The sequence below is a fragment of the Amycolatopsis japonica genome (genome assembly GCF_000732925.1).
GTDB classification, from domain to species: Bacteria; Actinomycetota; Actinomycetes; order Mycobacteriales; family Pseudonocardiaceae; genus Amycolatopsis; species Amycolatopsis japonica.
In genome coordinates this window covers 1,578,747-1,633,465 of record NZ_CP008953.1, presented here as the reverse complement: position 1 = coordinate 1,633,465, position 54,719 = coordinate 1,578,747, and the positions used below count along the sequence as shown (strand labels likewise).

Here is a 54,719-nt window from a genome sequence, read left to right as displayed (position 1 = left end):
TTCGGAAGCGTTCTCGATCCGTTCCAGTGAACCGAATTCCCGCGCGAGCGCCTGCGCGGCCGTCGGGCCGACGTGCCGGATCGACAGCCCGACGATGACCCTCCACAGTGGACGATCCTTGACGGTTTCCAGGTTGTCCAGCAGTTTGCGCCCGTTGGCCGAGAGCTCCCCCGCCTTGGTGCGGAACAGCTCGACCTGGAGCAGCTTCTCCTCGTCCAGGTCGAAGATGTCGCCCTCGTCGTGCACGACGCCGGCGTCCAGCAGCGCCACCGCGGCCTCGTACCCGACCACCTCGATGTCGAAGACGTTCCGGCTCGCCAGGTGGAACAGCCGCTCCCTCCGCTGCGCCGGGCAGAACTGGGCGTTCGGGCAACGGATGTCGATGTCGCCCTCCTTCTGGTACGCCAGTTCGGTGTCGCAGTTGGGGCAGCGCAACGGCATGACGAACTCGCGCTCTTCACCGGTGCGCGCGTCGGCGACCGGGCCGAGCACCTCGGGGATGACGTCGCCCGCCTTGCGGATGACGACCTTGTCCCCGATCAGCACGCCCTTGCGCTTGACCTCTTCCTGGTTGTGCAGCGTCGCCATCGCGACCGTGGACCCGGCCACCTTCACCGGCTCCATCACCGCGAACGGAGTGACCCGCCCGGTGCGGCCGACGTTGACCTGGATGTCCAGCAGGGTGGTGATCGCCTCTTCCGGCGGGTACTTGTAGGCGATCGCCCAGCGCGGCGCGCGCGACGTCGTGCCGAGACGGCGCTGCAGCGCGACCTCGTCGACCTTGATGACGACGCCGTCGATCTCGTGCTCGGCGTCGTGCCTGTGCTCTCCCCAGTACCGGATGTGCTCCAGCAACTCCTTGCCGGACGTCAGCACCTTGCTGTGCGGCGAGACCGGCAGGCCCCACGCGGCGAGCGCGTCGTACGCCTCGGACTGGCGCTTCGGCTCGAAACCCTCGCGTTTGCCGAGGCCGTGGCAGATCAGCCGCAGGTTGCGCGACTTCGTGATCTTGGGATCCTTCTGCCGCAACGATCCGGCGGCCGTGTTGCGCGGGTTCGCGTACGGATCCTTGCCCGCCTCGACCATTTTCGCGTTCAGCGCCAGGAAATCCTCGACGCGGAAGAAGACCTCGCCGCGGACCTCGACCAGTGCGGGCACCGGGAACCCGTCCGTCGCGGTCAGCCGCTCCGGCACCTGTTCCAGCGTGCGGACGTTGAGCGTGACGTCCTCGCCGGTGCGGCCGTCGCCCCTGGTCAGCGCGCGGGTCAGACGGCCGTTCTCGTACAGCAGGTTGATCGCGAGCCCGTCGATCTTCAGTTCGGCGAGGTACTTCGTCGCGCCGATCTCCTTCTGGACCCGCTCGACCCAGGCCTCGAACTCCTCGGTGTCGAAGACGTTGTCGAGGCTGAGCATGCGCTCGAGGTGGTCGTGCGCGACGAACTCGGTGGAGAACGTGCCGCCGACGTTCTGCGTCGGCGACTCCGGCGTCACCAGCCCCGGATGCTCGTCCTCGATGGCCTGGAGTTCGTTGAGCAGCTCGTCGAACTGGCCGTCGGACACGATCGGTGAATCCAGCACGTAGTACCGGAACTGGTGGCCGCGGATCTCCTCCGCCAGCAGGGCATGCCTTTCACGGACGTCGGCGGGCACGTCCGTGACGTCCTGTGCGGACTCGAGGTTTTCGGGAAGTTCGCTGCTCACGGGGGTAACCCTAGTCGGGGGTACCGACATTTCCGGGCTCCGGTGAACCGAGTCCGCCGACCACTTCGCGTAGTTCGAGCAGGGTCAGCTGTCCGTCCTGGGCCTCGGTCACCAGCTCGACCTTGCCGAGGCGTTCGGCCGCGACACGCTCACCCAGCGTGGCGTCCAGCGGCAGGAAGGTCATGGTCGTCCGGGTCTCCGGCGCCAGCTCTTCGATCAGCGGATGGAACACGGTCACGTCCACCCGTCCGGCTGATTCGTCCACCTTCGCGGTCACCCGGACGTCGGCGAGCGCGATGCGGGTCTCGCCGAGGTTGACGGTGACTTCACTCGGATCGGGGACGGGCGGCACGGAGTCGTGGTACTCCCAGATCGCGTCCTCCGGCGGCGCCGCGGCCTTCCACGCGTCGGTGTACGGGCGCAGTTCCGGATCCTCCTGGCCGGTCAGCACCAGCGAGTAGATCGCCCGGTGCCCACGATCGAGGGAGAAGTGCAGCCGGGGATGCAGCGCCTCGACGATGGTGCAGAGGTCGTGTTCCACCCGATGCGGTTCACGGTCGCCGAGGGCGGCGCTGACCTCCGGCAAGAGCGCGAACCACGCCTCCCAGAACGTCGCCGCCGCGGCGGCCGCGTCCTCGGGGACCGGCTGCTCCGGCCAGGCGGTGCGGGGGTCGGGAACGTCCTCGGTCTTGCGGGAACGGCGGAACAAACGCATGACGGGCACGCTACCGCGCCGCTCACCAGCCTTCAGGCGGTTCGGTGAAAGCCTTGCCGGACTCACGGCTGAGCGTGAGCGCGCGGCGCATCCACTCGGGAGTGGCACCCGCGAGGCCGCACGCCGACGTCGGCACGACCTGCTCCGCCAGGATTTCGCGGCGGAAGCCGAGCCGGTCGACGAGCTTGAGCACGGGCGAGACCACGTCACGCAGTTCCACCGGCACGCCGGGGTCGGCGGTGGGGACGAGGCCGAGCATCAGCGTCGTGCCGGAGTCCAGCGTCTCGCCGATTTCGTCGAGCAGCGCGGGCGAAGCGCCCTTCAACAAGGCGAAGTCGAACGCGATCGCTTTCGCCCCCGCCGCGCGCAGCAACGAGATCGGCGGTTTCTCGGCGCAGCAGTGCACCGCGACCGGCTGGCCGGTGATGCGCTCCGCCCCCGAGATCACCGTCGACAGCAGCTCACGGGCTTCCGGCGCGGGCACGGCGGGAACGGTGCCGTAGCCGGACGCCGTCGGGAGATCACCGGCGAGGACAGCGGGCAGTGACGGCTCGTCGAACTGGATCACGACGGGCGCGCCGATGCGCGATTTCAGTTCCTCGACGTGGCCTGTCAGTCCGTCGAGCAGCGAAGCGGCGAAGTCACGCAGCGCGCCCCTGTCGGTGAGGACCCGGTGCCCGCGCGGGAGTTCGACGTTCGCGGCCAACGTCCACGGCCCGGCGACCTGGATCTTGAAGGCGGGCGGCGCTGCGCCTGCCTTCTCCCTGGCTTCCTGGACGGCGTCGAGGTCCCAGTTCATCAGATCGAGGGCCCGGCGGTGATCGTGCCCGGGACGGGCGGTGACGCGGTAGCCGCTCGGCACCACCTCGACGGCGAGGTCGACCAGCAACCCCGCCGTCCGGCCGATCATGTCGGCGCCGACGCCGCGGGCGGGAAGTTCGGGCATACAGGGGAATTCGGGCAGTTCGCCGAACACGATCGAAGCGGCCTCGACCGGATCGGTACCGGGCAGGGAACCGATCGCGGTGGCCGCGCCAAGGGGCCAAGGTCGTTCGTTCACACCCGGATTCTCCCCTTGGTCCGAGTGTGCGGGGAGGCGGGGCACGGGAGGACACGGACATTCGACGCAATTGCCGTCGACGAGCCCGAGACGGCACCGAGCGCATTACGCTGACCTGCCATGACGAGCTCTCCACAGCCCGCCGGCTGGTATCCCGACCAGCAGAACCCCCGGATGTACCGGTGGTGGGACGGGCAGGCCTGGACCGCGAACACGCGGCCGTCGCACGACGCCGAGATGATCGAGCTGGACATCGAAGGCGCGGCCGACCCGAACAAGATCCGGGCGCAGGCGGCGCGGGGCACCCAAGGCCGGGCCACCGGCGTGGTCGGCGGCGGAACGCTGTTCTCCGAACCCGTGCTGGTGGTCAACCAGCGCGCGAAACTCATCGAGATGTCGAACGAGTTCGGCGTGTTCGACCAGAACGGGAACCGGCTCGGCGGCGTCGTCCAGGTCGGGCAGAGCACGTTGAAGAAGGCCATCCGGCTGCTCACGAACTACGACCAGTTCCTGACCCACCGCTTCGAAATCCGCGACGCGAACCACAGCACCGTGCTGAAGGTGACGCGGCCCGCGAAGGTGTTCAAATCCCGGTTCCTGGTGACGAAGGCCGACGACTCCCCCATCGGGGAGATCGTGCAGGAGAACGTCTTCGGCAAGATCCGGCTGGGTTTCGTGGTGAACGGCCAGAAGGTCGGCGGGATCTTCGCGGAGAACTGGCGGGCGTGGAACTTCGTGATCAAGGACCACGCCGACGTCGAGATCGCGCGGATCACCAAGACCTGGGGCGGTTTCGTGAAGGCCGCGTTCACGACCGCCGACAACTACGTCGTCGAGATCCACCGGCCGCTGCGGGATCCGCTGGCGTCGATGGTGGTCGCTTCGGCGCTGACGATCGACACCGCGCTGAAGCAGGACGATCGCTGAATCGGGAGTGACCGGGGTCTCACCCCGCTCAAGTGGACACTCGGCTTCCGGCGGCACAAAGTGGTGGGACTGGGCGGCACACCGGAGTGCGTCCGGGACGGAGGTCACCATGGAGCCGTTGCCGGAAGACGGCGAACGGGACTGGGCCGAGCCAGGCGTCTACACGGTTTCGCCGGGGGTCCATCGGATCCCGCTGCCCTTGCCGCACGACGCGCTGCGCGCGGTCAACGTCTACGTCGTCACCGACGGCACCCGCCTGGTCCTCGTGGACTCGGGCTGGGCATTGGAGTCGGCACGCGAACGACTTTCGCGCGGACTGAAGGCACTCGGTGCCGGTCTCGGCGACATCGACGAGTTCCTGATCACCCACGTGCATCGCGATCACTACACGCTGGCCGTGGAACTGCGCCGCGAATTCGGCGGCAAACTCGGGCTCGGGAAACGGGAGGAGCCGTCGCTGGTGCGCTCCGGCGATCCGGACCGGTTCCCGATGGAGGCGCAGGTCGGCCTGCTCCAGCGTTGTGGCGCGGATCCCGTCGTCGAGGAACTCGCCAAGGCCTTCGGCGGCGTGCGGCACACCGAGGCGCATCTGTGGGAGCAGCCCGACGAGTGGCTCGTCCCCGGGAAACGCGCGATCGTGCCTGGCCGCGAGTTCGACGTCGTGCACACGCCTGGTCACACGGACGGGCACGTCGTCTTCGTCGACGACGAGGCGGGGCTGGTGTTCTCGGGCGACCACGTGTTGCCGCACATCACGCCGTCCATCGGGTTCCAGCCGGTGCCCACCGAATTGCCGCTGAGCGACTACCTCGATTCCCTGCGTCTGGTGCGTGAGATGCCGGACCGGCGCATGCTCCCGGCGCACGGCCCCGTCACCGACAGCGTCCACGCCCGCGTGGACGAGTTGCTGGAGCACCACCACGACCGGCTCGAAGTCATGGGCGCCGAGATCTCCGCGGACGTCACGACGGCGTACGAGGTCGCCCTGCGGCTGGGCTGGACGCGCAAGCAGCGCAAGCTGCCCGACATGGACCCGTTCAACCAGATGCTCGCCGTCCTCGAGACCGGTTCGCATCTGGATCTGCTGGTGGCCCAAGGGAAACTCACCTCGACCGAAACCGGCGGGGTGCGACACTACGCGTCATGATCATCCGTCAAGCGCGCCAGGAAGACGTCGCGGCGATCGTCGGGATGCTCGCCGACGACCAGATCGGCAGCACCCGTGATTCGGCCGACGACCTCACGCCGTACCTGAAGGCCTTCGAACAGATCGACGCCGATCCGGCGCAACTGCTGATCGTCGCCGACGACGACGGGGAGGCCGTCGGCACGCTCCAGCTGTCGATCATTCCCGGCCTGGCCAGGAAAGGCGCGCTGCGCGGGCAGATCGAGGCGGTCCGGGTGCGGGCGAGCCATCGCGGCTCCGGCCTCGGCGGCGAACTGATGACGTGGGCCATCGACGAATCACGGCGGCGTGGCTGCGCGCTGGTGCAGCTGACGTCGGACGTGAAACGCGAGGACGCGCACCGGTTCTACGAACGCCTCGGTTTCGAGGCGACGCACACCGGCTTCAAGCTGAAGTTCTAGCCCCTGCCCCGCATTTAGTCCTCTGGATGCGGTAGTTGCACGCGCAAGGACCGCATTCAGAGGACGAAATGCGGGAGAGGGTTAGCGAGTCCCGGAGATCTTCGCGCTGCCCAGCACGAGGTCGCCTTCGGCGGCATCGGTGCGGTACAGCACGACGACCTGCCCCGGAGCGACGCCGCGCAGCGGCTCGCGCAGCTGAATGGTGACCGAGTCGCCGGAGGCCTCCGCGACGGCCTCGACGATCCCGCCGTGCGCACGCACCTGGACGACGCATTCCGTGGGCCCGTCCAGCGGCCGCTCGCTCGGCCAGATCGGGCGGTCCGCCTCGATCACGTTCACGCCGAGATCCCGCGCGGAACCGACCTTCACGGTGCCCGAAACCGGCTCCAGCGAGAGCACGTAGCGCGGTCGCCCGTCCGGCGCCGGCGCCTCGATGCCGAGACCCTTGCGCTGGCCGACGGTGAAGCCGTGCACCCCGGTGTGCTCACCGAGCACGGCGCCGGTCTCGGCGTCGACGAGCTGCCCTGGACGCTGCCCGAGCCGCTTCTCCAGGAAGCTCTTCGTGTCGCCGTCCGGGATGAAGCAGATGTCGTGACTGTCCGGCTTCTTCGCCACCGACAGACCACGGCTCGCGGCCTCGGCGCGGACGTCGGTCTTCCACGAATCACCCAGCGGGAACAGCGAATGCCGCAGCTGCTCCGGGGTGAGCGACGCCAGCACGTAGGACTGGTCCTTGCCGGAGTCGACGCTGCGCCGAAGCTCCGGCACACCGTCCACAAGGGACAGACGGGCGTAGTGCCCGGTGGCGACGGCGTCGAAGCCGAGCGCCATCGCCTTGTCCAGCAACGCCTCGAACTTGATCTTCTCGTTGCAGGTGACGCACGGGTTCGGCGTCCGGCCGGCGGCGTACTCACCGACGAAGGTCTCGATGACCTCTTCGGTGAAGCGCTCGGCGAAATCCCAGATGTAGAACGGGATGCCAAGGATGTCGGCGGCTCGCCGAGCGTCCCCGGAGTCCTCGATCGTGCAGCAGCCGCGGGATCCGGTGCGCAGCGTGCCGGGCTTCGCCGACAGCGCCAGATGCACACCGACGACCTCGTGCCCGGCGTCCACGGCGCGCGCGGCGGCCACCGCCGAGTCCACTCCCCCGCTCATCGCGGCCAGTACGCGCATCTTCCTCACACCTCTTGCTTCTGCGTCTGCTTACGCATTCCGGCGAGTCCCGCCTGCCTCGCCCTGTCGACGACGCCCGCGATCTCCCTCGAAACCGCTTCAACGTCTTCCGGTGCCGAGGTATGCCCGAACGAGAACCGCAGCGACCCGCGCGCGGCCGCGGGTTCGGCACCCATGGCCAGCAGCACGTGGCTCGGCTGCGCGACACCCGCCGTGCACGCCGATCCGGTGGAACATTCGATGCCCTTGGCGTCCAAGAGCATCAACAGGCTGTCCCCCGCGCAACCGGGGAAGGTGAAATGGGCGTGCGTGGGCAGGCGCTCGCCCTCGCCACCGTTGAGCACCACGTCCGGCACCTCGCGCCGGACGGCCTCGATCAGGTCGTCGCGCAGCTCGGCGACGCGTTTCGCGTACTCCTCGCGTCCCTCGACCGTGGCCTTGACCGCCGTCGCGAACGCGATCACCGCGGGGACGTCCAGCGTGCCCGAGCGCACGCTGCGCTCCTGGCCGCCACCGTGCAGCACCGGCACGCACGCCGTGTCGCGTCCGAGCAGCAGCGCGCCGACGCCGTACGGGCCGCCGAGCTTGTGCGCGGTAAGGGTCAGCGCTGCGGCGCCGCTCTCCGCGAAATCGACGGGTACCGCGCCGACGGCCTGGACGGCGTCGGTGTGCAAGGGGATCTCGTGCTCGGCGCAGACGGCGGCGAGTTCGGCGATCGGGTTGACCGTGCCGACCTCGTTGTTCGCCCACATCACGGTGACCAGCGCGACCGTCTCGGGGCTGTCACCGATGGCGGCGCGCAGCGACTCCGGGGTGACCCGGCCCGCCGCGTCGACCTCGACCCAGCCGATCTCGGCGCCCGCGTGCTGCTCCAGCCACTCGACGGACTCGAGGACGGCGTGGTGCTCGACGGTGCTGCACAGCACCCGGCGGCGCTGCGCGTCCTCGCCGTTGCGGGCCCAGAAGATGCCCTTGACCGCGAGGTTGTCGCTCTCCGTGCCACCGGCGGTGAAGATCACCTCGGACGGCCGGGCGCCCAGTGCCTCCGCGATCACTTCGCGGGCTTCTTCGACCCGGCGGCGGGCGCGGCGTCCCGAGGAATGCAGCGCGGAGGCGTTGCCCACTGTGGACAGCGCCTCGGACATCGCCGCTACGGCTTCGGGCAACATCGGGGTGGTCGCCGCGTGGTCGAGATAGGTCATCGCATCCTTCAGGGTAGCCCGTTCCGGGGCGTGACCAAGCCCACCCTCATCAGCGGGTGGCGGCGCTCATATCCGACGGCCACCGGCCGGTCACCCGCACCCCGAGCAATGCGATGCCGGTCAGCACGACCGAAAGCACCACGATCGCCACCGAAGGCTCCTTCGCCGACGCCAGCGAAGCGAGCAGAACGCCACCCAAACCGATGGTCAGGGCCGATCCGACCCAGTCGCCGAGCTGCAGCGCCGAGGTGTTGAACCCGCGTTCCGCCTCCGGCGAGTACCGGAGCAGCAGCACCGAGATCGCGGGCATCGCGATGCCCATCCCGGAGCCGCCGACCGCCGACGCCACGAACGCCATCCAGCCGGGGAACGAGGGCAGCGGGACGAAGACGAAGATCGCCAGACCGGCCGCGACCAGCGCGAACCCGGTCCTCAGGGACGCCTCACGCGACCAGTCGAGCATGCGGCCCTGCAGCATCGACCCCGCCGACCAGCCCAGCGCGGTCACCGTCAGCGGCAGCCCGGCCAGCGCGGGGCTGTAGCCGTGGACCTCGGTCATCGTGAGCGGCAGGTACGCCTCCATCCCGGCGTACGCGCCCGCGATCAACGCGCGCGAAGCGATCACTGTGGGCAACCCCGGCCGCGACGACAGCGTCCCGGCGGGCAGGAGTTTGCGAAGCGCGTACGCGAGCGCGATCAGGCCGGCCCCGCCGTAGGCCAGCGCCACGAGGGACGGATGCTGCGCCGCCCAGGTGAGCGCGGCGACGCCGAGGGCGGCGACCACCGCGGGCACGACCCCGGCGCGGCGCGCGGACTCGGCGGGCTCGTGCCGGGGCAGCTTGCGCGTGACGACGATCAGCAGGGCGAGCCCGATCCCGGTCAGCGGGATCAGCCCCAGGAACACCCAGCGCCAGCCGACGCTGACGGTGACCACGCCCGCGACCGACGGGCCGATCACCGCCGGCAGCACCCACGCGGCGGCGTTGGCCGCGTAGATCACCGGACGTTCCCGGTCGGTGAAGGTGAGCGCGATCAGCAGGGACACCGAGACCAGCAGGAGCCCGGAACCGAAACCCTGCAACGCCCTGCCGAGCAGGAGCAACGGCATGTCGTGCGCCAGCCCCGCGACCAGCAGCCCGGCGGCGAACAGCGCGGTACCGGCGAGCAACGCGGGCGCCGGGCCCTTGCGGTCGCCGAGGCGTCCGGAAAGGACGGTCGCGACCACGCTGGCCACCAGGAAGGTGGTGAACGGCCAGGCGTAGAGGGCGAGACCGTCGAGGTCGGCCACCATCGTCGGCATCGCGGTGGCGACGCCCATGCTTTCGAACGCGATGAGCGTGACCATGAGCAGCAGCCCGATGGTGGTCACGCGGTGCTCGGGTGTCCAGAGCACACCCTTCGGTTCGGCCTTGCCCCCAGTGATCGTCATACGACGAGCCTGCAACCTCCAGTTCGGTGGAGGTCAAGCGCCGACGGACTCCAGGCGCAGCTCACGCGCCAGCACGGCGGCCTCACCGCGCGAGCTGACTTCCAGCTTCCCGAGGATCTTCCGCACGTGGAACTTCACCGTGTGCTCGGTCAGCGCCAGCTCGTCGGCGATCTGCCGGTTCCGCTTCCCGCGCGCGATCCCGGCGAGGACTTCGAGTTCACGCGGGTTCAGCCGGTCCAGCGGGCGCAGTTCCGGCGTTTCCTGCACGCCCAGCGGCAGGACGGCGGTGATCGTGGCGCCCCAGTCCGGGACGGCGTCGACCTCCCAGCGGCCGCCGAGCGGCGTGATCCGCTCGGTGAGGCCGGTGGCGGGAACGGCGCGGGCGACCTCCGGGCCGTCGTCCCGCACGGTGACGCGAAGGTCCTGCCCGTCGATCCGCCAGGACGCCCGGACGCGGGTGCTGCCCCGCTCGAGCGCGGCGAGCACCAGACCGCGCGAGACCGTGCGGGCGGTGTGCGCGATGTCCTGCGGGAGCGGCCGCTCGTCGTCCGGCCCGGCGAGGTCGACGGTCACGTCGTTGTGGCGCACCAAGGGATCCAGCTGCGCGACGAGGGTGCCGAACGCCTCCGACGCCGGTTCCGCCGAGAGCTCCTGATCGCGGTCGGCGATCGAGCGCAGTTCGACCAGCGCGGCCGCGGCGAGGTCGGTCGCGGTCTGCCGGGCGGCGGCGTCGCCGAGCCTGCGGGACCGCAGCACCGAAAGCAGCGACGTCAGGGTGGTGGCGTGGGTCTGCCCCAGATCGGTGATCGCCCGCGCCCGCGCGGTCGCCGCCGCGATGTTGCTCTCCAGGACGGCGGGTTCGGGGTCGGTGGCGCGCTGGGCGGCGTTCACGCTGACGATGTCCCACAGCTTGGCGACGATCTCCAGCGCGGCGTCGGCGGGCTCGTCCTCGGTGGGGACGAGCGCGATCATCGCGCCCTTGCCGATCACCGGCGCCGAGGTCAGGACGACGAGTTTCCGGCGCTTCCCGCCGAGCGTCTCTTCGGCCACCACGGCCTGACCCGGAATGCCGAGCGCGGCGAGCCGCCGCAGTTCGGCGCTCGTGACCGCGCCGGTGATCGCCGGGTCGCCGTCGACCTTGATGGGCAGACGCGAGCAGTCGCCGGTCTCCATCGCGGCGGCGCGATGCGGCAGGACGGTCGCGGCCGTCGCGGAGAAACGCGGCAGGAGTTCGGGGCGCGGAGCGGCGAGCATGTACTCGACCTGGCTCAGCACGTGCAGCGGATCCATGGCTCCACAGTAGGCGCGACCCGGCTCGGGGACGCTGCTCTCCCGGCTAGTGAACACTGCTCGTCCGACTGGTTCGGGCGGGGTCCGGGCGCCGGTTGACTGATCGCAGCGAAGAAAATCCGAACAGGAGTGAACATGCGAGCGATCACCATCACCCAGTACGGCGAACCGGACGTCCTGCGGCTCACCGACGCGCCGCTGCCGGAGCCCGGCCCTGGCCAGGTGCGGGTGGCGGTCAAGGCCGCCGGCGTCAACCCGATCGACTGGAAGATCCGGTCCGGCGCGATGGCCGAGGTCCGGCCCGTCGACTTCCCGCACATCCTCGGCCTGGAACTGGCGGGCGTGGTGGACGCGGTGGGCGAAGGCGCCGATTTCGCCGTCGGGGACGAGGTCTTCGGCTGGTCGGAGACCGGCACGTACGCGGAGTACGCGCTGGCGAGCACGGTGATCCGCAAACCGGCCGAGCTTTCGTGGGCCGAAGCAGCCGCGCTGCCCATCGCCGGGGAAACCGCCTTGCGCGTACTGGGCGAACTCGAGGTCAAGCCGGACGAGACCGTGGTGATCCACGGCGCGAGCGGCCAGGTCGGCCGGATCGCGACGCAGGCCGCCGTCGCGCTGGGCGCCACGGTCATCGGGCTCGCCGGGGCCTCGTCGCTGGACGAGGTGAAGGCGCTCGGCGCGGTGCCCGTCCAGTACGGCGACGGCTGGGTCTCGCGGGTCCGCTCGGCCGCGCCGGACGGCGTCGACGCGGTGTTCGACGCCGCCGGTTACGGCGTCCTGGGTGATTCCGTCGAACTGCTCGGCTCACCCGACCGGCTGATCACCATCGCGGACCCGGCGGCTTACGAGCAGGGACTGAAGTTCTCGGCGGGCGGCTCGGAAACCGCCGCGGTGCTGGAGGATCTTGTCACGCGGGGGCTGAAGCTGAAGCTGGGGTCGAGTTACGCGCTCGCCGATGCCGCCTCGGCGCACCGGGAAAGCGCGACCGGGCACGCGGGCGGGAAGATCACGCTGACGCTGGAGTGATGCGGGGCTGTGTCAACCCCGGATGCCAGGAAAGGTCCTTTCCTTGCGAAATTTGCCAGGAAAGGACCTTTCCTAGCGCGCGTGAGGTGCTGAGAGGGACTTTCGCGACCGGGTCGTGAGTGACTGCGCGGCGTGCGTGAAGGCGTGACTCGCGTGATCAGGGACGCGACTCGCGTGCTTGGAAGCCGCACACGCGAGTTCCGCCGCCGAGCACGCGAGTTACGGCTTCGATCACGCGAGTGCGGCCGATCGGTACAGGTGGTCGTGAGTGGCGTTTCGGGTTAGGGCGAAGGGTTCCTTAGGTACCTCCTACCTTGAAGGTAGTGATGGGGGCCTTCACACCCTCTCCAAGTACATGAAGGCCCCCTTCACTGCGTCTAGCGCAAGGAAGGGGCCCTTCATGTACTTCAGGTGCCCGACCCGGTGGTCGTGAGTGGCGTTTCGGGTTAGAACCCGAAACGCCACTCACGACCACCTCGGCCAAAGCCACAGCTGCCACCGCGGTCGCACAACCCGTGGCGGATGTCATGAAAGGGTCGTTCAGGACGGAAAACGTCCTGAACGACCCTTTCATGACACATCCGGGAGTTACTGCGAGACCGCCTCGGGAGCGGAGGGTGCCGAAGGAGCGGGAGCGACGACCGGGCGGCGGCGCCGTTGAGCCGGGATCTGCACCCGGCCGAGAGCCGCCTGCACGGCGGATTCCGCCAGCGCGGCCAGTTCCCGCCGGTCCGAAGCGCGGCCCGGCGCGATCTCCGGGCACACGTGCACCTCCAGCACCAGACCGCGTAGAGCCGCGACCCGCCGCAGTGAAGCGATGAGCGACTCCGGCCCGATGAACGCCGGCTGCGTCGTCTCCCGCCCGTCGGCGAGCCGGAACCGCAACGCGAGCGGCCGCACCGGGACACCGCCGTCGATCGCGGCCTGGAAGGTCGCCGGGCGGAACCGGCCGGAGCCGAGACCGCACCAGGTGGTGCCTTCCGGTGTCACGCTGACGAGTGATCCGCCGCGCAGGGCGCCGGCGAGTTCGTCCATCGTCGCGGGAAGGCTCCGCAGGTTCTCCCGGTCGAGGAAGATGCTGCCGCCGCGGCGCACCAGCAGGCCGAGCACCGGCCAGGCGCCGACCTCCTTCTTCGCGAGCGCCCGCATCGGCTGGACGGCGTTGACCGCGATGATGTCCAGCCACGAGATGTGGTTGTTCACCACGAGCGCGCCACGGCCGGGCACGGCGCGGAACCGCTCGTCGCCGAGCACGCGCAGCTTCACCCCGAACGAGCGAAGGATCCCCGCGAAAAGCAGGCGTACCAACCGTTCCCGGGGCTTGCCGCGCAGCACGAGCACCAGAGGCGCGCTGAGGAAGGCACCGAAGATGACGCCGATCGCCGCGGTGAAGCGCAGGACCCGCCGGCCGAACGCCACCGTCGGCGCCCCTTCGGTCAGGCAGCCGTCGCCGCACGGCGATTTCGGCATCCAGGCGTGACTCATCCCTGCTCTCCCAGGAAGAACTTGAGGTACCGCTCGTCGACGTTGTGCAGATCCAGCAGGACGAAGAAGTCCGCGACACCGAAATCCGCGTCCAGCGCGGGCGGCCCGTAGATCTTCGCCCCGAGGCGGGTGTAGCCCTTGATGAGCGGCGGAAGGATCGCACGCGAGGGCCGCTCGATCGTCTCGTTCGGCCACGGGTTCAGCGGCGTCACCCGAAGGGATTCCTCCGCGTAGTGCTTGGCGCGCAGGACATCCCAGACGCCCGCCGCGTAGATCCCGCCGTCGGTCAGCGGCACGGACGCGCAGCCCGCGAGATACCGGTGCCCGGCCAGCAGCATGTAGCGCCCGATCCCCGCCCACACGAGGCTCACCACGGCGCCGCTGCGGTGGTCGGGGTGCACGCACGAACGGCCCGTCTCGACCAGCGAAGGGCGCAGGGAATCGAGCGCGGTGAGATCGAATTCGCTGTCGGAATACAGCTTTCCCGCCCGCGCGGCCCGATCGGGCGGCAACATCCGGTACGTGCCCACGATCTCGCCGGTGTTGTCGTCGCGCACCACGAGGTGATCGCAGAACTCGTCGAAGTAGTCGACGTCGAGGCCGGGTTCGAGGGAATTGAGCGTCGCTCCCATTTCCTCGGCGAACACCCGATGGCGGAGGCGTTGCGCGGCGACGACTTCTTCGTTTCCGTTCGCCACGAGAAGGGAGTAACGCGGCGCGTCGGCCGGGAGTTCGACACCTGCCTGGTCAGTACTGACGAGGAGCTGTGACGTCGTCATGACCCAGGTCTACCCCTGGAGGGGTACCAACGACAATGCGCCCGATGGCCGATTAGTGCACGTTCCGTTAATTGCGGGTTCTCAGGCTTCTCTCAGGGTGGGAAGTCACTTCCCGGTCACGGAAAAGGGGCCGCCCGGGAAATAAATCCCGGACGGCCCCTCTTCGAACGAAGGACTCAGCCCTTGCGCTTCTGGACCTCTTCGGTCAGCTGCGGCGCGACGTTGAACAGGTCGCCCACCACACCGAAGTCGGCGATCTCGAAGATCGGCGCCTCGGCGTCCTTGTTGACCGCGATGATGGTCTTCGAGGTCTGCATACCGGCGCGGTGCTGGATCGCGCCGGAGATGCCCAGCGCGATGTACAGCTGCGGCGAGACCGTCTTACCGGTCTGGCCGACCTGGAACTGCGCCGGGTAGTAGCCCGAGTCGACGGCGGCGCGGGAAGCGCCGACGGCGGCACCGAGCGAGTCGGCGAGCGCCTCGACGACGTCGAACTTGTCGGCCGAGCCGACACCGCGGCCACCGGAGACGACGACCGAGGCCTCGGTCAGCTCCGGCCGGTCGCCGCCGACGATCGGCTCGACGCCGGTGATCTTGGCGGACTTCGCCGGGTCACCCGCGGGGACCTCGACGGTCTCCTCGGCGGCCGCACCTTCGGCCGGGGCGGCCTCGACCGCGCCCGGGCGGACCGAGATGACCGGGACACCCTTGGTGGACTTGGACTTCACGGAGAACGCGCCACCGAAGATGGACTGGTCGACGCTGCCGTCGCCGTTCACGCCGACGGCGTCGTACAGCAGACCGGAGCCGAGGCGGACCGCGACACGGGCGGACACCTCCTTGCCCTCGGCGCTGGCCGCGACGAGCACGGCGGCCGGGGAGGTCCGCTCCGCGAGCGCGGCGAGGACGTCCACCTTCGGGGTGACCAGGAAGCCGGTGGCGTTGTCGCCCTCGGCGACGTACACCTTGGCGGCGCCGTGCGCGGCGAGGGCTTCCTTCGCCTTGGCGGCGGTGCCGGTCGGGCCGACGACGACCGCGGACGGCTCACCCAGTTCACGAGCGGCGGTCAGCAGCTCGAGCGTGACCTTCTTGACTTCACCGTCGACGTGGTCGACGAGGACGAGTACTTCAGCCATTTCCCTATTCCTCCTCGAAACCTGTCTCAGATGAGCTTCTGCGCGACCAGGTAGGCGGCCACCTTGCTGCCGCCGTCACCCTCGTCCTCGACGCGCTCACCGGCGGTGCGCGGCGGCTTCGGGGAGGCTTCGAGCACGGACGACCACGCGTTGCCGAGGCCGACCTCGGCCGCGTCGACGCCCAGGTCCGCGACGGTCAGCGTCTCGACCGGCTTCTTCTTGGCGGCCATGATGCCCTTGAAGGAGGGGTAGCGCGGCTCGTTGATCTTCTCGCCGACGCTCACCACCGCGGGCAGGTTCGCCTCGAGGTGCGTGACGCCGTCCTCGGTGTAGCGGTCGGCCTTGATCGAGGTGCCATCGACGGTCAGCTCGTTCACGTGGGTCAGCTGCGGCAGGCCGAGCAGCTCGGCGATGATCGCCGGCACGGCGCCACCGCGGCCGTCGGAGGCCTCGTTACCGGTGATGACCAGGTCGAAGCCTTCGACCTTCGAGATCGCGGCGGCCAGCACCTTGGCGGTGGCGATCGCGTCGGAGCCGTGAAGGGCCGCGTCGGAGACGTGGATGGCCTTGTCGGCGCCCATGGACAGCGCCTTGCGGATCGCGTCGGTCGCGCGGTCGGGACCCACCGAGACGACGGTGACCTCGCCCTCGCCGGCTTCCTTGATCTTCAGTGCTTCTTCGACGGCCTTCTCGTTGATCTCGTCGAGCACGGCGTCGGCGGATTCGCGGTCAAGAGTGTTGTCGGCACCGGAGAGCTTCCGCTCCGAGTAGGTGTCCGGTACCTGCTTGACCAGGACAACGATGTTCGTCATGGGTCTACTTCGACCTCCCGTTAGTGGCCGGCGTCGGCCACGGGGCAACAGCTCTACTGGCCGGTAGATTAGGGCCATTTCAGCGCCGCGGCCCGCCGAGGTGACCTCATTCACCTGGATGCACGTTTTAGTGGGACCATCGTCCAGGTAATTCACCCGGAAGTGAGTGTAACCGGCCGACTAACCCGAACGGCCGTATTCCGGGGTACTCCCGGAGATGGTGAAGGGATAACCTGCCCCACCATGCGTTCCATGCCCGGCCCTGTCGCCGTGATCACGGACTCGACCGCCTGCCTTCCCGCCCCGGTCGCCGAACGCTGGGGAATCGGCGTCGTTCAGGTCCAACTGCAGGTCGGAGAGCAGTTCGACGAGGAGAATCGCTACGACCGCGAGGAGATCATCGGCCATCTGCGGGCGGGGACGCCGGTGAAGACGGCGCCGCCCGAGGTCGCCGCGTTCTTCTGGGCGTTCCAGGACGCCGCGAGCAAGGGCGCGTCCGCGATCGTCAGCGTCCACATCTCGGGACGGATGTCGGAGACGGTGAACGCCGCCCGCGAGGCCGCCCAGCAGGTGAACATCCCGGTGCACGTCCTCGACAGCGGGACCACCGGGATGAGCCTCGGTTTCGCGGCGACCTCGGCGGCCAAGGTCGCCGCCGCCGGCGGGCAGGCCACTCGCGTCATCGACGCGGCCGAACGCCGCTTCCGCGGCAGCCGGGAGATCCTCTACGTCGACACGCTGGAGTTCCTGCGCCGCGGTGGCCGGATCGGCGCGGCGCAGGCGTTCCTCGGCTCCGCGTTCTCGATCAAACCCCTGTTGACGCTGAAGAACGGCGAGGTCGCCCCGCTGACCCGGGTGCCGGGCCAGCGGCGGGCGCTCAACAAACTCGTCGACCTCGCGGTGGAATGCGCGGGCGACCGGGACGTCGAGGTCGCCATCACCCGGTTCGGACCGGACGAACGCGACCTCGAGATCGGCGGACGGCTGCGGGCACGGCTGCCGCATATGGTCGACAGCACCCTGGTAGACGCCAGCATGATCCTCGGCGCCCACCTCGGGCCCGGCGCCATCGGCATCACGGTGTCGCCGGTGTAATCCGCTTCGAGGGGATCAGCGCCAGCACCACCGGGAGCACCGCGCCCAGCGCCGTCGTCACGATGATCAGCACCTGGTCCACCGGCTCGAAATGCGAGACGTGACCAAGGTGGTACAGGAAATGCGGCAATCCGAAACAGAAGGTGGCGAGCGCCGCCAACCTGGCCACGGCGGTCGTCCCGATCACGGCGGCGCCGATCAGGATCGCGGAAAGCGCCAGGTTGAGGCCGCCGAAGTCCTGGATCAGGTGTTCGTTGAAGGGGCCGTCCATCGCCACCCAGCCGGTGCGGAACCCCGGGAAGTCCCGGTAGAAGCCCTCCGGGCTGAACAGCGGCCACAGCCCGACGGGCAGTTCGATGAGGCCGAAGACGACGAGCAGTACGCGGGTGAATGTCCGTTGCATACCTCCTGGACTGCGTGGCGCCGCGAAACGTGACACGCGAGCCGAAGTGACCGGCCGGTAGGGTCGCGGCGTGACCACCCCAGCCACCAGGGCCGAAGCGCTGCACCTCACCGGTGAACGCACCGTGCCGGGCATCGCCGAGGAGAATTACTGGTTCCGGCGCCACGAGGCCGCGTATCACAAGCTCCTGCCGCTGTGCGAGGGCAAGACGGTGCTGGAGGCCGGCTGCGGCGAGGGCTACGGCGCCGGGCTGATCGCCACCGTGGCCGAGCGGGTGCTCGCCCTCGACTACGACGTCCCCACCACCGAGCACGTCGCCCGCCGCTACCCCGGCATCGGTGTGGCCAGGGCGAACCTGGTGTTCCTGCCGCTGCGGGACGCCTCGGTCGACGTCGTCGCCAATTTCCAGGTGATCGAGCATCTCTGGGACCAGGGCGCCTTCCTCGCCGAATGCCGCCGCGTGCTCTCCCCCGGCGGACGGCTGATCGTCACCACGCCCAACCGGCTGACCTTCACCCCGGACAGCGACACCCCGCTCAACCCGTTCCACACCAGAGAGCTCGCACCGTCCGAATTGGACGGATTGCTGCGTGACGCCGGTTTCGTGGTCGAGACCCTGCACGGTCTCCACCACGGCGAGGGCGTCGCGAGGCTCGACGCCAAGTACGGCGGTTCGATCATCGACGCCCAGCTCGACGTCGTCATGGGGCAGCTGCCGGGACAGGCGACCTGGCCCGCGGAACTGCTGGCCGACGTCGAAGGCATCCAGGCCGCGGACTTCGCGATCCACGGTGAAGACCTCGACGCCAGCCTCGACCTGGTCGCCGTGGCGGTGCGCCGATGAGCGACTACGAGGGCACGTTCTGCCTCGTCGTGCACAGCCACCTGCCGTGGCTGCCGCATCACGGATCCTGGCCGGTCGGCGAGGAATGGCTCTACCAGGCGTGGGCGCATTCCTACCTGCCGATGGTCGATCTCCTGCGCCGCTTCGCCGACGAGGGCCGCGAAGACGTCCTCACCCTCGGGATGACGCCGATCCTCGCCGCCCAGCTCGACGACCCGTACTGCATCGACGCCTTCCACGACTGGCTCGGCCACTGGCAGCTGCGCTCCTGGCACGCGTCCACGCTGTGGCGCGGTGATCCGCTGCTGCGCGACCTCGCGGCGAGCGAGTACCGGACGGCGCTCAAAGCCTCGGAAGAGCTCGAAACCCGCTGGCGTCACGGCTTCTCCCCGATCCTTCGGTCCTTTGTGGACAACGGGACGATCGAACTGCTCGGCGGGCCGCTGGCGCATCCGTTCCAGCCGCTGCTCGACCCGGCGGTCCGCGACTTCATGCTGCGGGGCGGCCTGGCCGACACCGCGCTGCGGATCGGACGGCGTCCCGAAGGCATTTGGGCGCCCGAATGCGGCTACGCGCCCGGCATGGAGGCCGGATACGCCGCCGCGGGTGTCCAGCGGTTCATGGTCGACGGGCCTTCCCTGCACGGTGACACCTCGGCGGCGCGGACGGTCGGCGATTCCGACGTCGTGTGCTTCGGCCGCGATCTCGAAGTCACGTACCGCGTCTGGTCGCCGAAGGCCGGATATCCCGGCCATGCCGCCTATCGCGATTTCCACACCTGGGCACACGAGGTCGGCCTCAAACCCTCGCGGGTGACCGGCAAGACCGTCGAGCCGCCGGACAAGGCGCCGTACGACCCGGCGATGGCGACGGCCACCCTCGGCGGTCACGTCCAGGACTTCGTCGACACGGTCGTCGCCCGCCTGCGTTCGCTCAAAGCCGAGCACGGCCGCGAGTCGCTCGTCGTCGCCGCGTACGACACGGAACTGTTCGGACACTGGTGGCACGAGGGCCCTGCCTGGCTCGAAGGCGTCCTGCGCGCGCTGCCCGAGGCCGGCGTCCGCGTCACGACGCTCAAGGGCGCGCTCGAAGCCGGTCACCTCGGCGGGAAGGTCGACCTCCCGGCGTCGTCGTGGGGGTCTGGCAAGGACTGGCGGGTCTGGGACGGCGAGCAGGTCGCCGACATGGTGCGGGACAACACCGCGTTGCAGGACCGGATGCTCGACCTCGTCACCGGAATGGACACGACGACACGCGACTCCGTCCGCGATCAGGCCGTCGCCGAAGCGATGCTGGCGCTGTCGAGCGATTGGGCGTTCATGGTCACCAAGGACTCCGCCGCCGATTACGCGCGGCGGCGGGCGAGAGTGCACACGGAACGGTTCGACACGCTCGCCGGGCTGCTCCGGGAAGGAGCACTCGACCGCGCGCGGGAGACCGCGGCCGCGTTCCGGCGCGACGACGGGCCGTTCGGTCACGTCGACGCGCGTGATCTGCTGAGGAAATGACGAAAGGGGCACCATGGGGATCCACGACATCCCGCTGAAGACGCTCGCGGGCGAGGACACGACGCTCGGCGCGCTCGAAGGCAAGACGCTGCTGGTGGTGAACGTGGCGTCGAAATGCGGGCTGACGCCGCAGTACACCGGGCTGGAGAAACTCCAGGAACGCTACGCGGACAAGGGTTTCTCCGTCGTCGGGTTCCCCTGCAACCAGTTCGCGGGCCAGGAGCCGGGCACGGCGGAGGAGATCCAGACCTTCTGCTCGACGACGTACGGCGTTTCGTTCCCGCTGTTCGAAAAGCTGGATGTCAACGGGGAAAGCCGTCACCCGCTCTACGCCGAACTGACCAAGGCGGCCGACGCGGAGGGCGCCGCCGGCGACGTCCAGTGGAACTTCGAGAAGTTCCTCATCGCCCCTTCCGGTGAAGTGGTGGGGCGATTCCGCCCACGCACCGAACCCGAGGACGAGACGATCACCAAGGCGATCGACGCGACGATCGGCTGATTCCCGCCTTTCGCGAACGGGCGGGCTCACCGGAGTGATCCGGCGAGCCCGCCCGTTTCCTTTTCCGGCGGATCGGTGACCAAAGTCCCTCAACGGCGGCGACGCCGGGGCGATGTCCGGTTGAGCGATAACAAACCCTTGCCGCACAAGGGAAATCTTGACGTCTCATAGTGAAGCGCCGTACCCGATTGCACTATGGCGCCACCCGCCGCAGGAGGAGAAGACTCTTTCGTCGGGAGTCCCGCACTTCGTCAACGCCGACAACCAGAAAAGTGTGGCCGACATGATCGAAAACAATATGATCCCGGACGATTTCCTCTCCCTCGCGAGCGTGCAGGCGGCCGAGGAGGAGGCGTTGCTGAACCGGCAGAACGTGGTGGGTGTCGCGCTCGGTACCAAATGGTCCGGGGGCAGGGACACCGGCGAGAAGGCGATCACCGTCCTGGTCGACACGAAGATGCCGCACGAAATGCTGCGTGAAGACGACCTCGTCCCGGCGGCGCTGTCGGGTGTGCCCACCGACGTCCAGGAGGTCGGGGTGCTCCAGGCCGGTCGCAGCGTCGCCGCCCCCAAGGTGAACGGCGCCGCCACGATGGTCGACGAGCCCCAGGCTCCGACACTCGCCCGCCCCGACGAACTCGCCCGTGAGCAGGTCGGTCCGTTCACCCTCGCCAAGCGGTTCCGCCCGGCGTTCGGCGGGCTGAGCGTCGGCCACTTCAAGATCACCGCCGGCACCTACGGCACCGCGGTCTACGACGCGACGGCGCTGCCCGGCAAACCGCCGAGGTACTACATCCTGAGCAACAACCACGTGCTGGCGAACTCCAACGCCGCCGCCATCGGCGACCCGATCCTGCAGCCCGGCCCGTTCGACGGCGGCGTCGTCCCCACCGACGTCATCGCCAGGCTGAGCCGGTTCGTACCGATCAAGTTCATCCAGCCGGGGCAGCCGGTGCCCTTGAACTTCGTCGACGCCGCGATCGCCGAAGGCCAGTTCCACGACCTCGACCGGCGGATCTTCTGGGTCGGCGAGCTCAAGGGCACCAACGTGGCGCCCGCGGTCGGCACGCTCGTGCAGAAGACCGGCCGGACCACGAACTGGACGACCGGGCGGATCACGAACATCAACGCCACCGTCGACGTGAACTACGGCGGAGGCAGGGTGGCCCGGTTCGCGCAGCAACTGCTGACCACCGACATGTCGGCCGGTGGCGACTCGGGCAGTCTCGTGGCGGACCTGAGCGAGAACGCCGTCGGCCTGCTGTTCGCCGGTTCGCCGGTGGTCACGGTGATCAACCGGATCTCGCTGGTCGAAGCGTCGCTTGGGATCAGGGTGCATCCGTAGTGGCCGAAGACGTATCGGATGTCGATGCCGCCCTCGTGACGGCGTCCCGATGGCTCGACGACGTCCCCGGAGTAGTCGGGGTCGGGCAGGGCGAGGCCGAGGGGGCACCCACGATCGACGTGTGGATGACCCCCGGTCACGACTCCGGGCAGCTGCCTTCTCAGCTGCTCGGAGTGCCCGTCCGGGTCCGCGACTCCGGCGGTCCGGTGGAGGCTCAGCCGGACTGACCCGTCTCGATGACCGCCCGATTGCGGGTGGCGACGGACTCCGCGTCCGCCTTCACCACCCGCCGGCCGTAGGTGAGCAGGCCGTTGACCTCGTTCTCGACGTCGGTGGTCTGCGTGTAGATCGCGCCGGAAAGGCCGGTTCCGGCGACGATCCGTTCGAGGTGCTCGCCGACCTCGGCATAGCGCTTGGTCAGCTGTGCCGGGGTCGGCGTCATCTCGTAGGCCTGGGGCTCCCCCGGCCGGCGATGCCCGTCGACGACGAGGCCGAGCCCGCCGTACTCGCCGTCGACGATCACCCTGTGGTCCTTTACCGCGGGGCTCCCCGGCCCGACGTAGGTGGTCGTCGTAGACGTCACCCGCGCCGGTGTCCGGCCGGGAGAAGCAGCAGTTCACCCCGCTGTTCGCGACGACGTCCCTGGTCGGGTCGAGGTCCGGTGAGCGACGGCATGTCCTGCCAGACGAGCAGGCCCAGCCTGTCCGCAACCGCTGCCCTACGGCTCCTTCGACGCGTGTCACCTCCGCGCCGCCGGGTTCGCTGACGATCAGCTCCACCCGGGCGCCGCCTGTGACCTTGGGCACAACCGTCACCCCATCGAGATCGGGGGTCAGCGGCAGATCCCGGATATGCGCGGACGGCACCGGCTCCAGCCAGACGGTCTGCCGGATACCCGACGCGGCGGTGCAGAAGATCCCTTTCGGGTCGTTCCGCTGCTTGCCGACGGGATGCGTCGCGGCGTCGGTCCGATCCGTCACGCGGACGGTGAGTTCCTGCGATCCCGACGGACGCAGGACGTCGGTGATGTCGGCGCTGAAGGCCGTGTACCCGCCTTCGTGGACGGCCACCTCCTGGTTGTTGACCCGCACCGTCGCGGACTGGTCGACGGCGCCGAAGTGGAGCAGCACCCGCTGACCGTCCCAACCGGGCGGAACGTGGAAAACCTTGCGATACCAGAGGGTTTCGTCCCGCCGTCCGATGCCGGAGAGCGCCGATTCCGGCGGGCACGGCACCAGGATCCGCTCGCCGTACCCGTCGCGGCGGGGCGCGCCGCTGCCCGCGTACTCCCAGACGCCGTTGAGGTTCAGCCAGCGTTCGCGGACCAGCCGGGACGCGGGTACTCGGGCAGCGCGTTGCCGGGTCCGACCTGCGCGGACCACGGCGTCGAGAGCACCGGTTCGACGGTCTCGCAGGCCGGTCCGGCCGCGTTCACCGAAGACGTCATCGACCCGATGGTGGCAAAGATCGCCGCCCCCCGTCGCCCTCGATCGGTGTCACCTGTGGGGGTGATCGCCCCGTCCCGGCGCCGACCGACTCACGAGTAACCTCCACCCATGCGCGTGCTGATGTTGTCGTGGGAGTACCCACCCGTGGTCGTCGGCGGACTCGCACGGCACGTCCACGCCCTGGCCCGGCATCTCGCCCGGCAGGGGCACGACGTGGTCGTCCTGTGCCGTCACACGGCGGGCACCGACGCCGAGACCCATCCGAGGACCGATCGCGTGGTCGAGGGCGTCCGGATCATCCGGGTCGCCGAAGACCCGATGCACGTGACCTTCGAACGGGACCTCGTCGCGTGGACGCTGGCCATGGGGCACGCGATGGTCCGCGCCGCCACCGACCTGCTGCGCGGCTGGCAGCCGGACGTCGTGCACGCGCACGACTGGCTGGTCACCCATCCCGCGATCGCGATCGCGGAGGCCGCCAGGGTGCCGCTGGTCGGCACGATCCACGCCACCGAGGCCGGACGGCACTCCGGCTGGCTCTCGCATCCGCTGAACCAGCAGGTGCACTCCGTCGAGTGGTGGCTCGCGAACCGCTCGGACGCGCTGATCACCTGCTCGCAGGCCATGCGCCGCGAAGTGGCGCATCTGTTCGAGGTCGACGGCGACGCGGTCACCGTGATCCACAACGGCATCGAGGAACGCACCTGGCAGGTGCCCGCAGAGGAGGTCGCGCACGCGCGCGAGGTCTACAGCCCCTCCGGCGCGCCGCTGCTGCTCTACTTCGGACGGCTGGAATGGGAGAAGGGCGTACAGGATCTGCTCGCCGCGCTCCCCCGGATCCGCCGCGCCAAACCGGGGACGCGGCTGGTCGTCGCCGGCAAAGGCAGGCATCTGGAGGAACTGGTCGACCAGGCCCGCAAGCTGCGCGTCCGGCGCGCGGTGGACTTCGTCGGGCACCTGTCCGACCGCGAACTGCGCGCCGTGCTGGCCGCGGCCGACGCCGTCGTGCTGCCCAGCCGGTACGAACCGTTCGGGATCGTCGCGCTGGAGGCCGCCGCCGCGAAGGCGCCGCTCGTGGCTTCGACCGCGGGCGGGCTCGGCGAGGTCGTCGTCGACGGCGAGACCGGCCTGGCGTTCAGCCCCGGCGACGTCGACGCCCTCGGGGACGCGGTCGAGGCGGTGCTGGACGACGAGGTCGCCGCCGCCCGGCGGGCGTTGACCGCGCAGTCGCGGCTGGCCGCGGACTTCGACTGGGGCCGGATCGCCGAGGCGACCGTGGCGGTCTACCGGCGGGCTCGCGTCGCCGAGCCGGTGGAACTGGGGCGGCCGAAGATCGCCACCGGCAACGCCTTCGAGCCCTGAGCCCCCGCCGCACTCAAACGCATTCAGAGGACTAAACGCGGCGGGTCGCATTTAGTCCTCTGAATGCGGGGGGGGGCGGAGGGGAATCCGGGACGTCGGGGGACCCGGATCCCCCTCCACGAACGTCGCGGGTCGCGAGGGGCGCGACCCCCGGGGCTGCTCTAGGTGGCGAAGATCAGAAATGGCAGGGCCGGACACAGTCCGGCTGCACCGAGACCCCGGCCGAAGCGGACACCGCCGGGGCGGCGAGAGCGACGGCGAGGACGGCGAAGGTCGCGGCCAAGAGCGTTCTCAACTGCTTCTTCATGGTGGCTCCTCGGGGAAACGGGCGGAACTCCCACCCGGCGCCGAGCATCCGCGCGACCCGCCGCCGAAACAACGGGGGCTTCACTAGGTACCCCTACCTATTCGCGGTCCGTGACCGATTCGTCCGGTCCCGTGAGTGCTCGGAGTCGTATCACGCGTGATTGAAGCCGGAACTCGCGTGATTGAAGCCGAAGAAAGCCGCGGAGACCCCGCCCACTGCGGTGTGGGGGTGAGCGGGGTCCCCGCGGCGAGGCGCACGCCCGACAGCGCTACCGGAAGAGCGCGCGCGTGAAGCGGGTCCGGTGGCGGGGAGCCTCCGCCACCGGACCCGTTGGGCCACACCGTCCCAAACCGGTGTGGAACCCGGCCGCCCCGCGTCAGGTAGGGGCGGCCGGAGCCTCGATCAGTGCGTGGTCAGGTATCGCGCGTACGCACCGGTGGTGAGGAAGCTCGGCAGCTTCTCGCCCAGCGCGGTCTCGGTGAAGATCTCGTAGGCGTCGCCGAGCCGGGTGTCCTCGCCCAGTTCGGCCCGCACCGACGCCAGCTCTTCGTCCAAATAGGACACGGCGAGTTCGCGGGTGAGCGCGGTGCCGTCTTCGAGCTTCGTGCCGTTGCGGATCCACTGCCACACCTGGCAGCGCGCGATCTCGGCGGTGGCGGCGTCCTCCATCAGGTTGTGGATCGCCGCCGCGCCGGTGCCGCGCAGCCAAGCGTCGATGTAGCGCAGCGCGACGTTGATGTTGGCGCGGACACCGGCCTCGGTGACCTCGCCGCCCGCGCTGGCGACGTCGAGCAGATCCTCGGCCGTCACGACGACGTCTTCACGCAGCTTGCCGAGCTGGTTCGGCCAGCCGCCGAGGACGTTGTCGAACACCTCGCGGCAGACCGGGACGAGGCCGGGGTGCGCGACCCACGAGCCGTCGAAACCGTCGTTCGCCTCGCGTTCCTTGTCCTGGCGGACCTTCTCCAGCGCGGTCGCGTTGATCTCCGGGTCCTTGCTCGGGATGAACGCGGCCATGCCGCCGATGGCGTGCGCCCCGCGCTTGTGGCAGGTGCGCACCAGCAGTTCGGTGTAGGCCCGCATGAACGGGACGGTCATCGTCACCTGCGCGCGGTCCGGGAGCACGAAGTCCGCGCCGTGCGAGGAGAAGTTCTTGATGACGCTGAAGATGTAGTCCCAGCGGCCGGCGTTCAGCCCGGCGATGTGCTCGCGCAGTTCGTAGAGGATCTCCTCCATCTCGAACGCGGCGGTGATCGTCTCGATCAGCACGGTGGCCCGGATCGTGCCGCGCGGGATGCCGAGTTCCCGTTGCGCCAGCAGGAAGACGTCGTTCCACAGCCGCGCTTCGAGGTGGTTCTCGAGCTTCGGCAGGTAGAAGTACGGGCCGCTGCCGCGGGCCAGCAGCTGGCGCGCGTTGTGGAAGAAGTAGAGGCCGAAGTCGACCAGGCTCGCCGAAACCGGGCGGCCGTCGATGCGGATGTGCTTCTCCACCAGGTGCCAGCCGCGGGGGCGGGCGACGATCGTCGCGGGGTCGTCGCCGATCGTGTAGCGCTTGCCCGCCTCGGTGGTGAAGTCGATGTTGCGGCGGATCGCGTCGAACAGGTTGAGCTGCCCGTCGATCACGTTGTGCCAGGTCGGCGAGGTCGCGTCCTCGAAGTCGGCGAGCCAGACCTTCGCGCCGGAGTTGAGCGCGTTGACCGTCATCTTGCGGTCGGTCGGGCCGGTGATCTCGACGCGGCGGTCTTCGAGACCGGGCGCGGCCGGGGCGACCGACCAGCTGCTGTCGTCGCGGATCGCGTGCGTCTCGGGCAGGAAGCCCAGCGGCTCCTCACCGGACTGCAGCTTCTCGCGGCGCAGACGGCGCGCGTCGAGCAGTTCGCGGCGGCGGCCGGCGAACGCGTTGTCCAGTTTGGCCACGAAGTCCAGCGCGGCCGGGGTGAGGATCTCGGCGAACCGGTCACCGGCGGGTCCGCAGACGTCGATCCGGTAGTTCAGCTTCTCAACCATGGTGTGCCTCCGCTGGGGCTTCGCGAGAGATAGAAGGGGATGGGAGGTGGCGGTCTCCGCTGGGAGTCCGGAGACCGCCACCTGGCACCTACTTGCGAGGGATCAGAACTGCTCGGCCTCGGTGGAACCGGCGAGCGCGGTGGTCGAGCTCTCCGGGTTCAGCGCGGTCGCGACGTTGTCGAACCAGCCGGTGCCGACCTCGCGCTGGTGCTTCGTGGCGGTGTAACCGCGGTCCTCCGAAGCGAACTCGCGCTCCTGCAGGTCGACGTAGGCGGTCATGCCCTCGCGGGCGTAACCGTGCGCCAGGTCGAACATCGAGTAGTTCAGGGCGTGGAAGCCGGCCAGGGTGATGAACTGGAACTTGTAGCCCATGTGGCCGAGTTCGCGCTGGAACTTCGCGATCGTCGCGTCGTCCAGGTGCTTCTTCCAGTTGAACGACGGCGAGCAGTTGTAGGCCAGCATCTGGTTCGGGTACTTGGCCTTGATCGCCTCGGCGAACTGGCGGGCGACCTCGAGGTCCGGCTTGGAGGTCTCCATCCACAGCAGGTCGGCGTACTCGGCGTAGGCCAGACCGCGGTCGATGCAGGGGTCGATGCCGTTGGTGACGTTGTAGAAGCCCTCGGCGGTGCGCTCGCCGGTGACGTACTTGCGGTCACGCTCGTCGACGTCGCTGGTGATCAGCGTGGCGGCCTGCGCGTCGGTGCGGGCGACGATCAGCGACGGCACGTTCAGCACGTCCGCGGCGAGGCGGGCGGCGTTCAGCGTGCGCTCGTGCTGCTTGGTCGGGATCAGCACCTTGCCGCCGAGGTGACCGCACTTCTTCTCGGAAGCGAGCTGGTCCTCCCAGTGCACACCCGCGGCACCGGCGGCGATCATGCCCTTCATCAGCTCGAAGGCGTTGAGCGGGCCACCGAAGCCGGCCTCGGCGTCGGCGACGATCGGGGCGTACCAGTCGATGTCGGTGTTGCCCTCGGCCCAGTTGATCTGGTCGGCGCGGCCCAGCGCGTTGTTGATGCGGCGGACGACGGCGGGCACCGAGTTGGCCGGGTAGAGGCTCTGGTCCGGGTAGGTCTGGCCGGAGAGGTTGGCGTCGGCGGCGACCTGCCAGCCCGACAGGTAGATGGCCTTGAGGCCGGCGCGCACCTGCTGCACGGCCTGGTTACCGGTCAGGGCGCCCAGCGAGTGGACGTAGTCCTCGTTGTGCAGGAGGTCCCACAGCTTCTCGGCGCCGCGGCGAGCGAGCGTGTGCTCCTCGACCACGCTGCCGCGCAGCTTGACCACGTCAGCCGCGGAGTACGACCGCTTCACGCCCGCCCAGCGGGGGTCGGTCTCCCACTGCTTGGCCAGTTCGGCGGCCGCCTGCTCCAGCTGCTGCGCGTGCTGAGTCATCGGATTCTCCCGGTGTTGCGAAGTTTGCGAGTGATCGCCTTTCCTGATCCGACCCTGACATGACTGGGGAAATCCGATCCAGGCCTCCAATTTGCCAATTTCTGCGAAGCTTCCGTAGCATCTTGCAAAGGTTGCGAATCACAGGTTCGCAAGCGGAGCGAAAATCCACGTGCTTGACCGTTCACTGAATCGTTCAGGCCCGGAAACCTTGCGGACAGAGAGGCCTCAGTGGACAAAACCTTCGCCGGAGCGAAGCTGCGGCATCTGCGCGAAAGCCGGTCGATGAGCCAGGCGGATCTGGCTCGTGTGCTGGAGATCTCACCCAGTTACCTCAACCAGATCGAGCACAACTCGCGACCGCTGACCGTCCCGGTGCTCCTTCGCATCACGCAAGCGTTCGGAGTGGACACCGAGTTCTTCGCGAACAACGACACCGCCCGCCTGGTCGCGGACGTGAAGGAAGCGCTGCTCGACGAGGTCCTCGGCGTGGACGTCACGAACAGCGAGCTCAACGACCTGGCCACGAACCTGCCGACGATCGCCCAGGCACTGGTCAAACTGCACCGCAGCTACCGCAACGCCGTCGAGAACACCGCCGCGCTGACCACCGAAAACGGCCTGGGCCTGCATGGAAGCGCCGCCACCGCCCTGCCGCACGAAGAGGTCCGCGATTTCTTCTACGAGCGGGAGAACTACGTCGCCGAGCTGGACGAACGCGCCGAACGCATGGCGCACGACATCCCGCTGCAGCGTGGCCAGGTGCTCGCGGCGCTGAAGGAAACGCTGATCCAGCGCTACGGCGTCGACGTCACCAGCGAAGGCATCGACGAGGCCAACGGCGAACAGCACCGGTACGAACCCGGGCCGCGGGTGCTGCGGCTGGCGCCGAGCCTGCGCGTCGGGCAGCAGGCGTTCCGGATGGCTTCGCAGATCGCCCTGCTCGAATACGACGACCTGATCACCGAACTCGCCGATTCGTGGGCGTTCTCCGGACCCGCCGCGCGTTCGCTGGCCAGGGTCGGGCTCGCGAACTACTTCGCGGGCGCGCTGATCCTCCCCTATGGACCGTTCCTGTCGACCGCGGAACGCTTCCGCTACGACATCGAGCGGCTGTGCGACCACTTCGGGGTCGGCTTCGAGACGGTCTGCCACCGGCTCTCGACGTTGCAGCGGCCGAAGAACCGCGGCGTGCCGTTCTCGTTCGTGCGCGTCGACCGGGCGGGGAACATGTCGAAACGCCAGTCCGCGGCCGGTTTCCACTTCTCCCGCGTCGGCGGTGCGTGTCCACTGTGGAACATCTACGAGGCGTTCACCCAGCCGGGCAAGATCCTCACCCAGATCGCGACCCTGCCCGACGGCAAGAGCTACTTCTGGGTCGCGCGGACGGTTTCGCGCAACATCGGCGGCTACGGCAGCCCCGGCAAGACGTTCACCGTCGGCCTCGGCTGCGAACTGCGGCACGCGAAACGGCTGATCTACTCGACCGGGCTCGACCTCGACGACCGCGCGGCGGCGACGCCGATCGGCATGGGTTGCAAAGTCTGCGAACGTCCGGCCTGTTCGCAGCGCGCGTTCCCGACGATCGGCAAGCAGCTCACCGTCGACGAGAACACGAGCACCTTCGTCCCGTACCCGGCGGTGCCGAAGGCGCCTTGAGCCGTCCTGATCTCCCTGGCAGGGTTGCCGTCGACGGCCGCCGGTGTGACGGCGGCCACCGCACTGGGGAGAACTGAATGATCTTGGTGACCGGGGCAGGCGGCAACGTCGGCTCGGAACTGACCGGAATCCTGGCGCGCGGCGGGCATCCCGTCCGAGCGCTGGTCCGCACACCGCGGCCGTTGCCGGACGGCATCGAAGCGGTGGTGGGCGATCTCAACGAGGCGACGAGCCTGAAACCCGCGCTGGACGGTGTCCGGGCGGTCTTCCTGCTCGGCGGCTACGAGGACATGCCCGGCGCGCTCGCGGTGATGCGGGACGCGGGTGTCGAGCAGGTGACGCTGCTGTCGTCCCGTTCGGTCGTCGGCGGGCACGCGGACAACGCCGTCGCCGGGATGCACATGGCGGCCGAGGCGGCGGTGCGTGCTTCGAAGCTGGCGTGGACCTTCCTGCGGCCGAGCGGGTTCATGTCGAATTCGCTCCAATGGGTCGCGCAGCTTCGCGCGGGGGACGTCGTGCGCGAGCCGTTCGCGAACGTCCCGGTGGCGACGATCGACCCGTACGACATCGCCGCCGTCGCCGCGGAATCGCTGACCACGCCGGGACACGAAGGCCGGGCGTACGCCATCACCGGCCCGGGTTCGCTCCGGCCCGCCGACCGGCTCCGTGTCCTGAGTGAACTGTTGGGGCGGGAGCTGCGCCTGGATCCGCTTTCGGACGCCGAGGCCCGCGTGACGATGAGCGCGGAGATGCCGGCGAAGTACGTCGACGCCTTCTTCCGCTTCTTCGTCGAGGGCGAGTTCGACGACTCCGCGGTCACGGGTGCGGTCCAGGATCTGACCGGACGGGAGCCACGACCGTTCGCGACCTGGGCCCGGACGCATCTGGCCGCCTTCCGCTAGCCCCGCGTGTGTCATGAAAGGGTCGTTCAGGACGTTTTTCGTCCTGAACGACCCTTTCATGACATCCGGGTCACACCAGGAAGTGGAACAGCGGGCTGCCCGGTTCCACCCGCTCGACCTGCAGCGGGCTGACCTCCAGCCGGTGCAGCAGGCCTTCCAGGTCACCCGGCCGCGCGAGTTCGACACCGATCAGCGCCGGGCCCGTCTCTCGGCTGTTGCGCTTCACGTATTCGAACCGCGTGATGTCGTCGTCCGGCCCGAGGACCTCGTCGAGGAACCGCCGCAGCGCGCCGGGCTCCTGCGGGAATCCCACCAGGAAGTAGTGCTTCAGTCCTTCGTGGATCAACGACCGTTCGAGCACTTCGCCGTAGCGGCTGACGTCGTTGTTGCCGCCGGAGACGACGCACACCACGATCTGCCCGGGGTCGATCTTCACCGTCGTGCCCAGCGCGGCGGTCGCGAGCGCGCCCGCGGGTTCGGCGATCACGCCGTCGGACTGGTACATCGCGAGCATCTCGGTGCAGATCGCGCCCTCGGCGACGTCGGTGAGCTCGACACCGCCGTCGCGGACCAGCGGATACGTCACCGATCCGGCCAGCGCCACCGCCGCACCGTCCACGAAGGTGTCGACGCTCTCGAGCCGCACCGGCTCCCCCGCCGCCAGCGCGGCCGCCATGCAGGTCGCGCCCGCCGGCTCGACCCCGACGATCCGCATCTCCGGCGCGCGTTCCGCGGCCCACGCGGCGATCCCCGCGAGCAGTCCGCCGCCGCCGACCGGCACCACCATGACGTCCGGGACGAATCCCAGCTGCGCGACGACCTCCATCGCGACCGTGCCCTGCCCGGCGACCGTCTCCGGCGCGTCGAACGCGGGGACCAGCGTCGCGCCGGTGCTCTCCGCGTCCTGCTTCGCGGCGCTGAAGGCGTCTTCGTAGGTCTCGCCGACGACGATGACCTCGATATGCGAGCCGCCCAGCGTCGCGATGCGCTCGCGCTTCTGCCGGGGAGTCGTGCCGGGGACGTAGACGCGGCCGTTCGCGCCGAGGCGGCGGCACGCGTACGCGACGCCCTGCGCGTGGTTGCCCGCGCTCGCGCAGACGACGCCGCGCTCCCGGTGCTCCGCGTCGAGCTGGACGATGAAGTTGTAGGCGCCGCGGATCTTGTACGAACGCACGGTCTGCAGGTCTTCGCGTTTGAGCCAGACTCGGGCGTCCACCCGCGCCGAAAGCCGCTCGTTCGGTTCGAGCGGCGTGCGGGTCACCACCCCGGCCAATCGCTTGGCGGCCTCTTCGACCGTTCGGGCGCTCACCGTTTCGATCCCTCGCACGAATGCTGAATGTACTGACCGCCCCCGGCCACGGCGGAGAGTGGTCCAGTGGGTGCTTCACAGGGTTGTCGGTGGCCTGTGGTCCACTGGTCGCCATGGTGAGCAAGGTCGACGGAGTCCGGAGTCTCGATGCGTTGCGCGAGCTGGTCCACAGCGGCGCGGAGCCCGAGTACCAGCTCTTCTACGGCCACACCCCGCTCAAGAGCGGCCGGGTCAACGCGGCCTGCCTGAGCCAGTGGTGGCAGGCGCCGTTCGTCGCGGGCGGCGAGCGGTACCCGACGGCCGAGCACTACATGATGGCGAGCAAGGCGGAATTGTTCGGCGATCACGAGGCCGCGGCGAACATCCGTCAGGCGCCGGATCCCAAGACCGCCAAGATCCTCGGGCGCGAGGTCTCCGGTTTCGACGCCGAGGTGTGGGAGCGGCACCGCTTCGACATCGTCATCGACGGGAACCTCGAGAAGTTCCGTCAGCACGCCGAGGAGCGCGAGTTCCTGCTGGGCACGGGCGACAAGGTGATCGTCGAGGCGTCCAGGATGGACCTGGTCTGGGGCAGCGGCCTCGCCCGCGAGGACAAGAACGCCACCCGCCCCGACTACTGGCGCGGGCAGAACCTCCTGGGCTTCGCGCTCATGGAGGTCCGCGAACAGCTGCGCGGCTAGCTCTCGACGCCCAGGGTCTTCTGCAGCGCCTTGTTCGCCTTGCGCGCCATGTCCGCGACGGCTTCGCGGCGGGCGGCGTCGGCGGCGTAGTCGTCCTGGCGGTTCCGGACGACGCGCGCCGGCGAACCGACGGCGATCGAGTAGTCCGGGATCTCGCCCCGCACCACGGCGTGCGCGCCGAGGACGCAGCCGCGGCCGACCCGGGTGCCCTTGAGCACGGAGACCTTGGTGCCGATCCAGGTGTCCGGGCCGATCCGCACCGGCGACTTCACGATGCCCTGATCCTTGATCGGGACGGTGATGTCGGTGGTGACGTGGTCGAAGTCGCAGATGTACACCCAGTCCGCGACGAGCGTGGCCGCGCCGAGTTCGATGTCGAGGTAGCCGTTGAGCACGTTCTGCCGCCCGAAGACGGCCTTGTCGCCGATGCGCAGCGAGCCCTCGTGGCAGCGGATCGCGTTGCCGTCGCCGATGTGCACCCAGCGGCCGATCTCCAGCCGCCCGTAGCCGGGACGGCAGTGGATCTCGACGTCCTTGCCGAGGAACACCATCCCCCGCAGGATGATGTGCGGGTTCGCGATCCGGAACTTCAGCAGCCGCCAGTAGCGCACGAGGTACCAAGGCGTGTACGCGCGGTTTCGCAGCACCCAGCGCAGCGAGTCCTTGGTCAGGAACTTCGCCTGACGCGGATCACGACGGGCCTGGCCCCAGGCGCGGAGCCGCGACAACGCGGGCGCACCCCACATGGACGTCATACCGGTGACCGTAACCTGTGAACAGGCCGTCGACCGCAAAGGGGAGCACGCGCATGGGCACCAAGCTGATCATCGACACCGACCCGGGGGTCGACGACGCCTTCGCGCTGGCGCTGGCCGCGCAATCCGAGGACGTCGACCTGCTCGGCGTGACCACGGTGTTCGGCAACGTCCCGCTGAGCCACACCACCGCCAACGCCCGCCGCCTGCTCCAGCTCTTCGGCCGCGACGACGTGCCCGTCGCCGCCGGTGCCGCGCGGCCGATGGTCTACGACAACGCCAAGCCCGCCGGGTTCGTCCACGGCGAGGACGGCCTGTCCGGCCACGCCGGGATCCTGCCGGAGGCGAAGCGCCCGCTCGACGAACGCGGCGCCGTCCGCCTGCTGGTGGATCTGCTGGAAGCCGCCGACGAACCGGTGACCATCGCCCCGATCGGCCCGCTGACGAATATCGCGCTGCTGCTGGCGGCGCATCCGGACATCCGCGAGAAGATCGGCCGGATCGTCGTGATGGGCGGCGGGGTGACCAAGGGGAACTCCACCACCGCGGCCGAGTTCAACATCTGGAGCGACCCCGAGGCCGCGCGCCGGGTACTGGTCGACGAGGACATCCCGACGGTGCTGGTCCCGCTGGACATCACGCACCAGTGCTCGGTCGACACCGGCTGGCTCGGCAAACTCGCCGCGTCCGGACCGCTCGGCGCGGCGCTCGAAGCGCTGACGCCCACCTACGTCGAGCACTACACCCCGATCCTCGGCATGCCGGGGATGGTCATGCACGACGCGGTCGCGGTGGCCGAGGCGATCCGGCCGGGCATCCTCGACGTCGAGTCGTACCCCGTGGACGTCGAGTGCGGCTTCGGCCCCGCCCGCGGCGCGACCCTGGTAGACCGGCGAAGGCTGCGAAGCACCGATCCGCAAGCCGTGCCCGGCCGCACCATCGACGTCGCGCTGACCACCGATGTCGACGCCTTCCGCGAGTTCGTCCTCGGCCGGATCACCGGGGGCCGGTGATGGAGCAGGAAACCTCGCGCCGCCGCAGACTCCCGGTGATCATCGCCGCGGTCGTCGTCGCGGGTGCCGCACTGGTCGCCGCCATCACCTTCGCGCCGAAGGAGGAGCCGAAGACGGAGGCCGCCGCCGTCGAGTCCTCGGCCCCGCCCACGCCGCCGCCGTCGTCGTCCGCCCCGGCGGAGATGCCGAAGGAACAGCCGAAGGTCCCGCAGCAGATGGGGCAGGAGTTCGACGCCTGGGTGTCGAAGACCAGCGGCTGGCTCGACATCCCGCTGCGCGCGATGACCGGGTACGCGAAGACGACCGTGGCGCTGAGCAAGGAAACGCCGGGCTGCCGCCTTTCCTGGGTGACGCTGGCCGCGCTCGGGAAGATCGCGTCCGATCACGGCCGCGCCGCCGGTTCGGGGCTGAACGCCGACGGCGTGCTGACCAAGCCGCTCGGCGCGGTCGAGGTCCGCGACTTCTACAACAAGGTCGTCTCGTCCGCGAACGCGAGCGGCCCGCTGCAGCTGACGCCGTCGGTGTGGGACCGGTTCAAGGCTTCGGCGAGCGGCGGGAAACCGGACCCGCAGAACATCGACGACGCCACGCTCACCGCCGGGCGCGCCCTGTGCGCGGGCGGCCGCGACCTCGGCCAGGGCCAGACGTGGTGGAACGCCGTGAGCACGCTGCAACCCGCGCCGCTGCTGATGCACCGCACGCTCGCGACGGTCAACGTCTACGGCACGGTCGGCCAGAACCCGCAGCCGCCGAACGCGGCCGCCTTGAGCGCGGTCAACTTCGCCATCGACAAGATCGGGCTGCCGTACGTCTGGGGCGGCAACGGCACCGGCGGCAGTGACCCCGGTTTCGACTGCTCCGGCCTGACGACGGCCGCGTACGCCAGCGCCGGCGTCAAGCTCATGCGCACCGCCCACACGCAGTACCACAGCGTGAGCAGGGTGACTGATCCCCAGCTGGGCGACCTGATCTTCTACGGCGAACCGAACACGAAGATCCACCACGTCGGACTGTACATCGGGAACCAGCAGATGATCGACGCCCCGCAGACCGGACAGGCGGTGCAGGTGCACACCTATCGGAAACAGGGCGACGACTACGCCGGAGCGGGCCGCCCGACGGCCTAGGACGACGGGCAACCAACCCTCCCTTTGAGGCGTGTACGTCGTGCATGCCACAAGGGAGGGCCAGCATGACCTTACGAAGATCACTGACGTTGCCCGCTGTCGCGCTCGCCGTCGCGCTCACCGTCACCGGTGGCGGGACGGCGGCGGCCACCGATCACCAGCGTTCAGAGGTAACGCTGTCCGCGACGTCCTGGGGTTACGTCGACTCGGCGACACCGGCCACCGCCTACTTCAAGCCGTCCGGCAGCCTGCCGGTCGGTACCTGGGACACCACACCGCACCTTCAACGCTCCTACGTGAACTTCGACCTGGGCTCGTTGCGGGGTGTGCCGTTCACGACGGTGCTGCTGTCGGCGGGCGAGACGCACTACGTCAACTGCGACAGCCGGGCCACCGAGGTGTGGCGGACCTCCGCCTACACCAAGCAGTCGACCTGGCAGAGCCGCCCGGAGGAGCGGACACGGGTCGCGTCCAGGAGTGCCGACAGCACCTGCATCGACAACCACGCCACGTTCGACGTCACCGCCGCGGTGCGGGACGCGATCGCACAGAAGGCCCGTCACCTCACGCTGGGCATCCGCGTCGCCGAAGCCCACGAGGCGGACCCTGCGTTCTATCGGAGGATCGAGTCCCCGGCGACGCTGCGGGTGGTGAACAACGCTCCGCCCGCGACGCCGACCGACCTGCGCACCAACGACGAGACCTGTGCCAAGGACGGCACCGGACCGCTGGTGAATTACCAGGCGAAGCTGAGCGCACGGCTATCCGACCCGAACGGCGACACCACGTTCGGGCAGTTCACTTGGTGGCCGGTGGCGGACCCGTCACAACGGCGTACGGCCACCGCCGCCGAGGCGTACGTGGACGCCTCGGGCCTCGCCGACGGTACCTACGCGTGGGAGGTGTACGCACAGGACAGCTGGGGGGCGAAGTCGTCCACGACCGGCCCGTGCCGGTTCACCGTCGACCGCACGAATCCGAACGCGCCCGCCGTCGCCTCCGCGACGTACCCGGCGGGCACCGAGGGCGGCGGGGTCGGCGTGGCGGGCGACTTCACCTTCTCCCCCAACGGTTCCACCGACGTCGTGCGCTACGACTACGACTTCGGCGGGGACATGCGGGAGATCGCCGCGGGCCCCGACGGCACGGCCACCATCAGCTTCACCCCCACCACCAACGGCTGGGACTCGGTGGTCGTACGGGCGTGGGACCGGGCGGGCAACCTCTCGCTCAGCACCTACCACTCGTTCATCGTCAAGGAGACGCGACCGACGGTCACGTCCGACCGCTACCCGCCGCAGGGCGGCCCGGACGGCGGTATCGGCGTGCCTGGCGTGTTCCGGTTCGCGCCGGCGGCACCGAACGTCGTGGCGTACGACTACCGGCTGAACGACGGCGCGTCCGCCACGGTCACGGCGGGCCAGGACGGCGTCGCCGAGGTGACGATCACGCCGGCCACCGGCGGTGATCACGTGCTGTTCGTGCGCAGCACCGACGCCTCGGGCGTGAAGTCGCCGGAACGGGAGTACCGCTTCCTCGTCGACCCGTCACCTGTGGTGAGCGGGCCCGAAAACGTCGACCTCGGCACCTCGGTCACGTACACGGCGAAACCGAGAATGCCGCACATCGTCGAGTACGACTACTGGTTCGCGAGTGCCGAGAGTACGAAGTGGACGGTCAAGGCGAACGCCGACGGAACCGCCGCGCTGCCGGTCGAAGTCACCTCGACCGAGCAGACCCTGCTGCGGGTCCAGGCCCGCGACGCTTCCGGCGGCCTGTCCCCGGTGACGGAGAAACGGTTGTGGCTCAACACTTGGCGACCCACGGTCGGCTACGTGGGCGACATCGCGACGGAGGGCGCGGCCGTCGCGTTCACGTTCACCACCCCGATGCCGAACGCCGTGGAGTTCGAGTACTGGCTGGCGGCGGACCCGGCGACGAAGTGGACCGCGCCGGTCAGCGGGAACACCGCGACGGTGAACTACACCCTGCCGAGGATCGGCGACTACGAGATGCTGGTGCGCGCGAAGAACGCGGCGGGCGTGTGGTCGTCGACGGGCAACCTCACCTGGACGACGACGAACGACCCGGCGGTGACCTCCAAGGAATTCCAGCTGAACGGGCGGGTGTTCCCCGGCACCTTCACGTTCGACGCCCGCCAGCCGGGCGCGGTGGCGTTCGAGTATTCCTTCGACTGGGGCCCGTTCCAGCGGACGGCCGCCGAGAACGGGCGCGCCGTGCTGGCGTGGACTCCCCCGCTGCCACCGGAAGGCTCGGCCTACCACAACCTGCGGGTGCGTACGGTGACCGCCGACAACGTCTCCTCGCAAGAGAAGACGTATTACTTCAACATTTTGAGCGCACCGTACGTGTCGTCGAAGGAATACCCGGAAAGCGAGTGGTCGGGCGGTGCCGGCGTGCCGGGGACGTTCACCTTCACGCCGGGTATGCCGGGCATGGTCTCGTACACCTACTCCGTCCGGAACGACTGGGGTGCCGTGACGGAGGAGATCACCGTACCGGCGGACGGTTCGGGTACGGGGACGATGACGTGGACCCCACCGGACCGGGGCATCTACTCGGTCCACGTGCGAGGCAACACGGCCGACGGCGGCAAGTCGGGTGGCATCGGCTACTCGGTGTACGTCAGGTGACCGCATGACCGGTGGCCCCGTTCCCCCAGGGATCGGGGCCACCGGTTCAGCCGCGGTAGTAGTCGGCGAGGGCGCTGAACGCGGCCTTGGGTTCCCAAGGCATGCCTGGATAAGTGTCGCCGTCGCGGTCTTCGAAGACTTTGACGATCCCGAGACTGGCCAAGTCCAAGTCACGGCGAGGGTCGCCGGGACGGTGCGGGTAGTTGGAGAGCGCGAAAAGGTAGACGAAGGCGCCGTCGACACCTTCGGCGTCGAAGATCTCCAGTAGCTCGCGCAAGTAGGTGGCCTGACCGGCCTCGTCGCGGTCGTACTCCCCGTTCAGCCGGACCGGGTCGCCGTTCTCGTCGTGTTCGACGATCTCCATGCTGCGCGGCGCCTGATCGCCGGCGCCGCGCCAGGTGGCCGTGCCGAAGCCGGTGATCGCGACCGGTTTTCCTTGCGCCACAAGGGCTCGCACCCCCTCCTGGAACCGGTCGGCCACCTCCGCGGACCGGATGAGTTCGACCGACATGATGTCGAAAAGGCTCCAGTCGACCCGCTCGAACGGGATGCAGGCGTAGGTGAGCTTCCCGTGGAAGTGCCGGCGGACCTCCGCCACGGCGTCGCCGAGGAAGTCGTTGAGGCGCGCGCTCGCCTCGGCGGTGCGCTCACCCAGGCTCTCCGGCCTGCTGAAGAGTCGTTCGAGCCGCTCGGTGATGTCGGCGCCGGGCAGGAATCCGTGGTCCATGAGGCTCAGCTCGACGCCGGTGACGAACACGACCTCCGCTCCCGCCCGCCGGACCCGTTCCGCCCGCTGAGCGCAGTCGGCGAACAACGCCAGCATCTCCTCGGGCGTCAGCTCCAGCGGGTAGGGCGAGAACCAGACCTCCAGCCCGAGTTCCGCGGCGAGGTGAGCGGCCTGCTCCAGCCGCTCCGGATCGCCGCCGACGAGATGCACGGCGTTGCAGTGCAGGTCGTCACGGATGACGGCCAGCTCGCGTTTCACCAGGTCGAGATCGAAGTTCTCGCGGGAGATCGCGCCGCCCCGGACGAAGCCGGTGTCGTAGGCGATGCCTTTGGCACGCATGGGTTCGGTCCTCTCTTGTCGGAATGTGGTGCCCGAGACTAGGCAGAAACTTGCGTGCGCGCAAGTTTGCGTTCACGCAAGTTCACTGGGATACTCGGCCGGTGACCGGATTGCGCGACCAGAAGAAGCAGGCCACCCGGAAGACCTTGCGCGAGGCGGCGCTGCGGCTGGCCCTGGAGCGTGGCCCCGAAAACGTGCGCGTCGACGACATCGCCGAAGCCGCCGGAGTCTCGCCCCGGACCTACAACAACTACTTCTCCAGCCGCGAACAGGCCATCGTCGCCGCTGTCTCCGCCGAGCGGGAAGCGCGGATCGCGGCAGCGGTGGCGGCCCAGCCCGCTGAAGCCGGCCTCGCCGACGCCGTGATCGAGGCGATCGTCGAGCAGTACACCGATCCGGGCGAACACCAGCGCGACGCACTGCTGCTGATCACCACCCGGCCGGCGCTGCGCGAGGCTTTCGCCGACACCACGAGCGCGCTCGAAGTCCCCCTCGCCGACGCGATCGCCCAACGTCGGAGCGACATCCCGCCGCACATCGCCCTGGTGCTCGCGGCGAGCGTGACCGCCGCGGTGCGGATCGCGCTCCAGCGATGGCTCCAGCCGAGTACGGCCGGCGGGCTCGTCGTGCCCTCCGGCTCACTGCCCGACCTGCTCCGCGGCGCACTCGCGCCCCTCGCGCCCGCACTCGACGCCGCCGAAGGCCGTCGCGACATAGGGTGAGCGCGTGTACTCACCGATTCCGGTCCTGAACGAGCTGAAGGACCTCTACGACTCGACCCGCGACTACCTCGCCGACGGTTTCGAGCTGTACGACTACGACGACAAGAGCAGCTTCCCCCAGGAGCTGGACGACCCGGCGTTCCTCTCGCGCTTGATCCCCTTCGCCCAGGCGAACGGGAGCGGCTCGACTTACGCCATCTGGCGAGCCGACGACGAGACGGACCTCGCCCTCGCGCCCATCGTCGTCTTCGGCGACGAGGGTGGCGAGCACGTCGTCGCCCGCGACTTCACGGATTTCCTGCGGCTGCTGGGTTTCGACGCGGAGATCATGGTCGACCACGATTCGGCCTACTACTACCGGGCGGAAGACGACGACCACAGCGGCTCGCACGAGCTGTTCGTCGAGTGGCTCCGGGGGCGGGGCCTGACGCCGTCCGAGGATCCGGACACCGTCGTGGCCGCCGCCCGGGAAGCCCACGGTGATCGGTTCCGGGCGTGGATCACGCCGTTCTACGAACGGATCGACTGGGCCTGAAAGGCCGTCGCGTTGTCGCGCGCCCAGTCGGCGAAGGTGAGCGCGGGCCGTCCGAGGAGTTCTTCCACCGTGGTGGTCGTGGGCCCGGGGCGTTCGCTGTAGTCGGCCAGGGAACCGAGCAGGCGGTCGGGGACCTCCTCGGGGAGTCCCTGCGCGAGCATTCCCTGCCGTACCCGCTCGGGCGGAAGCTCCTGAAAGGACAGTGCCCGGCCGGCGGCCGCGCCGATGAGCCGCACCTTTTCGTGCTGGTCCACCGATCCCGGACCGGTCAGCGTGGACACCGACCCCGCCGGGAGGTCGCCGAGAAGGCCTCGCGCGGCGACCTCGGCGATGTCGGTTTCGTGGATCGGGGAGGTGGCGGCGCGGCCGTACGCGCCGCGCACCACGTCACCCGCCTGGAGCTGGGGTACCCAGGCCAGCGCGTTGGCGGCGAAATCCGCCAGGCGCAGGACCGTCCACTCCAGACCGGAGCGCGTGACGAGCTCTTCGGCTTTCTTGAACTGGGCGGCGAAACGCGCCTCCCCGGCCGGGTACTCGACGGTGGTGGCCGACAGCAGCACCACCCGCCGCACCCCTCGTCCGGCCGCCAGCTTCAGCAGCTCTTCGAGGCCGGGGCCGGTCGCCCGCGGGCTGATCTGGATCGCTTCGACACCTTCCAGCGCCGGTTCGATCCAGGCGGGACTGAACAGGTCCCCGTCGCCGCGGGTGATCGTGGTGACGTCGATACCTTGGCGCAGCAGGACATTCTTCACTTGACGTCCCACGACGCCGTTCGCTCCGGTGATCAGGATCATGATCGTTCCTTTGTTCGGCGTGCGGATGGTCAGACGCTGGCGAGTTCTTCGGCCTGGAGGATGCGGCGGCGACGCACGGGACGCATCGACGTCGGGTGCGAGATGCTCCAGGCCGCGGCCTTGCAGATGATCTCCTTGAGCCGGGCGGCCGTTTTGCCGGTGAGCGCCGAGTCCTTGGGCCGGTCGTCCGGGGTCACCCACTGCACGACGGCGTCGCGGCGGCCCAGGCTGACGCACTGGCCGGTGTACCCGATCTTGTTCTCGGGGAGCGAGCCTCCGGTCAGGCAGGCGACGATGGCGTCGGCCGCGCGGTAGGCCGTGGGAACTCCCGAGGCACAGGACATCCGCAGCGGCGTCCCGTTCGCGCCCGTCGCGAGCGCGGCGTCACCGACGGCGTAGACGTCCGGATGCGAGACCGACCGCATCGTGTCGTCGACGACGATCTGTCCTGTCACGGAGACGTCCAGTGTCGTTGCGGCGGCGATGGGATGGACGGCGAAACCGGCCGTCCAGACGGTCACCTCGGCGGGAATCTCGCGGCCGGCCGCGGTCGTCGCGCCGTCCGGCCCGACACGCGTGATGTCGGTGTCCTCGTACAAGGTGATGCCGAGCCTCTCGAAGGTCCCGCGCAGGTGGCGCCGCGCCTTCTCGCTCATCCAGTCGCCGAGACCGCCGCGGGCCGCGAGCGCGACTTCGAGATCCGGCCTGGCTTCCGCGATTTCCGTGACGGCTTCGATGCCGGTGAGGCCACCGCCGACGACGAGCACGGTCCCGCCCGCGTCGAGGCCGGCGAACCGCGCCCGCAGCCGCAGCGCGGAACCCTTGCCGTCGATGTGGTGGGCGTGCTCGGCGACACCGGGGACACCGCTGTCCGCGGCGGCGCTGCCGAGGGCGTAGACGAGCGTGTCGTAGGCGATGTCCCCGTCGTCGAGGGCGACGGTCTTGCGTTCGGTGTCGACCGCGCTGACCCACGCCGTCCGCACCCGCACGCCCGTACCCGCGAAGACCTCGGTCAGCAGGCGGGGTTTCAGGTCCTGGCCGGTCGCGAGCTGGTGCATGCGGACCCGCTCGACGAACTCGGGGTCTGCGTTGACGAGGGTGATCTCGGTGTCGGCGGGGTGCAGCCGCTTGGCCAGCCGCCCGGCGGCGTTGGCTCCGGCGTATCCGGCTCCGAGAACGACGATTCGGTGCTTCATGGTCTCACTCCTGTCCGGTCGGTGTTCGCTGCCTGAACCAGGCAGCGACACGAAACCTGACAGCGGCGACCTGTGATCCGGGTCACCAGGGGACGGTGAGCGGCTCCCCGTGCTCGGAGATGCCCCACTGACCCGCCGCGCGGTCGAGCTTGGCGGGGTTCACCTGGGCGTGGACCGCGGCGATGCCGTCGGCCGTGACCTCCAAGGAGACGACGCCGACGAGCTTGCCCTCCACCATCAGCGCCAGCGCGGGAACGCCGTTGGCGATGGTGGAGAACAGCTCGGGCTTGCCGCCGATCAACGACCACTTGGCGGCGCTCGGCTTGAAGAGGCCGCGCAGGAACCTCGCCACCCGGACCGCGCCGGTGATCGGCCGCGGCAGCGAGAAGAGCACGCCGCCGCCGTCGCCCACGCTGATCGCGTCGTCGGCCAGCAGCCGCACCAGCGCGTCGGTCCGGCCGCTGAGCGCCGCGGCGAGGAACTCCTCGACGATCTTGCGGGCCGCGGCCGTGTCGACCTCCACCCGCCGCCGGTCGGCGGCCAGATGCTGCTTGGCCCTCCGGTAGATCTGCTGGCAGTTCGACTCGGTGACGTCGAGGACCTCGGCGATCTCGGCGTGGGAGTACCCGAACGCCTCGCGCAGCACGTACACGACGCGTTCCTTGGCCGAGAGCCGTTCCATCAGCGTGAGCATCGCGATGGAGACCGATTCGCGCTGCTCGACGGTGTCGGACGGGCCGAGCATCCGGTCCCCCGCGAAGACCGGCTCGGGGAGCCATTGGCCCACATAGGTTTCCCGCCGGGCCCGCGCCGAGGTGAGCCGGTTGAGGCAGAGGTTGGTGAGCACCTTCGTCAGCCACGCCTCCGGCGTCTCGACGTACTCGCGATCGGCGGACTGCCAGCGCAGGAACGTGTCCTGCACCGCGTCCTCGGCGTCGCTCGCCGACCCCAGCAGGCGATACGCGATCGCCTCCAACCGGCCACGGGCCGCCTCGAACACCTCGACCTCGCGCGCACCGGTCAGCATCACCTCAGATTAGCCATCGGTGTCAGGCCGCGGGGATCCAGCTGCCGTGCAGTCCCAAGGGGACACGGGCTGGCAGGTGAACCCTCGCCAGGGGCTCGCCGGTGAAGTCCTGCGACGCCAGGATCACCAGATCCGCCGCACCACGGTCGCGGTCGTGGACGTAGACCAGGTTGTAGCCGTCGTCCTCCGCGGCCGCGCGGGCAGACGGGACGAACACGGTCTCCCCCGCGCTCGCGTCACGGCCGAACTCGTGGGCTTCGGTGACGCCGGTCAGGAGGTCGTGCTTGAGCAAGGCGCTGCTGAAACCCTCGTCGGGGCGGTCCGGTTCCGTGGCGCTCGGGGTGGCGTACAGCTCGGCCGCCGCCGAATAGCCGTAGCGGTAAGGCTTTCCGCCGAACCGGCCGTTGAGGCGCGGGAAGTCCTGCGGACGGTCGTGCAGCAGCGAGCGGGTGGCCCGGTCGGCCGCGAGATCCACCGTCCAGCGTTCCAGCACGGGCTTCGAGGCGCCGACGTCGGCGAAGTCGATCGGCCGGGGATGCACGACGACGTCCACCACCACTGTTCCGTCGTCGTCGAAGGCGTTCAAGGTGTGACCGACCATGACGGGCGCGGTCTCGAACCACCGCACCGTCCCGCCCGCCCTCGGCAGCAATCCCAGCCGTGACGGCAGTTCCCGGTTCCAGCCGAACGGCACGCCCGTCGCCAGGCGCTCGGGCATGAACACCATCGGGGACTCGTAGAACACCACGTAGTGCTCGGTGAGCGCGAAGTCGTGCATGTACGGCAACGTGGGCGCCTTGATGTCGGTGACGCTCCGGTTGCGCCCGTCGGGGCCGATCACGATGTGCTGCACGAAATCCGCGCCGTACCGGAAGGCCAGCGAGTGCAGTTCACCGGTCGCGTGGTCGTACTTGCTGTGCGCGTTGGCGGAGAAACCCTGTTCCGTCGCACCGAGGGCGGCGGGCCCGACGGTGTCGAGTTCGTCGGTCAGCTCGTACGGCGCCAGACCTCCTTCGATGAGCGCGTAGAGGCGGCCGCCGTGGCCCGCGACCTGCACGTTCGGCGCGAAGTCCAGGCGCTCGTCGGCGACCTGCCCGCGCCGCGGTTCCCCGAGCCGGTCGGCCACGGAGGCCGACCGGACCCAGCGGTTGCGGTACCACTCGGCGCGGCCGTCGCGCAGGCGAACGCCGTGGACCATGCCCTCCCCGAGGGTCCAGATATGCGCCGACGCGTCTTCGAGGCCGAGCGGGTTCGGGCCGATCCGCAGGTAGCGGCCGTCGAGGTCGTCCGGGATCTTCCCGGTGACGGGCAGGTCGAAGGCGGTGATCTCTTCGGTGACCGGGGCGAAGTTGCCCAGGACGTAGCGATTCATCGTCGGGTTTCCTTGCTGCTAGGCGTCTTGAACATTTGTATAATACATTTGTATAAGACGCTTGTCACAGCCCCGCGCTAGGATCGCCGCATGGGACAACGAGAGGACCTCCTCGACGGGGCCAAGCGCTGCCTGATCGAACGCGGTTACGCGCACACCACCGCGCGGGACATCACCGCGGCCTCGGGAGCGAACCTCGGCTCCATCGGGTACCACTTCGGTTCCAAAGAGGCCCTCATGAACGAGGCCATGATCGAGCTGTCCACCGAAGTGGTCGAGCGCCTGCGCGAGCCGGAGGACGCTTCGCTCACCACCACTTGGCAGGGCCTTGTCGACTCCTTCGGCGAGCAGCGCGATCTGTGGACCGCCGTCCTGGAGAGCGCCACCCAGGCCATCCGCTTCCCGGAACTGCGCGAACGGCTCGCCGACGCCCAGGACGAGGCCCGCAAGGTCCTCGGCGAGCGGCTGTCCGCCACCGACGCCGAGGCGGCGGGCGCCGTCCAGTTCGCCCTCATCGCGGGCGTGATGATGCAGCACCTCGTCGCCCCGGACCGGGCCCCCAGCGCGGAAACGATCATCCGCGGCCTGGAGGCCCTCGCCGGCGGCAAGGCCTGACTCAGCCCTTCCGCTCCTCGAACATGTTCAGCAGCACCTCGGGAACGTCCTCGCCGAAGATGCTTTCGAGCAGGAAGTCCTCCTCGATCGGCGTTTCGCAGCGCACGAACATGGCGTGTTCGTACTCGGCGAGAGCGGCCTCGACGTCGTCGGGACGCGCGGCGAGCGCCTTGCCGAGTTCGGCGCCGTCGAGCATCGCCAGGTTGGCGCCTTCCCCGTTCGCCAGCGCGAGATGCGCGGCGTCGCCGAGCAAGGTCACGCCGGGCACGCGCTCCCAGCGCAGCCCGAACGGCAGCGTGAAGGCGGGACGGTGGATCGGTGCGATGTCGCTTTCGGTGATGAGCGCGGTCAGCTCCGGCGACCAGTCGCCGAACTCCGCCGCGATCCCCGCCTTGGCCGCATCGGCGTCGGAGAAGTCGATGGCGTCGAACCATTCCAACGGCTTGCCGAGCTCCACATAGGCGTGCAGGGTGTCGCCGCTTTCGCGGTGGGCGTTGATACCGATGCCCTCCGTGGTCCCGGCCCCGAACATCGATCCGCCGCCGACCGTCTTCGCCACGGCGGCGTGCCGGGTGTCCGCGTCGTACAGATAGGTCTCGACGATCGACGTGCCGGAGTACTCGGGAACGGCGTCGGTGAGCAGCGGCCGGACCCGTGACCAGGCCCCGTCGGCACCGACCAGGAGACCCGCGACGACGGTGGAGCCGTCGTCGAAGGTCACCTCGTGGCGGCCGTCGCCGAGCGTCCGGGCGCCGACGACCTTGCGTCCCCAATGGACAGTGTCTTCGGGGAGCGAGTCGAGCAGCATCCGCCGCAGGTCACCGCGCTGCGCCTCGGGCCGGCCGCCCGTGCCGTCGTCGCCCCGCTCGAACAGGACGGTCCCGTCCCGGTCGAGCACCCGCAACGCCTGACGGCCCTCCAGGACGATGCCGCGGAACTCGTCCATCAGCCCGGCGGCTTCGAGCGCGAGCTGGCCGTTGTAGTCGTGGATGTCGAGCATCCCGCCCTGCAGGCGCGAGGTCGGCGACGCTTCGGCTTCGTAGACCTCGGAAGGGATGCCGTGGACGTGCAGGACCCTGGCCAGGGTGAGCCCGCCGAGACCGGCGCCGATGATCGTGACAGGTGTGTTCATGGTGACCCCTCGATCGCTTCTGGAATGACATTCCAGAGCGTGTCGCGGGCCGCTGTCAGACGCCGCACACGACACTGGCACCGGTCTGGCAGGCGCTGTCAGCCGAAGAACTCGACGATGTCCTTTCCCCAGCCGGGATCACCCGTACTCGCGAACGCGACCCACGCTCCGTGCACCCGGGCCGCGAGCCCGTCCGGGACGGGATCGGGGCCGAGCAGGCCGGTGTCCCCGTGCAGCCACGGCTCGTCGGCGACGTCGAAGACGAACGGCAACTCGACGGTGTGGGCGGCGCCGAGTCGTCCGTTCGACGCCGTCGAGCGATAGCCGAACGAGTACCGGTGGGTGTGCCCCGACGAGAGCGCCGCGTGCGCCCGCGCCAGCCGCTCGGTGCCGTCGCCGAACAACCTCCGTCCGAGATCCGGTTCGCCGTAAAGGTTTCCTTCCTCGGTGTTGGTCCCGATGAGCAGCGCGACATCCCCGTCGAGAGGACCGTCCGCGGGCTGGACCGGCAGGACGAGGCTGAACGGGCTCAGCCCGGCCAGGGGATCCACGGCGGTTTCGGTCCGCAGATCGAGCCCGGCCAGCGCGGGCAGGATCTGCAGGAACCGCTCGTCCGTGATCGCTCCGAACGCCCGCGCGGTGGGCTCGGCTCCCAGCGCCGACGCGGCGGCCGCGGTGACCCTGGCCGCTTGTTCCGGGGTGAAGGCGCCGGTTCCGCTGCCGCTCTGGACGATCGCCCGGCGGAACAGGCCCTTGGCCTCCGGTGTCGCGAGCAGCGCGCCGGTGAGCGTCGCCCCCGCGGACTGCCCGAACACGGTGACGTCGCCCGGATCGCCGCCGAACATCGCGACCGTGTCCCGCACCCAGCGAAGCGCGGCGAGCACGTCGAGCAGGCCGCGGTTGGGCGGAGCGCCTTCCAGATCGAGGAAACCGGGGACGCCGAGGCGGTAGTTCACCGTCACCAGGACGACGCCGTCGCGCGCGAACGCCCTCCCGTCGTAGAGCGCGGCGCGAGTGGAACCGGTGACGAAACCGCCGCCGTGCACGAAGACCATGACCGGACGCCGTCCGTCGTCCGCCGCCGGTGTCCGGACGTCGACGGTGAGGTACTCCTCGCCACGCACCCAGCCGGGTCCGAAGTACGGCGTCATGTCGAGCTCGCCGAAGTCGCGTACCGGCTGGGGTGCCGTCGGCCCTGGCCGCGTCCCGTCCCGGACGCCGGACCAGCCCGGATGCGGCGCCGGCGGGAGGAAACGGCCGGGGCCGATCGGCGCCGCCGCGTACGGGATGGCGCGATAGAGCTCACCGAAGGGATCACGGCTGCCGCGGACGGCACCGGCCGGGGTTTCTGCTTGCACGTACACGAAAACTCCTCAGGAGAGCGGCGAGAACGCGGCCCACCGCGCGATCGCGAACTTCGATCCGCGGCGCTCGACCCGGACAGCGCCCTGGGCACCGAAATGCGCCGGGAATAGGAGCGCGCGGCCGTCGGCGGCCTGGCCGAGCAGCTTGTGCCGGGTGGCCCGTGATCCCGCCGGATCTTCGCAATAGGGCGAATTGGTGTCCGGTTCCACGATCTGCAGCGCGGTGTGCACGAGATCGCCCACGAACAACGCCCGTTCCCCGCCCGATTCCAGGGTGAGCACGGACGAGCCGGGCGTGTGACCGGGCGCGGGATCCAGCCGCAGATTCCGGTCGATCCGGTACGTGCCGTCCCACAGCCGGGCCAGCCCCGCCTCGTGGACCGGCGCGACGCTGTCCTCGAAGACGTTCTGATTTCCGCGTCCCAGCACGGAATCGTGCGCTTCGGCCGGATTCCAGAAGTCGAAATCGGGCCGAGGCATCAGATACGTGGCGTTCGGGAAGGTCGGCACCCAGGTGCGGCCGTCGAGCCGGGTGTTCCAGCCGACGTGGTCGATGTGCAGATGGGTGTTCACCACGACGTCGACGTCCTCGGGCCGCACCCCGGCGGCCGCGAGGTTGTCGAGGTAGGCGGTGTCGAGGCGGTTCCACACCGCCGCGTACGGCCGGTCCTTGTGGTTGCCGACGCCGGTGTCGACGAGGATCGTGCGGCCTTCGCTGCGGATCAGCCAGGACTGGAGCGCCGCGTGGCACTCGTTGGTCTCGGGGTCCCAGAAATCGGGCGCCAGCCAGCCGCGGTGTTCGTCCCACGCTCCGTCGGGGCTTTCCGGCAGGAATTCGGCCGGGGTCATGCCGAGCGAACCGTAGAACTCCTTGACGCGGGTGACCGTGACGTCTCCGATGGTGATCTCGTCCATGTCCCCGAGCCTTCAGCCCCGGCCGGACACGGACCACACCTCGTTCGTCCTCCCACTGGGAGGGTGTGGCTGACGCGGACCGCGCCACGGATACTCGGGCCCATGGACGGACCTGGCCCGCTCGGCGACTTCCTGCAGGCACGACGGGCGCGGCTGCGGCCGGAAGACGTCGGCCTGCGCGACTTCGGATCGCGCCGCCGGGTGGCCGGGCTGCGCCGCGAGGAACTGGCCCAGCTCGCGGGCGTCAGCGTCTCCTACTACGCGCGGCTGGAACAGGGCATGTCCCGCGGCGCCTCGGCCGAGGTGCTGGACGCCATCGCCCGCGCGCTCCGGCTCGACGACCACGAACGCGGCCACCTCGACCGGCTCGCCGGCGCCGCCCGCCGCACCCCGCGGGCGCGCCGTCCGCGGCCCGAGAAGCTCCACGACGAGACACGGGACCTCTTGAGCACCGTCGACGCTCCCGCCCTGGTGCTCGGCCGCCGCTCCGACGTCCTGGCGTGGAACGCGCTCGGCCACGCCCTGCTGGGCGGGCATCTCGACTTCCACGCCCCGGAAGACCCGGCACGACGGCCGAACACGAGCCGGATGCTGTTCCTGGACCCGCACTGCCAGGAGCTGTACGCCGACCGGAAGCGGAAGATCCGCGCCGTGGTCGGCAGCCTCCGGATCGCCGTCGGCAGGTATCCCGACGACCCGCTGCTCGCGGAACTGATCGGCGAACTGTCGATGAAGAGCCCCGAGTTCGTCGCGCTGTGGAGCGACCATCGCGTGCGGCCCTGCGACGCCGAGTCCTACGAACTGCGCCATCCGGTCGTCGGTTCGGTCCGGGTGACCCAGCAGACGTTGTCGATCGCCCGCTCGCCGGACCAGTCGCTGATCGTGTGCACGACCCGGGCGGGCTCGTCGGACGAGCAGGCCCTCACGCTGCTCCGCCGGGCCGCGGATATGTCATGATGCTGACATGACGGTCGGACCACTGGACCAATCGGCGGGATACCTGCTGAAGCGGGCGGCGACGGCGCTCCGGACGGCGATGGACACCGCGTTGCGCCCCCTCGATCTGACCGTGCCGCAGTACTCCTGCCTCGAAGTGCTCTCGCAGCGACCTGGGCTGTCCAACGCGGAACTGGCCAGGGCCGTGTTCGTCACCCGGCAGTCGATGAACCTGGTCCTGCGCGGTCTGCAGGACCGCGGACTCGTCACCCGGCCGGCGACCGCGCCGCAAGGCCGCGCCCTGCCCAGCACGCTCACCCCCGCCGGACGCGCGCAGCTCCGCGCCGCGAGTGGCCTAGTGCGCGAGGTCCAGGACCGCATGCTCGCCCCGTTTTCGGAAGCGGGCCGGGAACGGCTCGTGCACGACCTCGCCGCCTGCGCCGACGCGCTCACACCCGGGGAATGACTCAAGACCTCGTGCTCACCAGCGTCTCCGGCTTGAACGCGTACACGTCTGAGCCTTGGACCAGCACGTGCCATTCGCCGCAGACCTTGTCGGTCCTGCCCTCCTGACCCTGCGGCCACCACTGCGCGGCGAGCGTGGCCGCCTGTGTCGCGGCCGCCCCCGGCACGCAGAGCGCCGGCAGCGTGCCGCCGGTGAACTTCAGGAGCCGCTCCGAACCCGTCGTCCGGATGACCTCCGTGACCGACGCCGCCCCGTCCGGCACCCAGTCCGGCAGCCGGGCGTCCTTGTCCCGCTTGCCCTCCGCGCCGGTCGCGTAGCCGACCGTCTTGACGTGTCCGTTCGCCTTTTCGGTCAGACCTTCCTTGAGCCCGCAACCGGACAGGGCGATGGTGGCCGTCGCGGCGGCGAGCACCGCCGCGGTGATCTTCGTGTTCATACGATCGAGTCAACCTCGCGGAAACGTTCACGGGATCGGACTTTCGGCCCGGCCGTGCCGCCATCCGGCCGATCTCGACGACGGATAACCGCCAGCGATCGGCCACCCCGCGCGACAGAGTGATCGTCGTGACGACGACAACAGACGCCCTGTCCGTGCTCAAGGGCATGTACGCGGCGGAAGCCGAGTACTTCGCGGCGGGCGGCCCCGGCAAGGCGTCCTTCGCGTCGCTCGCCCCGTTCTTCTCCCCCGATGTGGTGCTGCACCAGGCGGACGGCCTGCCCTACGGCGGGATCTGGCGCGGCCACGAGGGCATGGAGCGGTTCTTCGTCGCCATGAGCGGCACGTGGGACGTCTTCGACATGCTGGACCAGAGCTTCCTGAGCGAGACCGATCCGCTGGTGATCCTGACCCACGTGCACGTCCGGGCCAGGGCGACCGGCCGTGAGCTGGATTTCCCGATCCTGCAGACGATCACCGTCGCGGACGGGCGCATCACCGAGGTGCGGCCGTTCTACTGGGACACCGCGGCGATCGCGGCGGCCTGCACGAACTACCATTCCGCTGATGACCGCCTACCACGATCTTGAGCTGTTCGAGGAAGCCGCTTCCCTGCCGGAGCGGCAGCAGAAGATCCTGCTGACCATCCGCGAATGGGTGGTGGAGTACGGCTACTCGCCGAGCACGCGCGAGATCGGCGAAGCGGTCGGGCTGCGCTCGACGTCCTCGGTGTCGAAGCATCTGGCGGCGTTGGAGGAGAAGGGTTTCCTCCGCCGCAGCAGCTCCATCTCGCGCCCCATCGACGTGCGTGCCTTCCTGCACGGCACCGCGTCGAAGGAGTCCACAGAGGACTCCGTGCCGGTCCCCGTCGTCGGTGACATCGCCGCGGGCACGCCGATCTCCGCCGTCGAACACGTCGACGACGTGATGACCCTTCCGCGTGAACTCACCGGGCGGGGCAACGTCTTCGGCCTGCGGGTGCGCGGTGACTCGATGATCGACGCGGCCATCTGCGACGGCGACATCGTCGTGGTGAAACAGCAGAAGGAGGCGCACTCCGGCCAGATCGTCGCCGCGATGATCGACGAGGAGGCCACGGTCAAGGTGTACCGCCGCCGCGACGGCCACGTGTACCTCGAACCGCGCAACCCCGCCTACGAGGTCATCGACGGCGACCGCGCGAGCGTGCTCGGCGTCGTGGTCTCGGTGCTGCGCAGCGTCTGACGCGGTTTTGTCGGTGGGCCGGAGTAGCTTGCGGCCCATGTACGAAATCGACTTCGTCGAGTTCCCGTCGAGCTCGGCGGCGGGCTCGAGCGGGTTCTTCGAAAAGGCCTTCGGGTGGACGGCGACGGCGTACGGCCCGGCGTACACCGACGTCCAGAGCGGCGGCGTGGTCTCGTTCGGCTTCCAGCAGGACACCGCGCAGCAGACGGCCGCGCCGCTGGTGACGATCCGCACCGACGACCTCGCCCGGGCGAGGGCTTCCGTCGAGGCCGCGGGCGGAATCGTCACGGTCGAGCCGTTCTCGTTCCCCGGCGGTCGCCGGTTCCACTTCCGCGAGCCCGGCGGCGCCGAACTCGCGGTGTGGTCCCCGGACTCCTGACATCAGGCCGCGAAGCCCAGCACGAGCGAGGCGGCGACAGGCGCCATGTACATCAGCGGGAACGCGACGTGCGACGGCCAGTGCGCGCGGAGCACGGTGATCACGGCACCGGTGAAGTAGAGCACCAGGCCGATCCCGGCCGCGACGCCGAGCGCGGGCACCCACAGACCGGCGATCAGGCCGAGTGCGCCCGCGGCTTTGGCGACCCCGAGCGGGGTCCACCAGCCGCGCGGAACGCCGTAATCGGCCAGCGGCTGCACGACCCACTTGGCGCGGAAGAAGATCGAAGCGGCCGAGAACGCGGCCATGAACGCTCCGACGACGGTGACGATGACATAAGCGGTGGTCATTTCGGTTTCTCCTTGGCTTCTCGGTGGTTCGCGGGGTTGACCCCGGCCACCGGCCCGATGTGACAGCCCGTCGGGTGAAGCACGTCACAGGGTGCCGTCGTTTTAGAGCAAGTGCTCTGTTATCCTCGCCGCATGCCCCGCCCCCGCGTGCACGACCTGGACCGGCTGCTCGACGCGGCCGAGCGCCTCGTCGTCGAGGTCGGCGCCCGGGGCGTCACCGTGCGATCCCTCGCGGCCGCCGCGGGCGTGTCCAACGGGACGATCTACCACGCTTTCGGCTCGCTCGGCGCGCTGCTGGCCCGAGTCTGGCTCCGCGCGGCGAGCGCCTTTCTCGACCTCCAGACCGAGCTGGCCGATCAGGCGGAAGGCCCGGCCGCCGCGATCGCGGCCGCGGCGGACGCGCCGGCGGAATTCGCCCACCGCCGTCCGGAAGCGGCCCGCCTGCTCATCACCGTCAAGAAGGAGCATCTGCTCGGCCCGCAGGTCCCCGAAGATCTCGCCGGCGAGCTCCTCGCACTCGACAAACGCCTGGTCAGGGTTCTCGTCACGCTCGCCGAACGGCTCTGGGGCAGGCGGGACGCGCAGGCGGTCGAAGTGCTGACGACCTGCGTCGTCGACCTGCCGACAGCCCTGTTCCGCCGCGCCTTCACCGCGGGCGAGCCGATCTCCGAAGACTCCCGGGCCCGGCTGTCCGCCGCGGTCCACGCCATACTCCTGCTCCCACCCCCACGGAAGGACTGACATGCCCACTCTGCGCCACGACGCCCCGGTGTTCCTGCTGGACCTCGGGGACGACGAGAACCGGTTCTCGCCGTCCTGGCTGGAAACCGTGCATTCCCAGCTGGACACCGTCGTCGCCTATCCGGATCCGGCGGTACTGGTGACCGTCGGCTCCGGGAAGTTCTACTCCAACGGCCTCGACCTCGACTGGCTCACCAGCAACCCCGCCAAGGCCGCGCAGTACGTCGCCGACGTGCACGAGCTGCTGGCCCGCGTGCTCACCCTCGGCGTGCACACGGTCGCCGCGATCAACGGGCACGCCTTCGGCGCCGGGGCGATGCTGGCGATGGCGCACGACTTCCGGGTGATGCGGGCGGATCGCGGGTTCTTCTGCTTCCCCGAAGCGGACATCAACATCCCGTTCACGCCGGGGATGGCGGCGTTGATCCAGGGCAAGCTCACCCCCGCCGCCGCGATCGCGTCGATGACCACCGGACGACGGTTCGGCGGCACCGACGCGCGCGACCTCGGACTCGTGGACGCCGTCGCCGAGAAGCCCGCCCTGCTGGAGTACGCGGCCGATCTCGTGCGCCCGCTGGCCGGGAAGGACCGCGGCACGCTGTCCGCGATCAAGACGACGATGTTCACCCCCGCCGTCACCGCGCTTCGCGCCAAGTAGCCGTCGTGCGCACCGACGACGCGGAGTTCGATCGGCTCGTCGAGCCGCTGCGGCGCGAGCTGCACGCCCACTGCTATCGCCTGCTGGGCTCGGCTCACGACGCCGACGACGCCCTGCAGGACGCGCTTCTGCGGGCCTGGCGGGGGATGGAGCGGTTCGAGGGCCG

55 protein-coding genes and 1 pseudogene (2 of these 56 cut by a window edge) are annotated in these 54,719 nt (G+C 69.6%); 28 read left to right on the top strand and 28 right to left on the bottom strand.

Going from position 1 to position 54,719, the window contains the following annotated elements:
* The 3 genes in view from ligA to AJAP_RS08075 are tightly spaced (at most 22 nt apart) and all read right to left on the bottom strand, a layout consistent with a single transcriptional unit that may run on beyond the window.
* On the bottom strand, positions 1-1,701 hold the 5' portion of the coding sequence (ligA, locus tag AJAP_RS08085; RefSeq protein WP_038509344.1) for an NAD-dependent DNA ligase LigA. The gene continues 435 nt to the left of window position 1, outside the view; the window shows 1,701 of its 2,136 coding nt (coding positions 1-1,701); its start codon is at positions 1,699-1,701; its stop codon lies beyond the left edge, outside the window.
* Positions 1,702-1,711: 10 nt separating this feature from the next.
* Positions 1,712-2,416, bottom strand: a complete 705-nt coding sequence (locus AJAP_RS08080) for a hypothetical protein (protein WP_038509342.1) — start codon at positions 2,414-2,416, stop codon at positions 1,712-1,714.
* Between the two features lie 22 nt (positions 2,417-2,438).
* Positions 2,439-3,476 (bottom strand): methionine synthase, encoded by a 1,038-nt coding sequence (locus AJAP_RS08075; protein WP_038509339.1) that lies wholly within the window; start codon positions 3,474-3,476, stop codon positions 2,439-2,441.
* Positions 3,477-3,596: 120 nt separating this feature from the next.
* On the opposite strand from AJAP_RS08075, the gene AJAP_RS08070 reads away from it, so the two are divergent.
* The 3 genes from AJAP_RS08070 to AJAP_RS08060 all read left to right on the top strand — a co-directional run bounded on the left by AJAP_RS08070 (position 3,597) and on the right by AJAP_RS08060 (position 5,990).
* Entirely contained in the window at positions 3,597-4,403 is an 807-nt protein-coding gene (locus AJAP_RS08070) for a phospholipid scramblase-related protein (RefSeq protein ID WP_038509338.1), read from the top strand.
* A gap of 109 nt (positions 4,404-4,512) precedes the next feature.
* Positions 4,513-5,550 (top strand): MBL fold metallo-hydrolase, encoded by a 1,038-nt coding sequence (locus AJAP_RS08065; RefSeq protein ID WP_038509336.1) that lies wholly within the window; start codon positions 4,513-4,515, stop codon positions 5,548-5,550.
* On the top strand, positions 5,547-5,990 hold the full coding sequence (locus AJAP_RS08060) for a GNAT family N-acetyltransferase (RefSeq protein ID WP_038509334.1): 444 nt from the start codon (positions 5,547-5,549) through the stop codon (positions 5,988-5,990). The genes AJAP_RS08065 and AJAP_RS08060 overlap by 4 nt, the downstream gene beginning before the upstream one ends.
* A gap of 81 nt (positions 5,991-6,071) precedes the next feature.
* Here the strand turns inward: AJAP_RS08060 and mnmA are convergent, their stop codons facing one another.
* Genes mnmA through AJAP_RS08040 form a run of 4 tightly spaced genes read right to left on the bottom strand, consistent with a single transcriptional unit; the run spans position 6,072 to position 11,084 of the window.
* Positions 6,072-7,163, bottom strand: a complete 1,092-nt coding sequence (mnmA, locus tag AJAP_RS08055) for a tRNA 2-thiouridine(34) synthase MnmA (RefSeq protein ID WP_038522641.1) — start codon at positions 7,161-7,163, stop codon at positions 6,072-6,074.
* A 5-nt stretch (positions 7,164-7,168) separates the two neighbouring features.
* Complete coding sequence (locus tag AJAP_RS08050) at positions 7,169-8,365, bottom strand: cysteine desulfurase family protein (protein ID WP_038509332.1); 1,197 nt, start codon at positions 8,363-8,365, stop codon at positions 7,169-7,171.
* A 49-nt stretch (positions 8,366-8,414) separates the two neighbouring features.
* Positions 8,415-9,794 carry an MFS transporter gene (locus AJAP_RS08045; protein WP_038509330.1) on the bottom strand — a complete coding sequence of 460 codons (1,380 nt, stop codon included), beginning with the start codon at positions 9,792-9,794 and terminating at the stop codon, positions 8,415-8,417.
* 33 nt (positions 9,795-9,827) lie between these two features.
* Positions 9,828-11,084 carry a helix-turn-helix transcriptional regulator gene (locus tag AJAP_RS08040; protein WP_038509328.1) on the bottom strand — a complete coding sequence of 419 codons (1,257 nt, stop codon included), beginning with the start codon at positions 11,082-11,084 and terminating at the stop codon, positions 9,828-9,830.
* Between the two features lie 135 nt (positions 11,085-11,219).
* Between AJAP_RS08040 and AJAP_RS08035 the strand changes: the two genes are divergently transcribed.
* Positions 11,220-12,110, top strand: a complete 891-nt coding sequence (locus AJAP_RS08035; protein WP_038509327.1) for an NADP-dependent oxidoreductase — start codon at positions 11,220-11,222, stop codon at positions 12,108-12,110.
* A gap of 588 nt (positions 12,111-12,698) precedes the next feature.
* Here the strand turns inward: AJAP_RS08035 and AJAP_RS08030 are convergent.
* The 4 genes from AJAP_RS08030 to AJAP_RS08015 form a co-directional block, all read right to left on the bottom strand.
* Positions 12,699-13,595 carry a lysophospholipid acyltransferase family protein gene (locus tag AJAP_RS08030; protein WP_038509325.1) on the bottom strand — a complete coding sequence of 299 codons (897 nt, stop codon included), beginning with the start codon at positions 13,593-13,595 and terminating at the stop codon, positions 12,699-12,701.
* Complete coding sequence (locus AJAP_RS08025; protein ID WP_038509324.1) at positions 13,592-14,374, bottom strand: GNAT family N-acetyltransferase; 783 nt, start codon at positions 14,372-14,374, stop codon at positions 13,592-13,594. The genes AJAP_RS08030 and AJAP_RS08025 overlap by 4 nt, the downstream gene beginning before the upstream one ends.
* A gap of 176 nt (positions 14,375-14,550) precedes the next feature.
* Entirely contained in the window at positions 14,551-15,510 is a 960-nt protein-coding gene (locus AJAP_RS08020) for an electron transfer flavoprotein subunit alpha/FixB family protein (protein ID WP_037341881.1), read from the bottom strand.
* A gap of 26 nt (positions 15,511-15,536) precedes the next feature.
* Positions 15,537-16,322: an electron transfer flavoprotein subunit beta/FixA family protein gene (locus AJAP_RS08015; RefSeq protein ID WP_038509322.1), complete on the bottom strand. Its 786-nt coding sequence runs from the start codon at positions 16,320-16,322 to the stop codon at positions 15,537-15,539.
* Positions 16,323-16,565: 243 nt separating this feature from the next.
* On the opposite strand from AJAP_RS08015, the gene AJAP_RS08010 reads away from it, so the two are divergent.
* Positions 16,566-17,417 carry a DegV family protein gene (locus tag AJAP_RS08010; RefSeq protein ID WP_083650086.1) on the top strand — a complete coding sequence of 284 codons (852 nt, stop codon included), beginning with the start codon at positions 16,566-16,568 and terminating at the stop codon, positions 17,415-17,417.
* On the opposite strand, the gene AJAP_RS08005 is transcribed toward AJAP_RS08010, so the two are convergent.
* A complete protein-coding gene (locus AJAP_RS08005) occupies positions 17,398-17,820 on the bottom strand; it encodes a hypothetical protein (RefSeq protein ID WP_038509320.1) in 423 nt (140 codons plus the stop codon). The two genes, AJAP_RS08010 and AJAP_RS08005, sit on opposite strands and share 20 nt — an antisense overlap.
* A gap of 70 nt (positions 17,821-17,890) precedes the next feature.
* Between AJAP_RS08005 and AJAP_RS08000 the strand changes: the two genes are divergently transcribed.
* From AJAP_RS08000 to AJAP_RS07980, 5 genes are all read left to right on the top strand, one after another.
* Positions 17,891-18,664: a class I SAM-dependent methyltransferase gene (locus tag AJAP_RS08000; protein WP_038509319.1), complete on the top strand. Its 774-nt coding sequence runs from the start codon at positions 17,891-17,893 to the stop codon at positions 18,662-18,664.
* Complete coding sequence (locus tag AJAP_RS07995; RefSeq protein ID WP_038509317.1) at positions 18,661-20,172, top strand: 1,4-alpha-glucan branching protein domain-containing protein; 1,512 nt, start codon at positions 18,661-18,663, stop codon at positions 20,170-20,172. The genes AJAP_RS08000 and AJAP_RS07995 overlap by 4 nt, the downstream gene beginning before the upstream one ends.
* A gap of 13 nt (positions 20,173-20,185) precedes the next feature.
* Positions 20,186-20,671 carry a glutathione peroxidase gene (locus AJAP_RS07990; protein ID WP_038509315.1) on the top strand — a complete coding sequence of 162 codons (486 nt, stop codon included), beginning with the start codon at positions 20,186-20,188 and terminating at the stop codon, positions 20,669-20,671.
* Positions 20,672-20,954: 283 nt separating this feature from the next.
* A complete protein-coding gene (locus AJAP_RS07985) occupies positions 20,955-22,016 on the top strand; it encodes a chymotrypsin family serine protease (protein ID WP_174492006.1) in 1,062 nt (353 codons plus the stop codon).
* Entirely contained in the window at positions 22,016-22,243 is a 228-nt protein-coding gene (locus AJAP_RS07980; RefSeq protein ID WP_038509312.1) for a hypothetical protein, read from the top strand. Before AJAP_RS07985 ends, AJAP_RS07980 begins: the two co-directional genes overlap by 1 nt.
* On the opposite strand, the pseudogene AJAP_RS07975 reads toward AJAP_RS07980, so the two are convergent.
* Positions 22,231-23,451, bottom strand: a pseudogene (locus AJAP_RS07975) (sugar-binding domain-containing protein). The gene AJAP_RS07980 and the pseudogene AJAP_RS07975 overlap by 13 nt on opposite strands.
* 121 nt (positions 23,452-23,572) lie before the next feature.
* Between AJAP_RS07975 and AJAP_RS07970 the strand changes: the two are divergent.
* Positions 23,573-24,826, top strand: a complete 1,254-nt coding sequence (locus AJAP_RS07970; protein WP_038509310.1) for a glycosyltransferase family 4 protein — start codon at positions 23,573-23,575, stop codon at positions 24,824-24,826.
* 175 nt (positions 24,827-25,001) lie between these two features.
* Here AJAP_RS07970 and AJAP_RS45040 read toward each other — a convergent pair whose 3' ends face one another.
* The 3 genes from AJAP_RS45040 to aceA all read right to left on the bottom strand — a co-directional run bounded on the left by AJAP_RS45040 (position 25,002) and on the right by aceA (position 28,529).
* Positions 25,002-25,133 (bottom strand): hypothetical protein, encoded by a 132-nt coding sequence (locus AJAP_RS45040; protein WP_255431241.1) that lies wholly within the window; start codon positions 25,131-25,133, stop codon positions 25,002-25,004.
* Positions 25,134-25,535: 402 nt separating this feature from the next.
* Positions 25,536-27,140 carry a malate synthase A gene (gene aceB, locus AJAP_RS07960; protein WP_038509306.1) on the bottom strand — a complete coding sequence of 535 codons (1,605 nt, stop codon included), beginning with the start codon at positions 27,138-27,140 and terminating at the stop codon, positions 25,536-25,538.
* 102 nt (positions 27,141-27,242) lie between these two features.
* The gene (aceA, locus tag AJAP_RS07955; RefSeq protein WP_007031644.1) at positions 27,243-28,529 is read right to left on the bottom strand and encodes an isocitrate lyase; all 1,287 of its coding nucleotides are present in this window, start codon (positions 28,527-28,529) and stop codon (positions 27,243-27,245) included.
* Positions 28,530-28,757: 228 nt separating this feature from the next.
* Here aceA and AJAP_RS07950 point away from each other — a divergent pair, with 228 nt between their 5' ends.
* On the top strand, positions 28,758-30,185 hold the full coding sequence (locus AJAP_RS07950) for a short-chain fatty acyl-CoA regulator family protein (protein ID WP_037341856.1): 1,428 nt from the start codon (positions 28,758-28,760) through the stop codon (positions 30,183-30,185).
* A gap of 77 nt (positions 30,186-30,262) precedes the next feature.
* A complete protein-coding gene (locus AJAP_RS07945) occupies positions 30,263-31,087 on the top strand; it encodes an NAD(P)H-binding protein (RefSeq protein ID WP_038509302.1) in 825 nt (274 codons plus the stop codon).
* 70 nt (positions 31,088-31,157) lie between these two features.
* On the opposite strand, the gene ilvA is transcribed toward AJAP_RS07945, so the two are convergent.
* Positions 31,158-32,414 carry a threonine ammonia-lyase IlvA gene (gene ilvA, locus AJAP_RS07940; protein WP_038509300.1) on the bottom strand — a complete coding sequence of 419 codons (1,257 nt, stop codon included), beginning with the start codon at positions 32,412-32,414 and terminating at the stop codon, positions 31,158-31,160.
* A 95-nt stretch (positions 32,415-32,509) separates the two neighbouring features.
* Here ilvA and AJAP_RS07935 point away from each other — a divergent pair, with 95 nt between their 5' ends.
* Positions 32,510-33,076: an NADAR family protein gene (locus AJAP_RS07935; RefSeq protein ID WP_174492005.1), complete on the top strand. Its 567-nt coding sequence runs from the start codon at positions 32,510-32,512 to the stop codon at positions 33,074-33,076.
* Here AJAP_RS07935 and AJAP_RS07930 read toward each other — a convergent pair.
* Entirely contained in the window at positions 33,073-33,831 is a 759-nt protein-coding gene (locus AJAP_RS07930) for an acyltransferase (protein WP_038509298.1), read from the bottom strand. The two genes, AJAP_RS07935 and AJAP_RS07930, sit on opposite strands and share 4 nt — an antisense overlap.
* Positions 33,832-33,884: 53 nt before the next feature.
* Here AJAP_RS07930 and AJAP_RS07925 point away from each other — a divergent pair, with 53 nt between their 5' ends.
* From AJAP_RS07925 to AJAP_RS07915, 3 genes are all read left to right on the top strand, one after another.
* On the top strand, positions 33,885-34,844 hold the full coding sequence (locus AJAP_RS07925) for a nucleoside hydrolase (protein WP_038509296.1): 960 nt from the start codon (positions 33,885-33,887) through the stop codon (positions 34,842-34,844).
* Positions 34,844-35,971, top strand: a complete 1,128-nt coding sequence (locus AJAP_RS07920) for a C40 family peptidase (protein ID WP_038509295.1) — start codon at positions 34,844-34,846, stop codon at positions 35,969-35,971. Before AJAP_RS07925 ends, AJAP_RS07920 begins: the two co-directional genes overlap by 1 nt.
* A 65-nt stretch (positions 35,972-36,036) precedes the next feature.
* On the top strand, positions 36,037-38,625 hold the full coding sequence (locus tag AJAP_RS07915; protein WP_148311480.1) for a hypothetical protein: 2,589 nt from the start codon (positions 36,037-36,039) through the stop codon (positions 38,623-38,625).
* A 46-nt stretch (positions 38,626-38,671) separates the two neighbouring features.
* Here the strand turns inward: AJAP_RS07915 and AJAP_RS07910 are convergent, their stop codons facing one another.
* A complete protein-coding gene (locus AJAP_RS07910) occupies positions 38,672-39,691 on the bottom strand; it encodes a hypothetical protein (protein ID WP_038509292.1) in 1,020 nt (339 codons plus the stop codon).
* Between the two features lie 101 nt (positions 39,692-39,792).
* Here AJAP_RS07910 and AJAP_RS07905 point away from each other — a divergent pair, with 101 nt between their 5' ends.
* Together AJAP_RS07905 and AJAP_RS07900 are read left to right on the top strand one after the other, a co-directional pair.
* A complete protein-coding gene (locus tag AJAP_RS07905; protein WP_038509291.1) occupies positions 39,793-40,413 on the top strand; it encodes a TetR/AcrR family transcriptional regulator in 621 nt (206 codons plus the stop codon).
* A 4-nt stretch (positions 40,414-40,417) separates the two neighbouring features.
* Positions 40,418-40,948, top strand: coding sequence for a hypothetical protein (locus AJAP_RS07900; RefSeq protein WP_038509289.1), 531 nt, complete (start codon positions 40,418-40,420; stop codon positions 40,946-40,948).
* Here the strand turns inward: AJAP_RS07900 and AJAP_RS07895 are convergent.
* The 4 genes from AJAP_RS07895 to AJAP_RS07880 all read right to left on the bottom strand — a co-directional run bounded on the left by AJAP_RS07895 (position 40,924) and on the right by AJAP_RS07880 (position 45,337).
* The gene (locus AJAP_RS07895) at positions 40,924-41,742 is read right to left on the bottom strand and encodes an NAD(P)H-binding protein (RefSeq protein WP_038509287.1); all 819 of its coding nucleotides are present in this window, start codon (positions 41,740-41,742) and stop codon (positions 40,924-40,926) included. The genes AJAP_RS07900 and AJAP_RS07895 overlap by 25 nt on opposite strands.
* Positions 41,743-41,771: 29 nt before the next feature.
* Positions 41,772-42,938, bottom strand: coding sequence for an NAD(P)/FAD-dependent oxidoreductase (locus AJAP_RS07890; protein WP_038509285.1), 1,167 nt, complete (start codon positions 42,936-42,938; stop codon positions 41,772-41,774).
* 82 nt (positions 42,939-43,020) lie between these two features.
* Positions 43,021-43,965: an RNA polymerase sigma-70 factor gene (locus tag AJAP_RS07885; protein ID WP_038509284.1), complete on the bottom strand. Its 945-nt coding sequence runs from the start codon at positions 43,963-43,965 to the stop codon at positions 43,021-43,023.
* A 22-nt stretch (positions 43,966-43,987) separates the two neighbouring features.
* Positions 43,988-45,337 carry a carotenoid oxygenase family protein gene (locus AJAP_RS07880; protein WP_038509282.1) on the bottom strand — a complete coding sequence of 450 codons (1,350 nt, stop codon included), beginning with the start codon at positions 45,335-45,337 and terminating at the stop codon, positions 43,988-43,990.
* A 90-nt stretch (positions 45,338-45,427) separates the two neighbouring features.
* Between AJAP_RS07880 and AJAP_RS07875 the strand changes: the two genes are divergently transcribed.
* The gene (locus AJAP_RS07875; protein WP_037341835.1) at positions 45,428-45,952 is read left to right on the top strand and encodes a TetR/AcrR family transcriptional regulator; all 525 of its coding nucleotides are present in this window, start codon (positions 45,428-45,430) and stop codon (positions 45,950-45,952) included.
* 1 nt (position 45,953) lies between these two features.
* Here AJAP_RS07875 and AJAP_RS07870 read toward each other — a convergent pair whose 3' ends face one another.
* From AJAP_RS07870 to AJAP_RS07860, 3 genes are all read right to left on the bottom strand, one after another.
* A complete protein-coding gene (locus AJAP_RS07870) occupies positions 45,954-47,084 on the bottom strand; it encodes an FAD-dependent oxidoreductase (RefSeq protein ID WP_038509280.1) in 1,131 nt (376 codons plus the stop codon).
* A 98-nt stretch (positions 47,085-47,182) separates the two neighbouring features.
* Complete coding sequence (locus AJAP_RS07865) at positions 47,183-48,448, bottom strand: carboxylesterase/lipase family protein (RefSeq protein WP_038509278.1); 1,266 nt, start codon at positions 48,446-48,448, stop codon at positions 47,183-47,185.
* 9 nt (positions 48,449-48,457) lie between these two features.
* The gene (locus tag AJAP_RS07860) at positions 48,458-49,363 is read right to left on the bottom strand and encodes an MBL fold metallo-hydrolase (protein ID WP_038509276.1); all 906 of its coding nucleotides are present in this window, start codon (positions 49,361-49,363) and stop codon (positions 48,458-48,460) included.
* A gap of 102 nt (positions 49,364-49,465) precedes the next feature.
* Here AJAP_RS07860 and AJAP_RS07855 point away from each other — a divergent pair, with 102 nt between their 5' ends.
* Together AJAP_RS07855 and AJAP_RS07850 are read left to right on the top strand one after the other, a co-directional pair.
* Positions 49,466-50,320, top strand: a complete 855-nt coding sequence (locus AJAP_RS07855) for a helix-turn-helix domain-containing protein (RefSeq protein ID WP_038509274.1) — start codon at positions 49,466-49,468, stop codon at positions 50,318-50,320.
* Positions 50,321-50,327: 7 nt separating this feature from the next.
* The gene (locus AJAP_RS07850) at positions 50,328-50,765 is read left to right on the top strand and encodes a MarR family winged helix-turn-helix transcriptional regulator (RefSeq protein ID WP_038509273.1); all 438 of its coding nucleotides are present in this window, start codon (positions 50,328-50,330) and stop codon (positions 50,763-50,765) included.
* A 1-nt stretch (position 50,766) separates the two neighbouring features.
* On the opposite strand, the gene AJAP_RS07845 is transcribed toward AJAP_RS07850, so the two are convergent.
* On the bottom strand, positions 50,767-51,201 hold the full coding sequence (locus AJAP_RS07845; RefSeq protein WP_037341829.1) for a hypothetical protein: 435 nt from the start codon (positions 51,199-51,201) through the stop codon (positions 50,767-50,769).
* A 128-nt stretch (positions 51,202-51,329) separates the two neighbouring features.
* Here AJAP_RS07845 and AJAP_RS07840 point away from each other — a divergent pair, with 128 nt between their 5' ends.
* The 3 genes from AJAP_RS07840 to AJAP_RS07830 are packed head-to-tail and all read left to right on the top strand — an operon-like array spanning position 51,330 to position 52,804.
* Complete coding sequence (locus AJAP_RS07840) at positions 51,330-51,791, top strand: nuclear transport factor 2 family protein (RefSeq protein ID WP_228694892.1); 462 nt, start codon at positions 51,330-51,332, stop codon at positions 51,789-51,791.
* Positions 51,769-52,425, top strand: coding sequence for a transcriptional repressor LexA (lexA, locus tag AJAP_RS07835; RefSeq protein WP_038509269.1), 657 nt, complete (start codon positions 51,769-51,771; stop codon positions 52,423-52,425). Before AJAP_RS07840 ends, lexA begins: the two co-directional genes overlap by 23 nt.
* Before the next feature lie 37 nt (positions 52,426-52,462).
* A complete protein-coding gene (locus AJAP_RS07830) occupies positions 52,463-52,804 on the top strand; it encodes a VOC family protein (protein ID WP_038509267.1) in 342 nt (113 codons plus the stop codon).
* 2 nt (positions 52,805-52,806) lie between these two features.
* Here AJAP_RS07830 and AJAP_RS07825 read toward each other — a convergent pair whose 3' ends face one another.
* A complete protein-coding gene (locus AJAP_RS07825; protein ID WP_038509265.1) occupies positions 52,807-53,154 on the bottom strand; it encodes a DoxX family protein in 348 nt (115 codons plus the stop codon).
* Positions 53,155-53,286: 132 nt separating this feature from the next.
* On the opposite strand from AJAP_RS07825, the gene AJAP_RS07820 reads away from it, so the two are divergent.
* The 3 genes in view from AJAP_RS07820 to AJAP_RS07810 are tightly spaced (at most 5 nt apart) and all read left to right on the top strand, a layout consistent with a single transcriptional unit that may run on beyond the window.
* Entirely contained in the window at positions 53,287-53,895 is a 609-nt protein-coding gene (locus AJAP_RS07820; RefSeq protein WP_038509264.1) for a TetR/AcrR family transcriptional regulator, read from the top strand.
* Between the two features lies 1 nt (position 53,896).
* On the top strand, positions 53,897-54,553 hold the full coding sequence (locus AJAP_RS07815) for an enoyl-CoA hydratase-related protein (protein WP_038509263.1): 657 nt from the start codon (positions 53,897-53,899) through the stop codon (positions 54,551-54,553).
* 5 nt (positions 54,554-54,558) lie between these two features.
* A protein-coding gene (locus AJAP_RS07810) for a sigma-70 family RNA polymerase sigma factor (RefSeq protein ID WP_038509262.1) crosses the window boundary here: on the top strand, positions 54,559-54,719 show its 5' end (the start). It continues 787 nt past the right edge of the window; the window shows 161 of its 948 coding nt (coding positions 1-161); its start codon is at positions 54,559-54,561; its stop codon lies beyond the right edge, outside the window.

What these genes read in the sequence shown, in the direction of transcription:
- AJAP_RS08080 (WP_038509342.1), bottom strand. Translation starts at nt 2,416, where the DNA reads ATGCGTTTGTTCCGCCGTTCCCGCAAGACCGAGGACGTTCCCGACCCC.
- AJAP_RS08070 (WP_038509338.1), top strand. Translation starts at nt 3,597, where the DNA reads ATGACGAGCTCTCCACAGCCCGCCGGCTGGTATCCCGACCAGCAGAAC.
- AJAP_RS08065 (WP_038509336.1), top strand. Translation starts at nt 4,513, where the DNA reads ATGGAGCCGTTGCCGGAAGACGGCGAACGGGACTGGGCCGAGCCAGGC.
- AJAP_RS08060 (WP_038509334.1), top strand. Translation starts at nt 5,547, where the DNA reads ATGATCATCCGTCAAGCGCGCCAGGAAGACGTCGCGGCGATCGTCGGG.
- mnmA (WP_038522641.1), bottom strand. Translation starts at nt 7,163, where the DNA reads ATGCGCGTACTGGCCGCGATGAGCGGGGGAGTGGACTCGGCGGTGGCC.
- AJAP_RS08050 (WP_038509332.1), bottom strand. Translation starts at nt 8,365, where the DNA reads ATGACCTATCTCGACCACGCGGCGACCACCCCGATGTTGCCCGAAGCC.
- AJAP_RS08045 (WP_038509330.1), bottom strand. Translation starts at nt 9,794, where the DNA reads ATGACGATCACTGGGGGCAAGGCCGAACCGAAGGGTGTGCTCTGGACA.
- AJAP_RS08040 (WP_038509328.1), bottom strand. Translation starts at nt 11,084, where the DNA reads ATGGATCCGCTGCACGTGCTGAGCCAGGTCGAGTACATGCTCGCCGCT.
- AJAP_RS08035 (WP_038509327.1), top strand. Translation starts at nt 11,220, where the DNA reads ATGCGAGCGATCACCATCACCCAGTACGGCGAACCGGACGTCCTGCGG.
- AJAP_RS08030 (WP_038509325.1), bottom strand. Translation starts at nt 13,595, where the DNA reads ATGAGTCACGCCTGGATGCCGAAATCGCCGTGCGGCGACGGCTGCCTG.
- AJAP_RS08025 (WP_038509324.1), bottom strand. Translation starts at nt 14,374, where the DNA reads ATGACGACGTCACAGCTCCTCGTCAGTACTGACCAGGCAGGTGTCGAA.
- AJAP_RS08020 (WP_037341881.1), bottom strand. Translation starts at nt 15,510, where the DNA reads ATGGCTGAAGTACTCGTCCTCGTCGACCACGTCGACGGTGAAGTCAAG.
- AJAP_RS08015 (WP_038509322.1), bottom strand. Translation starts at nt 16,322, where the DNA reads ATGACGAACATCGTTGTCCTGGTCAAGCAGGTACCGGACACCTACTCG.
- AJAP_RS08010 (WP_083650086.1), top strand. Translation starts at nt 16,566, where the DNA reads ATGCGTTCCATGCCCGGCCCTGTCGCCGTGATCACGGACTCGACCGCC.
- AJAP_RS08005 (WP_038509320.1), bottom strand. Translation starts at nt 17,820, where the DNA reads ATGCAACGGACATTCACCCGCGTACTGCTCGTCGTCTTCGGCCTCATC.
- AJAP_RS07995 (WP_038509317.1), top strand. Translation starts at nt 18,661, where the DNA reads ATGAGCGACTACGAGGGCACGTTCTGCCTCGTCGTGCACAGCCACCTG.
- AJAP_RS07990 (WP_038509315.1), top strand. Translation starts at nt 20,186, where the DNA reads ATGGGGATCCACGACATCCCGCTGAAGACGCTCGCGGGCGAGGACACG.
- AJAP_RS07985 (WP_174492006.1), top strand. Translation starts at nt 20,955, where the DNA reads ATGATCGAAAACAATATGATCCCGGACGATTTCCTCTCCCTCGCGAGC.
- AJAP_RS07970 (WP_038509310.1), top strand. Translation starts at nt 23,573, where the DNA reads ATGCGCGTGCTGATGTTGTCGTGGGAGTACCCACCCGTGGTCGTCGGC.
- AJAP_RS45040 (WP_255431241.1), bottom strand. Translation starts at nt 25,133, where the DNA reads ATGAAGAAGCAGTTGAGAACGCTCTTGGCCGCGACCTTCGCCGTCCTC.
- aceB (WP_038509306.1), bottom strand. Translation starts at nt 27,140, where the DNA reads ATGGTTGAGAAGCTGAACTACCGGATCGACGTCTGCGGACCCGCCGGT.
- aceA (WP_007031644.1), bottom strand. Translation starts at nt 28,529, where the DNA reads ATGACTCAGCACGCGCAGCAGCTGGAGCAGGCGGCCGCCGAACTGGCC.
- AJAP_RS07945 (WP_038509302.1), top strand. Translation starts at nt 30,263, where the DNA reads ATGATCTTGGTGACCGGGGCAGGCGGCAACGTCGGCTCGGAACTGACC.
- AJAP_RS07935 (WP_174492005.1), top strand. Translation starts at nt 32,510, where the DNA reads ATGGTGAGCAAGGTCGACGGAGTCCGGAGTCTCGATGCGTTGCGCGAG.
- AJAP_RS07930 (WP_038509298.1), bottom strand. Translation starts at nt 33,831, where the DNA reads ATGACGTCCATGTGGGGTGCGCCCGCGTTGTCGCGGCTCCGCGCCTGG.
- AJAP_RS07925 (WP_038509296.1), top strand. Translation starts at nt 33,885, where the DNA reads ATGGGCACCAAGCTGATCATCGACACCGACCCGGGGGTCGACGACGCC.
- AJAP_RS07920 (WP_038509295.1), top strand. Translation starts at nt 34,844, where the DNA reads ATGGAGCAGGAAACCTCGCGCCGCCGCAGACTCCCGGTGATCATCGCC.
- AJAP_RS07915 (WP_148311480.1), top strand. Translation starts at nt 36,037, where the DNA reads ATGACCTTACGAAGATCACTGACGTTGCCCGCTGTCGCGCTCGCCGTC.
- AJAP_RS07910 (WP_038509292.1), bottom strand. Translation starts at nt 39,691, where the DNA reads ATGCGTGCCAAAGGCATCGCCTACGACACCGGCTTCGTCCGGGGCGGC.
- AJAP_RS07895 (WP_038509287.1), bottom strand. Translation starts at nt 41,742, where the DNA reads ATGATCCTGATCACCGGAGCGAACGGCGTCGTGGGACGTCAAGTGAAG.
- AJAP_RS07890 (WP_038509285.1), bottom strand. Translation starts at nt 42,938, where the DNA reads ATGAAGCACCGAATCGTCGTTCTCGGAGCCGGATACGCCGGAGCCAAC.
- AJAP_RS07885 (WP_038509284.1), bottom strand. Translation starts at nt 43,965, where the DNA reads ATGCTGACCGGTGCGCGCGAGGTCGAGGTGTTCGAGGCGGCCCGTGGC.
- AJAP_RS07880 (WP_038509282.1), bottom strand. Translation starts at nt 45,337, where the DNA reads ATGAATCGCTACGTCCTGGGCAACTTCGCCCCGGTCACCGAAGAGATC.
- AJAP_RS07875 (WP_037341835.1), top strand. Translation starts at nt 45,428, where the DNA reads ATGGGACAACGAGAGGACCTCCTCGACGGGGCCAAGCGCTGCCTGATC.
- AJAP_RS07870 (WP_038509280.1), bottom strand. Translation starts at nt 47,084, where the DNA reads ATGAACACACCTGTCACGATCATCGGCGCCGGTCTCGGCGGGCTCACC.
- AJAP_RS07860 (WP_038509276.1), bottom strand. Translation starts at nt 49,363, where the DNA reads ATGGACGAGATCACCATCGGAGACGTCACGGTCACCCGCGTCAAGGAG.
- AJAP_RS07855 (WP_038509274.1), top strand. Translation starts at nt 49,466, where the DNA reads ATGGACGGACCTGGCCCGCTCGGCGACTTCCTGCAGGCACGACGGGCG.
- AJAP_RS07850 (WP_038509273.1), top strand. Translation starts at nt 50,328, where the DNA reads ATGACGGTCGGACCACTGGACCAATCGGCGGGATACCTGCTGAAGCGG.
- AJAP_RS07845 (WP_037341829.1), bottom strand. Translation starts at nt 51,201, where the DNA reads ATGAACACGAAGATCACCGCGGCGGTGCTCGCCGCCGCGACGGCCACC.
- lexA (WP_038509269.1), top strand. Translation starts at nt 51,769, where the DNA reads ATGACCGCCTACCACGATCTTGAGCTGTTCGAGGAAGCCGCTTCCCTG.
- AJAP_RS07830 (WP_038509267.1), top strand. Translation starts at nt 52,463, where the DNA reads ATGTACGAAATCGACTTCGTCGAGTTCCCGTCGAGCTCGGCGGCGGGC.
- AJAP_RS07825 (WP_038509265.1), bottom strand. Translation starts at nt 53,154, where the DNA reads ATGACCACCGCTTATGTCATCGTCACCGTCGTCGGAGCGTTCATGGCC.
- AJAP_RS07820 (WP_038509264.1), top strand. Translation starts at nt 53,287, where the DNA reads ATGCCCCGCCCCCGCGTGCACGACCTGGACCGGCTGCTCGACGCGGCC.
- AJAP_RS07815 (WP_038509263.1), top strand. Translation starts at nt 53,897, where the DNA reads ATGCCCACTCTGCGCCACGACGCCCCGGTGTTCCTGCTGGACCTCGGG.